Consider the following 57,671-nt stretch of genomic DNA (forward strand, 5'->3'; position numbering starts at 1 on the left):
GTAACAGGCTGGCGCCCATTTGATCCAGCTTGCCATGCAACGCTGCTATCGTGGTTTTGATCTTATGCGACATGGTGTTCATTGATGCCGCCACGTTGCGCACTTCGCGGGTCCAGGGCAAGGCTTCTATGCTTTCGAAATGGCCGTCGCTGATCTGCTGAGCCAGTAAATCGATTTTACTTAGCGATGCCAGCGTGACGCGCAATAACAAGGCTAACAAGGCAATGGATATTAAAAATGCCGCCAGGGAATAATAAAATCCGGATTTGGCTTGCTCATACAGTTTTAAATAGGCATAGCCGGAGTTGACTGTCACGTAGATCACGCCGCTCATGTTCCAGCCCGAGCTGATTTCGCTTTCGGCGGTGGCCGATGTCATGGGCAGCAGTTCGGTAAACCAGTCCGGCACGCCTTCTATGCGTTTGTCGCTGCTCAGGGCTACCAACTCTTTGTTGTCGGCGTCGACTAGCCTGATTTCCTTGTAATAACCCATATCAAAAATGGCGCTCATCATGGTTTTAATCACAGGATCGCGGTTATCGACCATGTAAGGGCTAAGCGATAGACCCAGCGAGGTGGCCGTATCTTGGGCATGGTTTTTTGATTCGCCTTCCAGATAGTCCTTGATGTTGTTGACGCTCAATGCGAAATTGACGCTGAAGATCATCAAAAACAGCGCGGATATCAGGATTAACAATTGTTTGGATAATGACATTTGGCTCAGCTTCCCGTGGCTTCTTGATTGATCATATGCGTCGCGAGTTGTTGTAAGGCGGTACGGATGTTTTCGCGCAGGCGTGGGTCTGTCTCAATTTCATCCAAGGCTTTGTTCATGCATAGCATCCATTGATCGCGCTCCGATTCGCCAATTTGAAACGGAAAGTGTCTGGCGCGCAGCATGGGATGGCCAAATTCTTCGATAAACAAATTGGGGCCGCCCAGCCAGCCGGAGAAGAACTTAAATAATTTGTCTTTGGCGCTTGCCAAGCTGGGGGCATGCATGGCCCGGATGCCCTGGGCTTCCGGCAGAATATCCATGTAAAAGTAGAATCTGTCGACCAGGCTGCGCAACGCATTCTCGCCGCCGATTAACTCGTAGGGGGTGGGGCTCATGTCCTATTTAACCTCGTATGTGCAATTTCTTTAGGTATACTAGCAGACGGTACCGACAATGCCTTGAAACTCCAGGGCCGTTGCGCGGTCATAGCATTACTTGTAACTTTGAGAGGATAACTGATCATGCGTTTAAATACTGCAACTGCTCGTTCGGAAGCCGGCATACTGGCGACCAATAAGGTTTTAAAGAATACTTATTTATTGCTATCGATGACTTTGCTGTTCAGCGCCGCTATGGCTGCGGTAGCCATGACGCTGGATTTGCCGCATCCGGGCTTGATTATCACCATGGTAGGCTATTTCGGCCTGCTGTTTTTAACCACCCGTTTTAGTAACAGTGCTTTGGGCTTGGTGTTTGTGTTTGCATTGACCGGTTTCATGGGGATGACCTTGGGGCCGATTTTAAACATGTATATACATGCGTTCAGCAACGGTCATGAACTGATTTTAACCGCACTGGGCGGTACCGGCGTGATTTTCCTTGGCTTGTCAGGTTATGCCTTGACCACCCGAAAGGATTTTAGTTTTATGGCCGGCTTCCTGATGGTGGGCGTTCTGGTAGCGTTCTTCGCGGGTTTGGCTGCGTTACTGTTCTCGGTGCCCGCGCTGTCCTTGGCGGTTTCCGCAATGTTCGTATTGTTGATGTCCGGTATGATTTTGTATCAAACCAGTGAAATCATCCACGGCGGCGAAACCAACTACATTTTAGCTACCGTGTCATTGTACGTGTCCATCTACAACCTGTTCACCAGCTTACTGCAACTGTTGGGCGTATTCGGTGGTAACGACTGATAATTCGGTCAAATGTCTTATCACAGTGCGTGCTAGACAAATCGGACTGTTAGAGCAACGTTGATAAAGAAAATGCCCCGTCGGGAAACCGGCGGGGCATTTTTTTTGAGTATGGGCATTAAAGCTGGGGGCGAGCGAAGGGCTGGTTTTCGCCTGTTACTTAACCCGTCCGCAAGGATGTATACGGGCCGCTTTAATGTTGTTCGGGGCTATACCAAGCTTCAGCTGCCATTTTGTACATTTCTTGAAAAATGACTTTCAATAATTGAAAAGCTGAAATAGCTATCAGCGCCCCGATAGTGACTCCGGCCATAGCGACAAGTGCAATTTTCATAATGCCTCCTCATTTGATCGAATAAAGTGTGAACAGCGTCTAAAAAAACCTCGCTTCGGGCGCGATTTTCCTATGTTAAACAAGGATTTCAAGTGGTTTTTAAACGACATCTGTGGCGCGATTTTTCAATGTTACGTATCTTCAGAGACTTAACATTGGACTTTAATGTTGTTTGCTAAAAATTTTTTTTTCAGAGGCTATGTCTTTAGCTGGCGGACGCTGATTTTTGAAAAACGTTTAAGCGGATATTATCGGATCGGACTTATACTCTGGTGCTGCGGTTAATAGACGCAAAAGGGACCTACTCATGCGGTATTTGACTTAAGCAAATAAGCTGGTTAACTACAAAAACGGGGGATAAAACGATGAACGATAAACTATTGCCAAAAATTGACGAGAATCTGGTGTCCAAAATCGTGGACATTTTCTATGCCGGCATGCTCGATGACTATCGTATCAACCGGTATTTTTACTCCAGGCCCATAGAAGAACAAACCAAACCGCTGAAGCAACTTGTTAATGCTTTGCTCAGCGCAGAGCCGGTCGAGCCTAAAAAACTTGCCGAATTGGCTGATGATTATTTTGCGGCGGCTTTTGCCAGAGGGAACGCCAAGCCCAGTTTGGTCAATAATCGAGACTTTGCGTTTTTGGAGATGTTCGTTACGGGCGATCTAGTCGGTAGCGACGAGAAACCCCATCTGACCCTGCTCTGTCCCGGACATTCCCATTTTTTACGATTACAGCCCATTGACGATAACTACGATGTGGTGTTGGAACTGTTGCAAAACAGCATCAATCAATTGCAAATTCCGCAGGAAACAGCTGACCAGATCATGGCATTCGCGGCTTCCGGCCGGGACGGTATTCTGGGCAGGGGCCAAGCTCTTTATGATGATGGTGAAAAAACGACCGACTTCCGGACGCATGGCTAGTTTTATTGTTTACCCGGTCCTGTTTATTACGCTTATGTCGTTCAGGCTGTGCTCGTCGACGCCGGGGCTTGTGTGGCCTTCAATAGACTAAAGGCATAAAGGTGAACGGTAATTTTAAGGATAGCGTGAATAGCGTTTAAAGCGGGTGCCTAAAAGCTCGTCATCCCCTCATGCAGGAGGTTCTCAAAGCCGATCCGTGCAGAAAATTTTATTCGCAGCGTACCATTTATGTGATTGACTACCCCTTTCCATGCGGGGGCGACGCTCCGCTGGAGATTCTTGCGAAAGAGGTCATATAAAACAGCTTGAGATTGCGTTTAAGCTGTTGTCAGCATTCAATCAGATTCACCGCCAAACCGCCGCGTGAGGTTTCCTTGTATTTGGTTTTCATATCGGCGCCGGTTTCGCGCATGGTTTTAATCACCTTGTCCAGCGATACAAAATGTTTGCCGTCGCCGCGCAGGGCAATGCGCGCCGCGTTGATAGCCTTAACCGACCCCATCGCGTTACGCTCGATGCAGGGCACCTGCACCAAACCGCCAACAGGATCGCAGGTTAAGCCCAAGTTATGCTCCATGCCAATTTCGGCGGCATTTTCTACCTGCTCGGGCGTGCCTCCCAATACTTCAGCCAGTGCGCCGGCAGCCATAGAGCAAGCAACGCCGACTTCGCCCTGACAGCCGACTTCGGCGCCGGATAGCGAGGCGTTTTCTTTATACAGGATCGCTATTGCGGCGGCTGTCAACAAGAAGCGAATCACCCCTTCTTCATTCGCACCATCGCAAAAGCGCCAGTAATAATGTAATACCGCCGGGATGATGCCGGCGGCGCCGTTGGTGGGTGCGGTCACGACGCGCCCGCCGGAGGCATTTTCCTCGCTGACGGCAAGTGCAAATAAGTTTACCCATTCCATGGTTCCCACCGGCATGCTGGGAGTTTGCCGAGGAATTTCGCCGCTCAACTGCCGGTAGAGATTGGCCGCTCTGCGCCTGACTTTCATGCCGCCCGGCATAACCCCTTCTTCGTGCAAGCCTCGTTCGACGCAGGCTTGCATCACCTGCCAAATGTTCAATAATTTCTGGCGGATTTCCTCTTCACCTAGCCAGGCTTTTTCATTGCTCAGCATCAAGTCGCTGATTGATTTGTTATGTGTCGCGCACAGTTTTAGTATCGCTGCACCAGTTTTGAAAGGATAGGGTAGGCAGGTGTCGTCATTGCTCAGCCTGTCCGCTGCGGCTGCCGCGTCGGTCACGACAAACCCGCCGCCTACCGAATAGTAATCGCTTTGCAGCAGTTCGGCGCCGTTTACGCCAAACACACTAAAGCGCATGCCATTGGAGTGGTAGGGGAGTACTTTACGTTGAAACAGCAAATCGGCTTTCTCGTTGAACGCTACCGGGTAACGCTGCAAAAGCCTGACTGCTCCGGATTCGCGGATTGTCGCTAGCCGTAGTGGAATGATGGCGGGGTCAATCAAATCGGGTGCTTCGCCTTCCAGGCCAAGTAATACCGCTTTATCGGTGCCATGGCCTTTACCTGTCGCACCAAGCGAACCGAATAATTCGATGCGCAGGCGCTGTACCTCGCCAATAAAGCCTCGCTGTTCCAGATTATTGACAAACGTCATTGCTGCCCGCATGGGCCCCACAGTATGAGAACTGGAAGGTCCGATGCCGATTTTAAAAATATCGAAGACGCTGATAGCCATAATTGTCGCCTAAATAGTGCTGAGGAAAGGGTGTCTGGAATAAAGGAGTTGTGCTCCCTTCAGTTGCATAGCAATTAATGTGCCTCCGCTGCGAGATTATAAACAGCATCTCCAATCGAATGGGCAGGGGCATTCCAAGCTAGACTTATCGGTAAAGGTTGTGAGCGAAAACAAATTGGCTGTCGGTTTTTTCCGGCGCACTTTGCGTTCGAGCTGCGAATGTCTTTCTTTTAAACCAATGGAATTAGGTCGTGAAAATACTATTTTTAATGGGCTTTAGCATATTCGCATTTTTACCGGTTTGTCAGGCGTTGGCCGAGCCAATGAAATGTGTGGTCGATGGAAAAACCTTGTATACCGATGATCAGGCGCGGTGTGCTAAAGGAGCCATCAAACCAATTAATGGCAGTGTAATAATTTCATCTTCCAAGGGCGTGCCGCGTGCCGATAATATTGCCAAGCCAGCGTTTGACGTGCCGTCCGGCCTTAATGGCATTCTTCAGCAATTTGGTATCACGGAAAAGGAGCTGGAGAATGGGTGGCAAACCGTGATGGAAGCCCATAAGCGCGGATCATGGAAGGCGCCTGAATTGCCGGAGGATGACAAATAGCTTGTTCTTCGACGCAGCTAAAAAGCGGCGCAGGTAGGCTGTAGTGCATGTGCCCAGTAAAATCAATGTCTACATGGTGTGAAAAATAAAATAGGGGACAAAATAGGGGGCAGTTGTATTTATTTTCCAGCAATCCTTTCAATATTTGGTGGTCTTTCTGGGGCGTTTCCCCCGGGCTTCCACCAATACCGCTGCTTAAACTCGCGCTGTGCTCGCTGCTCCATGCGGCGTAAGTAGCCAGGCGAAACCATCTCTTGAGCTTGCTGGAATATCAAATGATCCAGCGCCCCTTTGGCATACCAAAGCGATGATCCCGGCGTTAAGCCCTTGATCATGCGCAAGGCTTCGGCGCCGGCGTGGGTGTCCTCGCCCTGGATTGCTTGAATCATGTTGCCTTGGGTAAGATTCAGCAGTTCTTCGGTAAAGCCTAGCGACGGCCCCAGCATGCCGGCGAAGGCGCTTGTGCCGTGCTGGCTCGATTGCGATTGTAGGAAGTCGCCATAAAATCCCAATGAGCCGCCCTTGAGTACGGCGCGCCCCCAGAATGACGGCTGTTGCATGTCCAGTGGATCGCGACCGTTAAGCATCTCGTTAATCTGAACCCCAACGGCGCCCATCAGAGTGGTACCGGCAATCAGGGCGGCTGTGTATTCGGCCTTGCTGAGTCGGCCCGGATTGTTAAGCATGCGCCGCCAATGCCGTGTCATCATCGTGATCGGGAATGATTTGAATTGCAGCACCGACCGTCCCAACTCGCCTAGTACAGTGCCGGGTTGCAAACGACCGCTAGTCATTGCTCTCTCTCGAGCCCCTGGCTCGATAATGGCAATACCACTTTCTTCAAGGATTATTCCCTGGTATTTATCTGCGGCGGCTTGCACCGCCTTCGGGTCGCCGTCAACATTCAAAATCGCTCGGGCGGTAAGCACTGGTGTACCTTGCCAATTTTCCGCATTAGCTTGGCGCCAGATTTGCCAATCAGCGTCGGTAATGCCTTTTGTTAGCAATATCGAATGATCGCCCGCTTCCAGATCGCCCAATCTGGTGCGGCGCTGCACCATGTCACCTATTTTGTGCATCATCATCGCCGCAAAACCTTGGCGGCGGGCTTCTGTCATAAACGACAAACCGGAAGCCCTAATCACTGCACCTGATACTTTCGCCGCCATGCCGTTAATCATGTTTTCTTGGCCGAAGCGATCAATTGCAAACAATAGGGTATCCAGACCGAACCCCAAGGCACGTGCTTGGCGCCTGGCTTCCTCGCTGCTGAGTGCTTTCAGCTCATTTAACAGATAATCGGCGCCGCTCATGTTCAGGGCGCGGGCAGTCACGGTGGCGGTGATGTCGTCTGTAAAGGACGTGATTACCGCCGAACCTAGCCGGACGTTTAAATAGCTGCGCACGGCGGCAGCCCAGCGCGCCAATGTTTCGTTACCTGGCTGCATGCCTTTGCCGGCCACCTCATCGTATAACCGCGCCGCGAAATCGCGCTTCCGGTGGATTTGTTCGGGCGGTGTGCCGGCAAGGGCGGCTTCCTGCTCTGCTTTGTCCAGGAAGGTGCGAAGCATCAAGTCTGGATTAGGGCCGAAGGTTTCGACCAAGGCGATATCGCGGCTCATCTGGTTGATGTGGCCGACGATGGTCGCCATCAGTGACTTTTCAGCAAATTTCGCGTGATAGCGCAAATAGGCATCTGGGTCGGCAAAATGCAATTGTCTGTGCTCTCGGCCTCGGTTGGCGCGGGCCGCGGTGCCTTCTGCTTGTCCGGGTGTTCTTTTAAGTGCGCCGTCGTAAACGATAGAATCGTAAGCGTGGCCTAAAAACTCATTCAATTCGGCGTCGTTCATTCGCATACCGTCTTCTTTGGTATAGCGGCTGCGGTCGAGTAGTGGCCGGATAAAATCAATCCACGTGGTCTTACCGGCTTTGAAGATCAGGTATCTGGAATGGGTTTGCGGGTGGGCCCAGTCGTCTAATTTGCCGATCATGCCGCCGTTATTGTTAAACCTAGTACGCATGGCTTCAAAGGTATCGGATAATTTTTGGGCAAAGGCTTTGGCTTCCGGTATCCCGCTTTCGACGCCACGTAATTCACGGAACACCGGAATCATGACTTGATCGTTCTGAATGATGCCTAATAGCTTGGGGCCGAAGCCCTCAATTGCATCGGATAGGCTGCGGGTATATTCGTTGTACACCGCGCGGTATTTGGTTTCTGCCGACTGGATGTTGTCCTTACCGTCGAAGCGCGGCGCCAAGGTGCGATCAATGTTGTCGACAATCAAGCCCGGTTGCTGTTCGAAGTAATCGCTTAGCCGTTGGTTAGCTAGAATAGTCAGTCCGATACGTTGCTGTTTTTTCAATGTGTCGGCCTTGAGTTGCTCGGCGGCCCCTTTGGCGGCTGCCTGCAAGCGTTGGGCTTCCGACATACCAAGATATGCTTGGCGGTCTTTGTTGGCGAGTAAAATTTTATGTTCGCGGATGCGCTGCTCTATTTTTTGTGCTTCGGCAGCTTTTAGCGACCGGCCTAAAACTTGCGAAACAGCGGCTATGCAATCGTTTCTCATGCGGTATCTCCGAATTTTAAAAAGCAGGTGATGGCTGCTTGGGTGGCGGCTTCGAGCTTGTCCAGATCGATCAGATCGTTGTCCACTTCGCTCAATAGATCCCGTAAGCTGGTTTGCTGCTCGTTGCCGTCGTCATCCATCCACGCCAAAGCGTGGTCGCCGTGACTATTAATCCATTGGCGGGCCGCGTCGATTTCCGGTGATACGCTACGAGCTGTCTGTGCGTTTTCTGCCGCTGCTTCGTTACTATTAGTTGTATCCCGCTCGGGTTCTCGGGTGGCGAGTGGTTGAGAAGGTGCCCGCGTATCCGTTGAGCCACCCAACTCATTGGGTCGCGCATCTGGCAACGACCTTTCAGAAAAATCGGTAAAATCCATGAACGTTTTGTTGCTCCTGATAAAGCCATTTTCCTGCAGGTGTGTCTGCTCGGCTCTCGATAGCTCGGCATGCGCGGCGCGCGCTTCGTCGTCTCGGCTTAGCTTTTGGCTGATGGTGTCCAGGATCGTTTGCAGGTCTGTTCGGTCGTTTTGTTTGGATTGCAGAGCCATTTGCTCGGCGATATCGGCAATCTTCCGAGCTGGTGCGCGGGGCTGTTCGGCCCTGGCGTGTTCGATGAAGTCTTGCTTGGTATAGCCGCTTAGCGCGGATTCTTCGTCAAAGCGGGACAGTTTGTATTCAATATCGGCTTTTTGCTGTTCGAGCGCTTGCCGGTCCCCCCTATTCATCCGGTTGCCGGCTGTGGCGATTAGCTCGGGTGAGAACGCCGGTGATTCAGACATTGGCAGCGTCGCCGATACTGTTTCATCGTTTAATACGCTGTCCATGGCCTTATAAAAGGCTTCAGTATGAGCGTTGGCCGCTTCTGGTGTGACTGGTAAACCGGGTGCTTTGCTGTCGATACTGCGGGCTTCGTTGGAAGTCAGAGCTGCGTCGATCTCGGATGGCTTCGCTTGCAAATGGGCGAGAGCGCCAAAGCCACCTCCCAAAGCCGCATCAATCGCCATGGCGGTAGTATCGTTCCAGCGCCATTGTTCCGCCTGTTCCTGGTAACCGGCTTCAGCCAATATTTGATGCTTGGCGTAACGCTCAGGTATGCCAAGTGCGACGCTTGTAGCGGCGCCAGTGGCTATACGTTGTGCCAATGCCGGAATTTTAAAGGCTTGTGAAACTGGCAATGTTGCCGGAGCGGCCACGCCAAGCGCATTGGACAAGCCGGTTGCTGCGCCGAATTCCGCGGCCGCGCTCAGCGGCTTACCTTCCTGAATTTGCTCGGCTGTGTCGCTGATTCCTGACAAAACGCCGACGCCTAAAGGCCCAGTGGTAATCGCTTCCGGCACCATGGTAGCTAGGCCGTTGACGACCTGCGCGGCGATACCGTGTGTTCGCGGATCCAATCGCAAGGCTTTACGTTTGGTAATAGCGGGATCGACAACGGCGCCCATCCATAGATTCTGAAAAGTGTCTCCCGTATCTAGCACCCCATCTATTGCCTTAGGCCATTGGGATAGCGCCAAGCCACCGACCGCTTTGGCTTCCTGTTCTATGGTCCCGGCTGCGTTGGTGTAAGTGTCGGCGCTGGTCAGTCCGGTGAAAATACCGGGTGTGGGTTCTTGCAGGTCAGCGCTATCTCGATCAAGCATTGAGCGCTGATTGCGTGCAAAATTGGGGCTCAAGGTTTCGAATAAGTAACTCATGGGTTGAACTCCAAAATAACAGGGCGGCCACCCATACTGAGCATAGACGTCCCGTTTTGCAGTGCGTATCTATTGGCGCCGACAGGTATAAGCGGCATTTTGCCGAAGGCTATGAAAGCGGCCTTTTCGCCCAATTGCTGCTTTAGTTTGGCTTCGGCCTGGTCGAGAAAGTCAGTTTCATCCATGCCGAACGGCATAATTACTTTTTTGTCGGCATGCTCGGCAATGCCTCCGGTGATTGACTGCACGGCTTCAGTGAGCAAGCTCTCCTGTACCTGATTGCCTTCAGATTTAGCCTTATCCATCTTGGCCGCGTAATAAGCCCGGACGGCGGAAACGGTACCGCGTTCGGTTTCCGAGTCACCAGCCAAGGCGTCGCCAAGTAATGAATAAATCGATTCGTTAAGTTTGGTAGGCAGCGAGACGCCGGCGGACTTACCATCTTCCTGGCGTTGAGCTTTGCCGGGATTTAGCAGGGCCTCGCCTTTAATGATAGTCCTGGCTACGTCTTCGCCGCGAATGCCGGTTATGGAGTCGCTAAAAAAACCGCGTGTCTTTTGCATCCTATCCATGCCGATCAGCGATCCCGCCACGATGGTTGCGGGTGAATCCGGGCGGATTTGCTGCAATGTCGTCGCGTAGGCTTGCGGTTCATTGATGCTGTCGGCCAGGGTTTTTAAGGTAGTGATTTTGTCGGCTTCGGTGCCATCGCTGAGACGTTGGCTTAGTTCGCCGGCTTCCGCCTTGGTCAGCACGGTATAGGCGGCGCCGTAGTGCTCGGACATTTGCCGGGCGACGCTATCGCGCTGGATGATTTCTCGCTGTGCGTCTCTAGGGTTGGCCCAGTTGATAGGCTTGACGTTATAACCGTTCTGCAGGGCCCAGGATACTGGATCCGTCTTACGCTCCTTGTCTGCCGCTTCAATAGCTTTTGACATCAAGTCAAATTGCTTCTGCTCACGTTCGAAGTTCAGCGCCCCCGGCTGGGGTCTGCTGTCTTCCAGGGTTTGCATAGCTTGCGTGACCGGCATGGTTTTGATGCTGAAAAACGTTTTTGCAAAGTCCATGTTGTCGCTGTAGTCCTGGTACACAGAACTCCATTTATCCCCGAAGGCCCTTTGAAAATCGGATGCCGGAACCATCTCGCCGGGTTGCCCTGTGTGGGTTGTTTGGCTGTACTGATCGTCAATAGCCCTTTTTAGTTCTGCTGAGTAAACGTTGCGGCCGTGCTCGATTTGAGATTGCGCGGCATTAAACCATTTGCGGCGGTCTTGTTGGCCCATGATGTCGGCCGGGGTGCCAGTCTTTAGATTGTTAAGTACGTTAGGGACATAAACATCGCGCGTAGAAGCAGGGATGTGTTGAATCCAATCAGCGCCACCTTTGGCAATGGCGGCGTCGACGGTACCGGCCCCCGCATTGTAAGCCGCCGCCACTTTGGCGGGATCGTCCTGGTAACGTTCGCGCAATTTATCTAGTAACTCAGAGCCCACGCGGTTGTATTCAGCTGCCGACCGCTCGCGAGCTGGGGTTATGCCAAATCCGGGATTGGTGGCCGTGTCATGCGTCACCTGCATGGCAAAGATTGATTTGCCGTCGGACGATTCCAACGGTTCTCCATTGCTTTTGAAGTCACGCCCGCCGCTCTCTTGTTTCAGAATCGCATTTTTTAGGTTATTTCCCCCTAACAGATTTACTACTTCTTCTGGATTGGATTGCAGCAACCCGGCCGCCCAATTGTCGGCGATTTTGGTTTGAATACCGGTGCGGTCGTCAGGGTCCAGGTTCTCGCCGAAGTGTTCCTGTATCCGCATTGCGGTGGTGTGATCATTCTGTTGTAACGCTGCAAGCGCCGCTTGTTTTAAAGTCTCAGATACTTGCTTGCGTCCCTCGATTAAGCCAAGTTCTTCGCTGCCATGTTGCAGGCGTCCTAAGTCTTTGGCATCTTGCATGATGCTGGCTATCCCACTGGACAACGTCTCGTCGTCATTGTTATAGAGTGTCAGCTTGCGCTTGGTAACATCGATACTATTCGACAAGGTCCCGATTTTGAAGTTTGTGTTTTGCTGGGATTCGTGTCGTTTCAACATGCCTTCTAATTTAACGCCGGTGTTGTTGGCATGCTCGGTAAATAGTTGGCGGGCCTCTTCATTTCCCAGGCTTTGTTTCAAGGCTTCAATTTTTTCCCGACGTCTATCCAAAACCGAGTTAAATAGAAGTTTGCCATCTTGCTGCTTAAAAGCGGAAGCGCCGGTTTGGTTTAGCCAACCAATTTGGCCGTTTTCCTGATTTCCAAAAGCTTCATCTTGGTCAAATGTTTCCAGATTATTAGTGGCGCCTTTGGTTTGTGATTGAATATTTTCGGATCTTTCCTTATTCATCAGCTCCATAGCTGTTTTTTGTGCGGTATTCAGGGCGGTACCGGCCTGCTCCAGCATTGCGGCATTTGTCGTGTTAGTGAAATCGGCGGCGTTGCGACCGCCAGTTTGTCGAATTCCGGGCATGCCTTGCAACTGCGTGCCGGCGCCGCCCACAACGGGTACTTTTAATGCCATGGATTAGCCTCCTGGTATTGTGTTGATGTGCTGCTTTCCTATTGAAATAAAACGATTAATTTAAATAGGATGAATGTATAGGCGATTATAAACCGGGTTTTAAAACTCGATTTTTGCCTTCGAGAATAGCGCTGGCGTGGTTTTGTATATCTCGACGCAACTCTCTAAGTTCTAATTGCTTGCGGGTCATGCTGGCAAGCTATCCGCTTAAAATCGGCGGTTTATAGGTCGGTCGAGAAATGCGGTAAAAATTGATTTTTTCGCGAAAATACTTGTCAAGCTTTATTTTAAAAATATCAAAAAAATATAAGCTCTTTGTGTAAATATGAGTGTACATTTTTTTACACTTCCAACCATGCCCGCAAACCCGCATTCCACCGTGTAAATAAAAGTTGATTTGACATTTTATTTACACATGTTAATCTGACTCTAAGAGATTAATTTACACAAGGGTGGCAGTCATGAAAGGTCAAAACGTCGGATACGTCAGAGTAAGTTCAACATCGCAAAACACCGAACGCCAGCTGGTAGACGTGGCGCTTGATCGGGTCTTTACCGACAAGGCCAGCGGCAAAGATGCCAACCGCCCGGAGCTATCCAACTGCTTAGAACATTTGCGGGAAGGCGACGTGTTACACGTTCATTCTATCGACCGCCTGGCGCGGAACCTGAAAGACCTGCAAACCATCATCGAGAACCTAACCCGGAAAGGCGTCACGGTTAAATTCTACAAAGAGCATTTGACCTTCGAAGCGGCCGCCGCCTCGCCCATGCAAACGCTCATGCTGCAAATGCTCGGCGCGTTTGCCGAGTTCGAGCGGACATTGATCAAGGAACGCCAAAGGGAAGGCATTGAAGCGGCCAAAGCCCAAGGCAAAAAGCTAGGTGCACCGGCCAAGCTGACTGCAGAACAAACTGCCGAGGTCAAAGCAAGGGTTGAACAGGGCGACGATAAAAGCAAACTGGCTAAGGAGTACGGCATTAGCCGGCCAACCCTTTACAAGTTGATTGCCGCGTAAGGCTGCGCATTAAGCCAAATGTCGGGGCAAACTGGGGATGATTTGGTATGCTTTCTTCCGACTGGACGAAGGGCGAGCTGTGTCATCCCTTCGGAAATATCAATAGTGTCTGTCCTCGTATTGTATCCAGTCGCCCAATAGGCATAAAAAAGCCCTTGCCGAAGCAAAGGCTTTTAGGCTGTTAGTTGATGGCAAATCGCGGCCACTGCGATTACTGGCCAAACGATAAAGCTATTTAGCGGTTTCCTCCGGTTTTTGCTTCAAATGCGCGTTGTAAATATCAGGATGCATAAGCCGGCTCGAAGCATAATCCCCTAGAGTGATCATTCCCGCAATGGTGTCTATTTGGTTGGATATAGTGGTTAGCAGCCTCATAACTTCGCGTTTGTCTTTAAAGTTGCCGGCATCGCTGTCATTGTCAATCAAGAAACCAATACCCGAAACAATGCGAGCAAGGTCTTCTGCGTCGTTTCTTGCCGCATCTGTAAACCCGGCAAACCATTCAAGTTCTTGTTGGCTCAACTGGTCGGCGCTGGTTCCCCAAAGCGTATCAATCGCTTTGCTGATGGATCGAACACCAAGTCTTTGTTTATCATGTTCGTTTGCGCTCATTAAAAACCTCCCTTCTTTGCAAGTCTGGCGCTGTTGTCCAAAGCGTCTGCCAGATTTTCTATGTCGACAAGCCAAGGTGACCGCTTACTGTCGCGTGCGCGGAAGGGATGTAGTCCAGGAAACTTCTTGCGCTCCGCCATCCGGTTGGCGGTGTAGAGGTCGGTGACGCCGTAGAAGTCGGCGGCTACCACGTCGAGTTTGACGATTTTTTCGCCGTACTTTTGGAAAAGGAATTCAACGGTTTTCATTGCCAACCCCTTTCATGTCCGAAATATCATTGCCGATTTTATTTCTAGCGGTATGCGCCATATGGTGTTGAATTGCTTCAATATCATTGACTTCGTTAATCGCAACTTCAAGCAAGGAAATAATTTGCCCGTCGTCGTGATCTCCCCCATCTAATAAAACCCCTAATAACAGGGTAAGAATGGCCTTTGTGCGATAGGTGATTGCTCCAATTTTCTCAATGGATGTGTCTTGGTTCTCGTCGGTGTCAATGAGTAGACGATGTTCGAAAAATCGATAATTTGGGTTTGGCTCGACGCGAGCGGGATTTAATGCGCTTGTCATGGCGGTTTTCTCCAATACGGGGTAACAAACGTCGCCCATTGGTTCGAATCGCCGGGCGGCGTGATTAAGTGGGTTCGAACTACCGCGTATTGGGGCGGCCAGCCGTGAGGCTGCCCAAATAACCACGCCATAGCAGTACCATAGCTAAACGCTGGGTAAAAATGACGGGCACAAAAAAGCCACTGGCTAAAGTGGCGAATTTTTCGCCAATACAAACGGGGTTCGAATCCCGGCCTTACTGTTGCAAGACGGTGTTGATTGTCTGCGTAGTTTGAATTGCTGTCAATTATTTTGATGCCCGGCTAGAATAAAGATGTCGACGGTAGCAAGGCTAGTCATCCTTGCCGGCAACTCCGGTAGTGTCTGTCCTGGTAATCGGAGCCGTCGTCAAAATCAAACAATATGGGCCGATGCTTCCGAGACGTTTCGCACGTAGGAGGACCGTAAAGTCAGTTGCTCGCGCGTTGATTTGGCCCACTCTTCTAAATGCCTAGCTCTCTACCCAAGGTATCCCGGTCCAAGTTCGCCAGTGTTCGTCATAACCGATGGCTTTCTGGAATATTGAAGCCCGATGTTAACATCAAAAAATTGACCTGCCGTGGGTGGCAAAAAAACTAGACAAGGACTGTTGTAATTGAATGCTTTCCCCGTTCCCCTGCCTGCTCACGCCATAGCGGCCTCCTTCGCAATCTGGCTTTAATATGTCAATAAAAATATCGGCATTTTTGCCTGTTTTTGTTAACATTTTTCTGAAAAGTAAACAGAAATGTAAACAAATGTAAACATGTGTTTTAGTGCTTAACGGTGCGCACATAAACCAATCGATGCTTTATCGTTGATGTCCCCAACTAAGTCTCGCGTCGGCAATGCAGGGGCGGCGAGCCATTTCGATCACAGACCCAGCGCAATTCGAGTGCGAACGCACCATTTGGGAGGTAAAAGCGCGACCGCGCCGAAACTAGTTAGATAGTAGCGTACTTTAATCGGGTCGGAATTGGCTGGGCGCCAATCGAACTTAAAGGTGCGGGTGTTCGCGCCGTACTTGTGACCGTTTATGCGGAAATCCTGGCTGGACAGCGCTAGCAACTTTAGCAATATGTTAGCGCTGGCTGGGAATCCGCGTTTGTTCTGCGAATAGTGGGCCTCGGCTTCCTTCCACTCATTTCGAATAAGCTTTCTAAAATTGTTTGCTTTGCGTTTGCGGTGCGTTTTGGCGATGGTTAACAGTTGTTTATCTTGGTTTTCTGTTTGCATTTGTTGTTCACTAAAAAATATATTGTCTATAGGGGTGCGCAAAAATCTGGGGAGTTCGGGGAGATAGCCTTCTAGCCCAGTTGCGGCAAGGGTTACAGGCTCCCCATACGGCCGTTTTTTTTGGGGAACTCCCCGGATTTGAATTGGGGAGGCCATTGTTTTTATGGTGATTGAGGTGGTGATCGGGTCGCGCTGCTTTTTTATCGCTCCCCGTTTTTTTGGGGAATCTCCCCGTGATTTTTGATTGCTTGGGGAGCTTGAAAGCCTTGGTATATAAGGGGTTGAACCTTGTCTCCCCGAACTCCCCAGAAAATTTATATATACCCCCATTCATTATTACGGCTAGGCTAGTTTTAGGTTTACCCGGACTCGATCAATTCGGCGCTCAGTACCAAAACGCGAAACTGGCGACCGGCGATAAGCCGCTTAACCGTTGGGCGTGGTTTGCCGGATTCGCGATCCTTTTCAGTTTTCAGTAGTAAGCCTTTGTCGGTCATGCGGCGCCATAGTGTTGATGCGGAAATCAGCAGCGGGTCACCTTGATGTTTTGAGAAATCATGTACTGTTTTGAAGGCGGTGTTTGGGTCTAGCCAGATCTCGGTGGCTTCGTTGTTGGCGCCTTCGGCATGCCAGCCAATGCAGTCACCAAGCGCTTTGTATTGTTTGTCGCCAACTATATCGGTGCCAATGTCACGCCAACCCCATACAAACGGGCGCATTTTGGGCGGGCCTTGGTCTAGGCGGTTGGAAATGTGCGCGTTTCCAGATGACAACGCCGCGCGAATCAGTTGTAAAAATCGCTCAGTTTCATCTTGGTCGGTCTGGTAGCTGTGTTGCTCCGCAAAGGCTTGTTTTAGTGATGCCTCGCATTCACCCAGTAAAATTCTGCCCTGATCGGCGGAAATGGCGCCAAAATCTTCTAAAAATTCAAAAAACACCTCAAGCCCGGCTACCAAACTGGCGAAAATTTCGGGGGCGCGGGGATGCGAAGAGCAAAATCCCTCTCTAATCGCGCCATTCCGTATTTGCTCAACAACTATCGGGAAATCGGCTTTCTGCTGGTCCATTTTTGGTGCAAGCCATCGCAGATAGGCGCTCATCAGGCCGCTAAACTTTCCATCCCTGGCGGCGGTTTGCAGCTTGGTCAATGCGGCGTTATCGACACAATCGCGCGTTACTTCCAGGACCAATAGTCGCCCTAGCAACGATTGGCCACGCGGCAAATCTTCAGCAGTTACGATAGTCATGGATCGGTTAAACGGCGCGGCTTGGGCGCGCATATCAGCGGTTCTTCGCCCTCTGCCGGCCTGATTGCCGGTATTTCTAATCAGCCGTTCCGCCATGGCGTGTTGCTTATCAGCTTCGGTGCGATTGACCGACGGCTTAAAATCATCAATCACAAAAACCGCGTCTTTTGCCTGGTGTGATTTGGCCTCGGCGTCATTCGCGGAGTCGGTCCAATTGGCGGGGAAATTGCGGGCGGTAAAGCCGCCAAAAAAGCCTTGAGCGATTGCGGCAACCGCTGATTTTCGAGAGCCGGTGAGACCGTGTAACCAGATGGCAAAATCGATGCCCTGGGCTTCACCAAGCGGCGCTCTCGCAACAGACGCTAAGAGGGCCGCGCCAATTTGTGGGCTTGCCGGGCATACGTGAAGCAAGCCCAAGGCCACGGCGGTTTCTGAGCTGATTTGTTCGCTGTTGAATGGCGTGGGCAGGCTGTATCGGCTCATGTTGCCGGGTCCTATATCGACTTGTACGTTATCCGCTAAACCATCGGCGGCAATCGATCCGGCGCCATGTAGATACTGCCATCCGCTTTCTAGTTTCTTCCAGCCGATGTACTGATAAATGCTTTTTCGCGGAATGTTTCCGTCGAGTCCGGAATAAAGTTGAATGCATGCCCGCAAGTTGTCTTTCTTGGCGGCTCCAGGGTAGATGAATGGTAGGGTGCCCCAGTAGTCGTTCGCCCAGCTGCCTTGGTTGGCATAAAAAGCTTTTGCTGGTACGTCGATTGACGGCAAAGGCGTACCGTCAAAGCGCTTGCCTTCAATGCGCAGAAAATTAGCTTCTGTCAGGCCATTATCTGCAACGATTTCTTCGGTAATGCGGCATGTGAAATCGCACAAAGGGAAAGAGCCTTCGGAGCGGTCGCCGCTCCCTTCGGAACGCATCATCTTGAATTGAACAAAACGACCACTTTCCACACCATAGTCACCAAACCTCAAGACATTGGCCGAACCCTTGCCAGCGCCACCACTCCCGCTTCCGCCTTTTCTGGGGGCTTTGGCGGGGTCTGCTGGCTTGGCGCTGTTAACAATGGCGAGTACTGGCGGTTTTACCTCAGTCATGGTTGCCTGCCTTGCGCCAAATGGCATAATCGTTAAAGTCCCCCCATATCGGGGGTGCCGTTACACTACCGCCAACGTCTGCAGCGGCTTCCGTCGCCTTTGTCAGTCCCGGGTTGCCCTCGGTTTGATCGTTGTCCGCACAAAATACGATGTTAGCCTCCGGTAATTTTTGTCTAACAATCCGACCGACGGCCAGCAGATTCCCGGCTGTGAAAGCCAGGTACACGCGGTAGCCGGTTTCTTCGTAGATGGTGGCAGCGGTGCCGTATCCTTCTGCGATTAACACGGATGCGTCTGGCCGCAGCGGACGTGGACCTAGCCACCAAAACAGGCCGGCTAAACCGCCTGCCGGTAAAAAGTCTTTATCCCTGTTCAAAATCGGATGTTTTGCAGGGAAGATAGCTTGCAAGCTGCGTATGGTTCCGGCAGCATCGAATAGTGGCAATAACAAAGCATTTTCAATAGTCAAGGTGGCACGGTTGCCGCCCTTATCCTGTATCACCCGCCGCCAGCGGCCAAGCCTTGCACCATGTGGCTTGATTTGCTTTTTTATCAAGTACGGATGATTTGCCGGTGCCGGTAGGGCGGCTTGCCATATGGTCAGCGCCCGCTTCGCGGCCTGGTCCTTCTTTGCCGCATCTTCAGCTTGCCGGCGCTTGCGTTCCTTCTCGATGCGGGCCCGTTCTTTTTTAGATAGTGGCTTGGGCTTGCCGGTATTCTCGCCGACTAGAAAGAACGGGCGCTTTTCACCACTTTTCCAGTTTTGGCAGTAGCCTCCGGTCCCGTCGGCAAAAAGCTTAATGCGTCCCGCGCCATTACCTGGCTTTCCGTCCGCTGCGTCAACAACCTGAAATTTATCAATTTCGAAAGCCTTTGGCGGCAATAAGCCCAGCTCAGCCAGCGCCGCGCGAGCGGCGTCTTCGATGTGGGCGAACGTCATATAGAAGCGCCATAGGTAGAAGAAATGAACTCCCGCAAATGCTTGATGAGCTTTGTTGTGGGATTCAATCTATGATTTATCCGCGAAGGGAATCCGCCAGGATAGGGTACTGTGTCACCTGAGCGGATTATCAAGTCTCGCAGCTCAGATACATGTCTGATTATTTGTTCGATATCGGAAAGCGTGTCTTTCGCTTTGTTCAGAGAATCGACATGGGTCAGATATTGAATCTTGCTGTTTAGTGCAGCAATCAAATTGATTATTGTGCTTGCTAAATGCTGGCAGCTGGCAGCGTCATATCTTTTTATCCATATGTCCATCATGCAGCTGCTTTGGGTGTGGTGATAGGCGTCTGTGATGATTTTTAAAGCATCTTTCGACCACTGAAAATTTAAAGCCGGTTGCTGATCCTGGTTCTGTTGAATACCAAACGCGGCATACGTGGCCGAAACCTTAACCAAGTCTTCTGGCGTTGCTTTGGGGGGTGGGGTTTGCCGTGTGCTCATTGCTCACCTCCAGATACATTAGCTTGTGTCTGGTCGGGTGATGTTGATTTTTCTAAGTTTGTGAGGATCTCTTGACCAAACGAATGCCGGATGGCTGCGGTGCTGATTATTGATTCGTTTAATATTCCTAATTTTTGGGTTTGGTTGGCGATCAATTCATCTAGTTTTTGAGCCGCTAATTGCCTTGCAGACTCTAACGCTATAACCAACTTTTTGATTTCATCGTCTGATTTCCCGGCAATGCGTGCGTTGTTGATCGCTTCTACTTCGTTTGCTGGCCAACCAACTTGGCAAGCGTTGCCGCTCTTGTCGTTGCCTAGATTTACTGGGTGCGTGAAAAGACCTTGTGCTATTTTGCGGTAAAAGGTTGACCGGCCGTAGCCGGTTATTTGCAATACTAAATGGCGTCGGTATATCGGATTAATCGAGGGTAAAGCGCTTGTTGTAGCCATGAGCCTTCCTGAGTAGGTTAGCGCCGCTGCGGGATTGCTGCGGCATGGCTAAATCATTAACGATGGCGAATCACAAAAAATTAAAAACCTGATGTGTACTTATTTTTTATGAGCGATATGAATTTTTGACATTGCATTAAGAATGCTTCTATCTCCCGCCTTGTCTGTCCACTTCCTCCGAGTTGTTTGTTTTTTAAGTGCCGCCAATGCTTCTGTATTGGTAATAGATTTGCCGAGCTCAGCTTCAATTTGAGCCTTAAGATTAATTGCTAAAATGGCCTGTGCTTCGGCTTTTGCGCCGGCTCCCTTTGGTCGCCCTCGTCTTTTCTGAGTACATTCCAAATCTATGAAACCAGTAATCAGCGAGCCAAACTTAGACTTGATAGGTTTTTTGCTCCGTTTTAACTTTTTGTTGGCAATTAGGGGCTGTTGCCATTTTGAAACGATAGCCTTGAAATCGAACGGCTCTGCCTCATTGATTGATTTTTCAATCAGAAGACAAGTGAGCTATGCCGCGACAAATGTTTACGGATGCATACTGGAATAAATTCAAAGCCATCCTGTTAAGCCTGGGGATTTATGACAAGCCTTCGCTCAGGCAAACGGTAGAAGGGATTTTTTATCGCATGCGAGTCGGCTGCCCCTGGCGAGACCTGCCTGCCACGTTTGGTAAGTGGAATGCAGTCTACAAACGGTTTAATGCGTGGTCACTGCAAGAAAAACTGATGGGCATCTTTCGAGGCCTGGTTGTGGCACCGGATTTGGAATGGACCTTTATTGACGGCAGTATCGTGAAAGCGCATCAGCATAGTAGTGGTGCGGCTCATGAACAGGATGCCGCGATTGGGAAATCCGTTGCGGGTCACACCACGAAAATCCATATGGCCGTTGATGCCTGTGGGCTGCCTATTCATTTCTCGATCACCGGTGGTGAAGTCCATGACTGCAAAGAAGCGCCGGAATTAGTGGCTAAACTGCCTTTGGCTGACTACACGGTCGCTGACAAAGGCTATGACAGTGAACCTCTACGGATTCAAATTCGAGAGAAAGGGAGTGTCCCTATCATTCCTAGAAAACAAAATTCAATCGTCGGGAATGACGGAATGGATTGGTGCCTCTACCAATATCGCCACCTCGTTGAAAATGTCTTTGCGCGATTGAAACATTTCAGAGCCATCGCGACGCGATATGACAAATTGAAACGCAATTTTGAAGGCGTTGTCGCTTTGGCCTGCGCTTTTATTTGGTTACCCATGTAAAACGGCAACAGCCCCTAATAATTTGCGATTGGTTTCTGTTAATTTTGTTGCCAGTGTTTGGCCGGACTGCTCAAGGTATGTGGCATAAGCACGCCACTCTTCAACTCCCCACTCTGACTTCTTACTAAAATCTATGTGGTAGTAGTTGCTTATTAGTGTTGGTCTGGGTGGCCATTTAGGGTTCTGGAGGGCTATCTCAATCAGGGTTGAATCAGAAAGTTTGTCTGGAAAATAGGCAAAACACATAATCGCTCCGTCAAAGCGTTAAGTCGTCTTAATGGATAACCGGAAGCGGGGGACGAATCCCGCTTGTTGCCCCGTCGGGCTATCCGGTTAAATTCGATTATATCGCTTTCCTGAAAGTGGCTTGTATCACTACCCGCTCATTCATCACGCTGTCGAGAAAGTTGGCCCATGATTGCAGCATTTCCAGTCGTTGGGTTTTGTACTGGGCATGGGAATAGGTGCCGGCCATACCCGGTATGGCGTGGCTTAGCGCGGTTTCCACGACTTCCGGCGAGTGACCTTGTTCTCTTAGGTGAGTCGAGGCCGTATGCCGGTGGTCGTGAATGTTGTAGTCGGTAATGTCACCAGCCCCTAAGGCCGCTGCATGTGCTCCGCTTAGGTTGTTACTGTGCATGGCTCTTGTTGGGTCGGTCGGCATCGGCATAACCCAAGGGCTACCACTGGACAGCCTTTGCAATTCTCGAAGCATTTCAATGGCTTGATTTGGCAGCATAACCAGATGATCCTTTTTGGTTTTCATCCGGCCAGCCGGTATCAGCATTTCGCCTTTATCGAAGTCGATTTCACTCCAAGCAGCGCCAGTGAGTTCTTGCTTTCTGAGTGCCAGCATTAATAGCAGGTGCAGGCCAAGCTTATAGCCACGATAGCAATTGGCTTGATATAGGCTGATCAGATAGCGCCTGATTTCGGGTGTACTTAGCCACCGGGTGCGCTTGTTGCGGTTACCAACTCTGGCGGGCTTAATCGCTGTGGCTGGGTTATTGATGCATAAATTATGCTCTAGGGCATAGCCAAACACTCGATCAGCCCAAGCATGGCAGGATAGGGCGGTTGGGGTGCCTACTCGTTCGCGAATGTCATAGATCAGCTCTCGAAGTGTCGGAACGTCGATGGCTTCCAGTGGTATTTCCCCCAGCACGGGAAGCAAGTGTCGTGTCACAGGTAAGAATCCTTTATTTGGGTCTTTCCACTTTTTGTCTACCCATTCGGATTTATAAAGGGCCGCGGCACTTCCAAAAGTTGGTAGGGCGCTTGCCGTTGCGGCTTGGTTGGCGGCGAGCACTCGCGCTTCAATTTCTTTAATGCCGTGGCCATCGATAATCATCCGTTTTGCTTCGAGGTTATCAAGCAGCGTTGCCGGGTGTGTGCCCAGCTCTACCAGTTGTCGGGCTACTGCGTGAATTCTACGGACATGATCGAGGGTTATCTCGGGGTAATTTCCGTAGCCGTATTTCTCTTTCTTGCCTCCAATCCTGAATTCATAGCGCCAGAACTTGTCGCCCTTTGCTCTTACGACTAAAGCTAATCCGCCACTGTCTGCTTTTTGGTATTCCTTGCCGGTGGGTTTTAACTTTTTGATTTCAGTATCAGTGAGCATGGTTTGTCCCCTATTTTTTACGCATTGTAAATCTAGGTTGTGGTTCGGGACAATATAGGGGGTAAAAATACGGGATTCGACGGGTTTGTTTGGGAACCATTGGGACATAAAAAACCCCGCTAAGCCAGGTGGCTTGCGGGGTTTTGGGTTGGCTTGGGACTGCCTGAGACAGTCTTAAAACCTATAGGCTGTAGTACATATCCAGCTCAACAGGGTGAGTGCTCATACGCAGACGAGTCACATCTTCTTGTTTCAATGCGATGTAGCCATCAATTACGTCGTCAGTGAATACGCCGCCACGAGTCAAGAATTCGCGGTCTGCATCCAGAGCCGCCAAGGCTTCGTCCAGAGAGAACGCCACTTGTGGAATCGCTTTTTCTTCTTCTGGCGGCAAGTCGTACAAGTCTTTATCCATCGCCTCACCTGGGTGAATTTTGTTTTGGATACCGTCAAGACCGGCCATCAACATGGCAGAAAACGCCAAGTATGGGTTAGCAGTGGAGTCTGGGAAACGTACTTCGATACGGCGGCCTTTAGGGTTGGTGACGTAAGGAATACGGATAGATGCAGAGCGGTTACGTGCTGAGTAAGCCAGCATCACAGGCGCTTCGAAACCTGGAACCAAACGTTTGTAGCTGTTGGTTGAAGGGTTGGTAATTGCGTTCAATGCCTTGGCGTGTTTGATGATGCCGCCAATGTAGTACAGCGCGGTTTCTGACAAACCGCCATACAGGTTGCCAGTGAACAGGTTGACGCCGCCTTTAGCCAAAGATTGGTGAACGTGCATGCCGCTGCCGTTGTCGCCAACCAGTGGTTTAGGCATGAAGGTTGCGGTTTTGCCGTAAGCGTGCGCGATGTTGGCAATCACGTATTTCAAGCCCAGTACTTCGTCGGCTTTTTTAACCAAAGTATTGAATTTAACACCGATTTCGCACTGACCGGCAGTTGCCACTTCGTGGTGGTGTACTTCAACGGTTTGGCCGATTTCTTCCAGAACCAGGCACATTGCAGAGCGCATGTCTTGGAATGAATCGACTGGCGGTACGGGGAAGTAACCACCTTTAACGCCTGGACGGTGACCGATGTTGCCGTTTTCGTAAACTTTTTCTGAGTTCCAGCCGGCTTCTTCTGAGTCGATTTGGTAGGAGCAGCCGCCCATGCTGGTGTTCCAGCGGACGTCGTCAAAAATGAAGAATTCGTTTTCAGGACCGAAGAACGCGGTGTCGGCGATACCGGTAGATTGCAAATAGGCTTCAGCGCGTTTGGCGATAGAGCGTGGGTCACGAGCGTAACCTTGCATGTCTTTCGGTTCGATAATATCGCAACGCAAGATCAGGGTTTTGTCGTCGAAGAAAGGATCGATAACCGCGGTGCTGGGGTCCGGCATCAGAATCATGTCCGATTCGTTGATGTGTTTCCAGCCGGCGATGGACGAACCGTCAAACATGTTACCTTCTTCAAAGGTGTCTTCGTCGATGGTGTGCGCTGGGAAAGTAACGTGTTGTTCTTTACCGCGAGTGTCGCAGAAGCGGAAGTCGACAAATTTGACGTCGTTTTCTTGGATTAATTTCAGAACGTGATCAACAGACATTAGTGAGGGTCTCCGTAGGTTGTAGTTGTTTTGGTTGAGAAGCTTAAACGATTTAACAATATCATCAAATGTAGTAAAGAGCTATAACAAACAGAGCCTCCAAAGGGCTTTCAACGCAATGGAGGCGTACAGCTTTATAACGATGATTTACTTAGGCTACCAACCTTAGAAAGTGATGACTACGTCCGCAGTAACCAAGAATTGGTTGTGGCGTGTACCGTTGTCGAACGCTTTAGCATTATCGGTAAAGTCGTAACGCAGGTTTGGACGCAAGTTCAACCATTTTGCCGGTTTGTAGCTCAAGCCGGCTGTAACGGCGTAATATCCGCTGGCTTCTTGAAACGGAACATAGTTAGCGCCGTAGTTGCTGCCACAAGCGAAGTTGTCGCCGACTGTGCCTGCTGCAGCATAGCAACGGCCAGGGCCGAGAACTCGGATGCCGTTATGATCACGGAACCATTCTGCGCGCAGACCGGCTGAGACTTTGTCGTTGACGTCATAAATCAAATATTGGTTGATGCCATACCATTCGGCGTCTTCCCTGCCGTCTGGAAGTCCTGCAAGGCTTGCGTTCCCGGTCCAGATATTATTGGCAAAACCGTGATCGTGTTGAATGATGTAATGCAACTTGTCGGTGAAATTGTGCTTGCCGACGATGCTGTACATGGCCCATGTGTCTTTGCTGTTTTCGGAGCGTTCGCCAGCCGTTGATGTAATAGCCAGAGATGTGCCGGCGTCGTCGCTTGTCCAGGTTACCCCGCCCAACCAAGCCCAGTTGCCCAGGTCTCTGTCCCAGTTGCCGTCCCAGCCGCCCGAGTTGCTTCCGGTAACTGCACCGCCCATTACTGTCCAATTCGGATTGAATGCGTAGGTTGCGAGTATGCCAGTATGGGTAAATGGTTCGCCATATTGCATAGTGTAGGGTTTGGTGATGAAGAAGTTATCGGGAGCGGTAACTACTTCGTAACCGATTGGAGTATAAAAGTGTCCGGCTTTGACTGCGATACCATTACCGAATGGGAGGTTAAACTCGGCGTATGCTTGTGGTAATGCCAAGCCGTAGAAGCGCTCCCCGTGTCCGCTCAAATTCAGATCCCAGTTGCCACGGTCACTGTCCGCTAGGGTGCCGGGGTCGAATCCGAATGAACCGTAAGCTTGTGTAAACGCGGCATCGGTACCGTACATCACATCGACGCGACCGCCGATGTCGAAAGAGTCGCCGTTCACATTGATGGCTTTTTGCAAATACAGATACAACTGGTTGAGTTGCAATTCACCGCTACGGTCGTTGAATGTCACTGGGCCGTTAAAACCGTCACCGTTGCTATTCATGTTGGCGCCGACACTACTGTTCAGCCAGCCGCCAACCTTCAGATTGTGATCGGTCATAAATTTAGATGTGTTCGGATCAATGCCAGCTGCACCCAGTAGTCCGGATGCTTCTGTCCAGCTGTCCGCGCTAGCGGAGGCACTGCAAATCACCATTAATCCGGCTAAGCAAGCGCGGCTGTGTGATTTTGTTAACGTTGTGTTGTTTCTCATGGTGGTTATCCCCTTGGTTCAGTGACTACTGAAGATTCTATAGCAGTTTTTAGGCCATATTCGATTTATTAAAAATCAATAAGATAGGTGGTATATGTAGACTAGTTCATGATTCGCAATGGTGCAAATTCTTTTTGTTGCACCAAAGTAATGCAGTGTTGCTATGTTGCGACAAAGCCCTATTTATTCTTAAAGCAAACCACTGAAACTGGCAGAGCAAGGCCTGTAGGGTGGTATTGAGTTGCAATGGTGCAATCCAAAAAGCGTTGCACTGATTTGGTGCGATTCTGTTGTTCTTTTAATGGATGTGTTTAATAAAGCTTTAAAAATCATGGGAATAAATAGTGGCATGCATCATGCTTTGCTTGTTTCGGGAATTTATTAACTCAAGCAAAGAGGTGTTGAACTATGAAACTGATAACAGCGGTGGTTAAGCCGTTTAAGCTAGACGACGTGCGTGAGGCGTTGTCGGATATCGGTGTATCTGGCGTGACGGTTACTGAAGTAAAAGGCTTTGGTCGGCAAAAGGGCCATACGGAACTGTATCGTGGTGCCGAATATGTGGTGGATTTTTTACCCAAAGCAAAAATCGAGGTAGCGGTTGCGGATGCTTTGCTTGAGCAAGCCGTCGAAGCGATTGTGAAAGTAGCCAATACCGGAAAGATCGGCGATGGCAAAATTTTTGTAACCGATCTGGAGCAGGTGGTTCGGATTAGAACCGGCGAATCCGGCGAAGAAGCTCTTTAATATGAAGATGGGGAAACCAACAATGAAATATTTAACAGGCATGGCGCTGTTCGCGCTGTTTGGACTCTCGGGCATGGCGTTTGCGGAAGAAGTGGCGGCACCGGCCGTACAAGCCACCGTTAACAAAGGCGATACCGCCTGGATGATAGTTGCAACCGTACTGGTTGCGTTAATGGTAATACCTGGCTTGGCCTTGTTCTACGGTGGTATGGTGCGTGCTAAAAACATGCTGTCTATCTTGATGCAGGTCTTTGTGATCTTTTCGTTGACGGCGATTATGTGGGCGACGTTCGGCTACAGCGTCGCGTTTACCGAGGGTAACGCCTTCTTCGGCGGTTTCAGCAAGGCATTTTTGAAGGGTATTACCCCGGATTCGATGGCGGCCACTTTCAGCAAAGGGGCTTATGTACCGGAATTCATCTATGTAGCGTTCCAGCTGACTTTCTCGGCCATCACGCCCGCGTTGATCATCGGCGCATTTGCCGAGCGGGTTAAATTTTCAGCGGTGCTGTTGTTTACCGTGATCTGGTTTAGTTTCTGCTACTTACCGATGGCGCATATGGTTTGGTACTGGGCAGGCCCTGATGCCTATACCGATGCGGCCGCTGCGGAAACTGCCGGTGCGACTGCGGGCTTTTTGTTCCAAAAAGGCGCCTTGGATTTTGCCGGCGGCACGGTGGTACATATCAACGCAGGTATCGCCGGCTTGGTCGGTTGCTTAATGATAGGCAAGCGTATTGGTTATGGTAAAGAATTTATCGCGCCGCACAGCGTGACGATGAACATGATAGGCGCATCCTTGTTATGGATAGGCTGGTTTGGCTTCAACGCTGGCTCCAACCTGGAAGCCAACGGTCTGGCGGCATTGGTTTTTGTCAACACATTGTTGGCGGCCGCGGCGGCAACTCTGGCCTGGATGGGCGCGGAATGGGCTGTGCGTGGTAAACCCAGCATGTTGGGCGCTACGTCAGGTGCGGTGGCCGGTTTAGTTGCAATTACGCCTGCTTGCGGCTGGTCAGGGCCGATGGGAGCTATCGGTTTGGGCTTAGTAGTCGGTGCAGTATGCTTCTGGTCGGTAACCTTTTTGAAACACGCGATGAGTTACGACGATTCGCTGGATGCGTTTGGTGTGCACGGGGTGGGCGGTATTATCGGCGCCTTGGGTACTGCTGTGGTTGCCAGCCCTGATTTGGGTGGTACCGGCGTCTGGGACTACGTCACCAACGCAACCTTGCCTGACTACAGTGTGCTTACCCAGCTTGCCAGTCAAGCTTGGGGTGTAGGCATCGCCATCGTTTGGTCCGGCGTGGTGTCCTTCATTGCCTTCAAAATTGCCGATGTGGCTCTTGGTCTGCGGGTTAGCGAAGCGACTGAGCGCGAAGGTCTGGATGTCACCGAGCATGGCGAAACCGCTTATCACGTTTAGGGTTGAAAGCTGCGGTTAACGCGAAAAGAAACGGGTGGTCGGCGATGGCTGCCCGTTTTTGTTATCATGAAGCACTACTTTGGTGCTTTTGCTCGGGTAAATTGTAGGTTCTACCGGAATTATTTATTATGGTGGCAACAGTGACGAAACAGCTTTTTAATCATTCGAATTTGGGGATAGCATGAAATTAATTACAGCGATTATCAAACCATTCAAGCTGGACGACGTCAGGGAAGCCTTGTCCGAGATCGGGGTGGCGGGTGTAACGGCAACCGAAGTAAAAGGCTTTGGCAGGCAAAAAGGCCATACCGAGTTATATCGCGGCGCTGAGTACGTGGTGGATTTTCTGCCTAAGGTCAAGCTGGAAATTGCAGTGGCGGAACACGTTGTCGACCAAGCCGTGGAAACCATCGTCAAAGCCGCAAACACCGGCAAAATTGGCGACGGTAAGATTTTTGTGACCAACCTGGAACAGATTATCCGTATCAGAACCGGCGAGACCGGAGAAGACGCTATCTAAGTCTTCAACAAAAAACAAAAAGCAGTAGAACATCAAAAATCGCCCTGGTCTGCGCGAAATTCGCAGACCAGGGCGATTTTGTTGTTTATAGACAGCTTAAAAATAACAACACACCATCATCTAGTGAAAGACAATGACAACAATAAAAAGAACGCTGATGCTAATGGCATACAGCTTGATGTTGCCGCAGCAGGCTTGGGCCGAAGGCATTAACCAAGCCAACACCGCTTGGGTTTTAACCTCCACCGCGCTGGTTTTATTCATGACCATTCCTGGCTTGTCGCTGTTTTATGGCGGTTTGGTCAGAAGCAAGAACGTGCTGTCGGTATTGATGCAATGTTTTGCGATTACCTGTCTGGTATCGCTACTGTGGCTGGCCGGTGTATACAGCTTCGTATTTGCCGATGGCGGCAGCTGGCAGCCGTTTTTGGGGAGCGGCAGCAAGATCTTTCTGCCGGACATGAACACGCAAACTTTGATCGGCGATATTCCGGAAACCGTGTTTTTCATGTTTCAAATGACTTTTGCGATTATTACCCCGGCCTTGATCGTTGGCGCGTTTGCCGAACGGATGAAGTTTTCAGCCATGCTGTGGTTTAGCGGACTTTGGCTGATTGTGGTGTATATGCCGATTTGCCATTGGATATGGGGCAACGGCTGGCTGGCGGCGATGGGTGCGAAGGACTTCGCCGGCGGGATTGTGATTCACGTCAACGCCGGAGTGGCATCTCTGGTGGCGGCATTAGTGTTGGGGCGCCGTAAAGGCTTTCCCACGGTGGCGATGCCGCCGCATAATATGACCATGGTGGTTACGGGTGCCGGGATGCTCTGGTTCGGCTGGTTCGGCTTCAACGGTGGTAGCGCGTTAAAAGCCGACGGCAGTGCAGGGATGGCGATTGCCGTGACGCATATCGCCGCGGCCGCCGGTGCTTTAACCTGGATGACCATTGAATGGCTGCGTTTTAGTAAGCCCAGTGTTTTAGGTATCGTCACCGGGATGGTCGCCGGCTTGGGCACCATTACGCCGGCCTCTGGATTTGTCGGGCCCATGGGTGGTTTGGTTATTGGTATTGTGGCTGGCGCCGTGTGTTTTTACGCCACGCAATTTGTCAAACGCCGTTTGAAAATCGACGATTCCTTGGACGTGTTTCCGGTACATGGCGTCGGCGGCTGCGTCGGTTCGATTTTAACCGGCGTGTTTGCTGCTGAAAGTTTCGGCGGCTTGGGATTGAACGGCGTGACTATTGCCCAGCAAGTCGGCGTGCAAACGCTTGCGGTTTTAGTGACGGCGGCCTGGAGCGCTTTATTCAGCTATGTTTTATTGAAACTCATCGGCGTGTTCATCGGTTTGCGCGTCAGCGAAGACGAAGAGCAGCAAGGTCTGGATATTGTGTTGCACGAAGAAACCGGCTATCACAATCTGTAACCATTAGCGGTTAGAATCTACGCTTTTCATAGCGGGCAGGGCGGATCGCCGCCTGCCCGCATCCCCACAAAATCAGGAAAATCATGCCCATCACTCTTGAAGCTTTAGAAACCATCGTCCGCGCGGCGGGCGATGTGGCGATGCGATATTTCAACGATCTGGACTCTCTGGCGATTAACAAAAAAAGCGCTCGCGACTTGGTCACCGATGCCGATGTCGCAGTGGAAAATTATCTGAAACAAGCTCTCGGCGAGCAGTGTCCCGAGTACGGTTTTTGGGGCGAGGAAAGCGGTCAAACCGCCAATCAAACCAGCCGCTGGATCGTTGATCCGATTGACGGTACCCATTCATTCTCGAAAGGCCAGTATTTTTGGGGCATTAGTGTAGCCTTGGAAATTGACGGCGAATTGAGAATGGGCGCGGTTTACGGCCCGGCCTTGGACGATTATTACTGCGCGGAAAAAGGTAAGGGCGCTTGGAAAAACGGCAAACCTATCAGGGTTTCGGATGAAACCAGTTTGGCCAGCAGCATGGTATCCACCGGTTTCGCGTGCCTGCGTCAGTATTTGGAGGACAACAACCTGCCGCGATTTAATCGTATCGCACAAGCCACTACCGGTCAGCGGCGCCTGGGTTCCGCCGCGCTGGATTTATGCACGGTTGCGGATGGCCAGGTCGATGCCTTTTGGGAGCAGGAGTTGAATCTTTACGACATCGCGGCGGGTGTGTTGATAGCCAAAGAAGCCGGCGCAACCATCACCGATTTTAAAGGCAATCCTGGTGTGTTTCCAAAGCAGGTGTTTGCGACTAACGGCAAAATTCTCGATCAGCTATTGCCTTTGATGTAAGCGTCTTTCATCAACATCTCGCAGCGTTTGGCAATATCGCTAGCTTGTTGTGCGGGCGAGAAGCCGGCGTATTTATCCGCAAACTGTTGGGCGGTCTGTGTGTGTTTCGAATGGCGCAATAGCTCAGTTACGGCTGTTTTGTAGTTGGGATTTTTGCTTTCCGCGGCGATGTAAGTGCCCGCGCCGAGAGTAGCGAGGTTTTGAGCGCTGATCAGTTGTTCCAGCTGAAAAGGCAATGCCAGCAAGGGTTTGCCAGACAGCAAAAATGCCGACAATGTCGCCATACCGCCATGGCAAATAGCCAAATCGCATTGTTTGGCAGCAGCCGAGATGATTACCGGCTGCGGAGTAATGTGTAGATTGGCGCTGCTGTTTTTTTCTATAAATGCGGGCGTTGTGCCGGGTATGTGTGCCAATATCGACCATGGTGACGCGCGCAACTGTTTTAGCAACACTTCCAGGCCGGGATATTCCGGGTGCAAATAGACGAATATTTTTTCGGCTCCGACGCTCGGCCAGGTCGGCTTCATGCCGTCCGTCTGCAAAATGGTGGGTCCCCAATAATTTGCGTTACGGTATTGCCGATAATGGTCCAGCTCCGGAAACGTGCAGATAAAATCTTCCGTAAACTCTAACAAGTCCGCCAAAATCCTTAATGGTGGTGTATTCAAACACTCTAAAACCGAGTTAGTCGTGTTTAACACCTGGCTTTCGATAATGCTTAACGCCTTATCGCTAACGCGCAACCAGGGGCGAATATTGGGCATCGGACTGATGCGCGGCGGCGAAAAAAAGCCGGTGCCGAACCCCGCTCGAGGCGTGTCAAATTTGCGGGCAGCCAGTAACGCGGTCGGTGCGTGGTCGCATACGATCAAGTCAGGACTTACATGGCGATAAAGGCATTCCCAGGCTTTTGCTCGGGTTAACAGACCGGTTTTATCGGTAAAGCCGGCGTTTTGTAGAATTCCCGGATAACTGGAGGCTGGCGCTTGCGGACGACTGTCAGGCCAGCGTATCGGGGCTTGTAGGTAACAAAAGTGATCGGCAGCTAACCAAGTGTCGGCGTATTCCAAATCTTTAAGCGCGAATACGACCTCGTGCCCGAGACTTTTAAGTTGTCGGGCTATGGGCAGAAATGCGGCGGTGTGGCCGTAGCCGCCCCCTAATTCCCAGCAATACAGGACTCTAGCCATGGCAGTGGATTTGCTTCACAAAAGGTTGAAGTTGGAGTTTGTCTACAGCGTTTAGCAATAACTTTTGTTGAAACAACTGGTTTGAGAATTTATGCGCTAGCATTTATCTATGCTCATGATGGCAGTCAATAATAGAATTCAGACCGTTTGCTAATGATTTGGAATCATCGATAGTATTCAGTGCCATAATTAGCATACAAGGTTTTTATTCTTTAATTACGCTGTATCTAACCTGCTAAATTCTCATGATCCTACCTATATTACATTCAGAAAAATTATCGGGTTTATGCGGACTAACGGCAATGCCGCCAATGTCTTCGCGCCAGTGCTTAAACCGGGCAATTCGACCCCTTGCATTCAGTTCCAAGGAAGTATTGCTGGCAGCGGCGGCCGCTTTATCTTTCGCGCCATTTTCAGTACAAGCCTGGACTCTGGATTTTTCTTCCAGATCCTATAACTTTAACGAAGCGGATGGTGTTGTCCAGGCTAACGTTAGTCTGGCTAGCAGCTCCGGCGATTATGGCGGCTGCACCATAAGCGGCGATGTCGTCGCTGCTGGCGGCAGTGCAACCGCAGGCAGTGACTACAATATTTCGAGCGGCACCTTTTCTTTCAGCGTTCCCTTTTTGTTTGGCGGGTCTCATACCGATAGTGCGCCGGTATCCATCAATATTATCGACGATGCATTGGTAGAAAGCACTGAAACTGTGACCTTATCTCTTCAGAATGTAACGCCAAGCTGTACCGGTGATTCAGTGTCGGCGGGCGCGTCAGCAGTCGCCAGCATTGCGGACAACGACGTCGCTCCGCCACCCACCACGCCAACGACGCCCACTACGCCCACTACGCCAATAACCTCGACGCCCAACGTAACCGCCGATCCGACCTTTACCCCTAATCAGCAAGCAATTTACGAAGGTTTAACCAGTGCTTGCTCGGGAACTGGCGGCGATTTATTGGCCCGCTGCAATGAAATAAACAACGCCGACCTGAATGCGGTGATTCCGGATGCGGTGGCGGCGCAAGGTGCGGCGGCCGTGGATTTTGGTTACAAGCAATTTTCCGTGGTGCATGGCCGCATCGTTAATTTGCGCAACTCCCAACAGCAAAGCGCCTCCTTACTGGGTTATTCCACCATTAATGTCAACGGCGAAACCATTCCGGTCGGCAAGGCGTTGATGACAGCACTAGGCCCGGCGCGGGGCGGGGCGGCTGGGGATGATCCAAACGAACAGCCGTTTCGCGATAGCCCGTTAGGTTTCTTTCTGAAAGGTCAATTCAACGTCGGTGAAAAAGCCAATACCGGCAGCGAACGGGGCTTCAAAGCCGACAGAAAGGCGGTTACCTTCGGTCTGGATTACAGCTTTATGGATGAATTGGTGTTGGGTGCGGCCTTCGGTTACGGCTCTACCGATACCAATTACAATTTAAACAGCGGGAGTATGTCGACCGATGCGTACGAGTTTTCGTCGTATGGCAGTTATTTCCTGCCGCAGTCATTTTATATCGACTGGATTATGAGTTATGCGCTGCATTCCTTCGATATCAATCGGCGCATCCAATATACCGGATTCGATAATACGGCTACCAGTAGCGCTAATGGCGACCAGTACGGCTTTAGTTTGGGGTTTGGTAAAGATTTTGCGCTGCAAAGTTTTGTGATTAATCCCTATGTAAGGCTGGATTACAGCAAAACCGAAGTGGATAGCTATCAGGAAAGCGGCGGTGGCGGTTTAGCCATGGAGTTTGCCGGCCAATCTATCGATTCGGCGACATCGACTATCGGCGGTCAAGCCAGTAACGCGATCAGTACCTCTTGGGGTGTGTTGTCACCCGGCGTGCGTTTCGAATGGGTGCATCAGTATCTGGACGAAAGCCGTTTGATTCAGGCGCGCTTTAGTCAGGCGGCTGCCGGTGCCGGCAGATTCAGCGTAAAAACCGATACGCCGGATCGCGACTATTTTAATATCGGTACGTCGTTGGCATTGAGTTTGCCGGAAGGTCGGGCGGGCTTTTTACGATACGAATACCGCTTAGGGCAGGCCTATATTACCGATCACACTATCGAGTTGGGAGCGAGAATTCCGTTTTAAGGAATATAGTGAATGCTTTGGGGAAGTGACCGCTGCGGGACATCCCGCAGCGGTTGTCTTTAATTCAGACTTATTTGGCTGCGGCTAATTCCGCGCGCATGTCGTCGATGACTTTTTTATAATCCGGTTTGCCGAAAATAGCGGAGCCCGCTACGAAGGTGTCCGCACCGGCTTCCTTGATTTCACGAATATTAGCCACGTTTACGCCGCCGTCGATTTCCAGGCGGATATCCAAACCGCTGTCGTCGATAATTTTTCTGGCTTGGCGCAATTTATCCAACGCGGATGGAATGAAAGATTGCCCGCCGAAGCCAGGGTTGACCGACATCAGCAAAATCATGTCGACTTTGTCGAGTACGTGTTCCAGGAAATGCAACGGCGTGCCTGGGTTAAATACCAGACCGGATTTGCAACCCAAGTCTCTGATCATTTGCAGTGAACGGTCAATGTGTCTGGAGGCTTCCGGGTGGAAAGTAATGTAGCTGGCGCCGGCTTTAGCGAAATCCGGGATGATGCGGTCTACCGGTTCCACCATCAAATGGACGTCAATTGGGGCGGTAACGCCATGCTTGCGTAGCGCTTCGCAAACCAAGGGACCGATAGTCAGATTGGGCACAAAATGGTTGTCCATCACATCGAAATGCACAATGTCTGCGCCCGCATTTAAGACATTAACAACTTCTTCGCCCAAGCGTGCGAAGTCTGCGGAGAGTATGGAAGGTGCAATCAGATTGTCAGCCATCTTTTGATCCTTTTGGTGAGGTTAAAAAACCGGCATTATAACTTTTTTCCGGCGTTTGGCTAAAACAGTGGATTGATTGCACACTTTAGGGCTGCCGGCGCTTGTTTCAAGCCGACACCACCGGCTCAAAATTTTTGTTAAGAGCGTAGTCGGTCAGAAACTTTTCGAATTCCGCTATCGGTAGCGGTTTGCTGACCAGATAACCTTGGTAAAGATCGCATTGCCGGCTTTTCAGAAAAGCCAGTTGCTCGGCGGTTTCCACGCCTTCCGCTACCACGCGCATGCGTAGCGTCTTAGCCATGGCGATAATCGTCGCGGTGATTTCCATATCGTCAGTGTGTTTGGGGATGTCTTCAATAAAACTTTTATCGATCTTTAAGACATCCAGCGGAAATAGTTTCAAATAAGCCAGCGACGAATAACCGGTGCCGAAATCATCAATGGCCAGATGCACACCCAAGCCGTGCAGCTTGTGTAAAATTTCGATGGCTTCTTTTTCCCGTTTCATCAACGCGCTTTCAGTGAGTTCGAGTTCCAGGCACTCGGCCGGAAAACCGGTTTCTGCCAAAATCCTGGCGACCACGTCGCTAATATCACTATGCAAAAACTGTTGCGGCGATAGGTTAACCGCCAGACGCAAGGCTGGAAAACCGGCTTTCCGCCAGCGCTGGCCGTGGTGACAGGTTTCTCTCAACACCCAATTGCCGATACTGGTAATCAGACCGGTTTCCTCGGCAATCGGGATGAAGCGCAGCGGCGGTATCAGTTCGCCGCTGGCAGTCTGCCAGCGGACCAAGGCTTCGGCGCCGATAATCGCGCCATTCTCGATACAAATTTGCGGTTGGAAAAACACCCGCAATTCGCCTTGCTCGATAGCTTGCCGCAGGCGGATTTCTATATCGATACGTTCGCGCGCGGCGCGGGTCAAATCTTCCGAGAAATATTTGAAGCGGTTCCTGCCCTCATTTTTGGCTTGATACAAGGCCGTATCGGCTTGTTGGATCAACTCGTCCGGCGAAGCGCCGTGTTCGGGAAACATGGCGATGCCGACGCTGACACCGATGCGTACTTCATGGCCGCTGGGTAGTTGCCAAGTTTGGTTCAAGGCATTGATGATTTGCGTGGCCACATGAGCGACGGTTTCAGGTTGGTTGACTTCCTCCAGCAACACCACGAATTCGTCACCGCCGAGCCGGCAAATGGTGTCACTGGTACGCAGCCGGGTAGTCAGGCGTTCGGCGACCATTTGCAGCAAATCGTCGCCGGCCAAATGGCCGAAGCTATCGTTAACGTCCTTGAAGCGGTCCAAGTCCAGCATCAACACTGCCATCTTGTTGGCCTGACGGCGGGCTTTTTCGATGTTGTGTTGCAGGCGCGACAGGAACAGCATGCGGTTGGGCAATTTCGTCAGCGGGTCGTGGTGGGCCAGGAATTCCAGTTCCATTTCCGAAGCCTTCAGCTTGGAAATGTCGGCAAACACACCCACGTAGTGGCTGATCTCGCCTTTGCCGTCGCGCACGGTGCTGATGCTCAACAATTCCGGATACACCTCGCCGGTCTTGCGGCGATTCCAGATTTCGCCTTGCCAATGATCCGTAGTGGCAATATTGGCCCACATTTCCCGGTAAAAATCGGCGTTGTGGCGGCCGGAACTTAAGATGCTGGGGCTATGACCGATCACATCCCGATTATCGTAACCGGTGATGTTGCTAAAGGCCTTGTTGACCATTGTAATTCGGCGTTGGGCGTCGGTAATCATCACGCCCTCTCGGGTGCTTTCGAATACGGCGGCGGCTTGTCCCAATCGCTCTTCGTTGGCTTTGATGTCGGAAATATCGGTAATGGTGCCGACGTAACCGCACAATCCGCCCGTTTCATCTAGTTCCGGTTCGGCGCGCCCCACCACCCAGCGCACACTGCCGTCCGCCAGTTGAAAACGGTATTGCATATTGAAGGGCTGCAAGGCGGATACGCAACGCTGCCATTCGGCAATCACCGAATCGCGGTCTTCGGCAAGCAAACCGGCTATCCAGCCGTCACCGTGCGAATCGATAAAATGCAAGCCGGTGATTTCGCACCAGCGATGGTTGACGTAATCGCACTCACCTTTTTCGTTGGTGCGAAAAATGCCGACCGGGGCAATCTTCGATAGCGTATGAAAAAGTAGCTCGCTTTCCTGCAACGCGATTTCCGCTTGCTTACGGGCCGTGATGTCGCGCAGCCCGATGACATAGGCTGGCGCGCCTTCCCATTCCAGCGGCGTGGAGCGCAGTTCCGCCCAGGCTATGCCGCTGGGGCGAATCAAGTTGATGTCTTGAAATTGAATTTTGTCGGCGGAAATCGGAATTGCCAGGGAATGGCCGATCAGGCTGCCGCGTTCCAGCAATTGTTCTGCGGCTTGATTGGCATAAATAACGACGCCTTGCGGGTCGACAACCATTACGCCGTCGGTAATGGTGTCCAGGATCAGATTGAGTTGTTTGAGTGTTTGTGGCATTTAGGGGTTACGACCGGGCATCAAACGATCACTGTCTGCACACCTGTACCAACATTTTGGGTAGTGATGGCCGCCATCACCGACGACATTCGGGAAAGATCGCCTAGCAGTTTCAACACCGGTTCCGGCAGATCGCGCACCAGCATCGGCGTGGCAAAGATTTCTTTTTCCAGTGCCTTTTCCGGCATGCCCAATACTTCGACCACGTCGAATACCCAATGGCCCGGCTCGTATATGCCGGCCAGCACCGCGCTGATTTGCTCGACCAACCTGCGGGTTTCCGGATTCAGCGACACCACGTATAAGGTCAAAACCAGCTTATGGTGGTTGGCCCGGCGTTCTTCATGAACTTTGGCGATGTGTACCACTTGGGCGATATTGCGGATTTGCGATGCCGACAAGGGTTTGCTGGCCAGTTCGAATTGCAAGCCTTCTTCATGGGCGTCTTTCAGTTGGTCCATAAATTCGGCGGCAAAGGCCGTGACGATATAGACATTCAAGCTGGTGTCCAATGCCTTCAGGCGGCGTAAGGTCTCCACGCCGTCTATGCCGGGCATGCGTAAGTCCAGAAATATCAAGTCGGGACGATCGGCTTCCACCATGGCGATACCTTGTAGACCGTTCTCGGCTTCGCGCACACGATAGCCTTCTTCTTCCAGAATCAGCTTGAAGGCGCCGCGTACCGCCGGGTCGTCGTCAATCACCAGAATGTTGTTTACCATCGCCTGTGTCTCTATTCGTTAACAAATACTAAAAGTGGGGGAATTTTAACCGGATGCAGCAACCTTCGCCAATGCGGCTTTCCACGGCTATCGAGCCATCGGCATCTTGAATCAAGCGGCGGGTGACGGATAAACCCAGTCCGGTGCCTTGGCCGGGCGGTTTGGTGGTAAAGAAAGGGTCGAACATGCGGCCTTGTACTTCGTCGGGGATGCCGGGACCATTGTCTTTTATATTCAACTCTAGCATTTTTTCGGCACAACGAACGCTGATTTCAATTTCGGGTTGCGCAATACCGCTTAGCGCATCGCGGGCATTGATCAATAGATTGATCAGAATCTGTTGCATGCTTTCCGCCGTGCAGGCGAGTTTGGGCAAGTTTTCCGGTATCTCGGTACGGACTTGGATAGCGGTTTTGCGCAATTCGCCTTCCAGCAACAACAAGGTTTGGCCTAAAACTTCCTCTAGCGAGCAACTGCCGGTTGGCGTGGTCTTTTGATGCATGAACACCAGCATATTCGACACAATGTTTTTGATGCGTTGAATTTGCTGCAAGGCTTGCGCCAGTATTTGCTTGGATTTGGCATCTTCCGTGCGGTCCGAGACAAATTCGACGAAGTTCATCACGCCCATCAGCGGATTGTTGATCTCATGGGCCACGCCGCCGACCAGCGTGCCCAGTGCCGACAGCTTTTCCATTTGCAGCATATGATCCTGGTTTTCTTGTAATTGTTTGTAAGCTTGGCGGGTTTGTTCCAGCAAGTGGGCGTTTTCCAACGAAATGGCCGCTTGGGCGGTCAACAGCTCGGTCATGCTGATTTTTTCCGGGGTGAATACGCCTTCGGATAGCCGGTTTTCCAGGTAAAGCAAGCCGATTAATTCGCTTTGCTTGATCACCGGCAAACACAATACCGAGCGTAAGCCAAACGCCACAACCTCGGGCGCATTTTGAAACTCGCCTTCGCTGCAGGCGTCGCTCAGCACGACGTTTTCGTGGGTACGTTGCACGTAATTGACGATGGCGTGGCAGATGCCGCGCACCTTGTTCAAGCTGTAATAGTGTTTGTGTATCGTGCGTTTTTTGCCGACGTGCTGCTCGGCGGCCACCAATAATTCGTCTTGTTGTTTGATCAACAGATAACCGTGCTGGGCTGCGGAGCTTTCCAAGACCACGGCCATGATTTTTTGCATCAATTGGGTCAGATCAATTTCCGCCGATAACGCCAGCGCCGATTTCATCAGATAGCTGATGTCCAGACTAGGTAAGGTGGTGGGAGCGGGCTGAGGTTTGGCTATTCTGGCGCCGGTCTCCGGACTGACGTATTGATGACGTTCCTGCAGCTGGTTGCTTTTCGCATCGGCACGGCATAAGCGGTAGTGGCGGCGCGCTTCGCCGTAATACAGTTCCGCGTCGCCCAAGCGGTGCTTCAGCAACAGATCTGCCAGCGTTTCGTATATATGGCCGGTCAGCAGGCCATAGTTCTGCGCCAGTGACAAGGCAATGGCATCCATGTACAGATTGCGCGCTTCGCGGTATTGGCCCTGCTGTCTGGCAAGCTCGGCATGGACAAACATTAGGTAGGGTTTCAGCAAGGGACCAAGTTGCCCCCACACTTCCAGTTGCGCAAGCAAGGGCGCAATTTCGGCATCGATTCGCGCCGCATCCATTTCCGAGCGCAGCAAGTTCAAGATCCGAAAGGCGTACCAAAGACGTTTCAAAACATTGTCGGTTAAGCCGTGCAAATAGTTTTCCACGGCCTTCAGCGAGAGTGCCGCCGCGCTATAGTCGCCCAGGTAATATTGGGCAAAACCCAGTAATGCGAAGTAACTGCCGGTAGCTGCAACATAGTTATTGGCCTGCCAGTCCGCCAGTGTCGCTTGCATATCGAGCGGGCGGTAATCGGGCTTCATCGGTAATACCCAGCCGGCCAGCACCGCCTGGGCCAGGCCTATTGAAAACGACAATTGGTTTTTGCGGGAAAATTGCAGACATTCATCGGCGGCTTCCTCGACCCAGCGCAGGTTTTTACCCTGGGCCATTAGATTCCACATCAGCGGGCCGTAGGACAGGCCGGCGTTGTAGAGATCGCCGCAGTTCTTGCCGGACTGAATGGCCTTGTGCGCGTAATCGACAATATCGGCCGGGTGGCTGCGCGAGTGCATATTGCACCAGACGATGCCGTTCATGCCTCGGGTGGCGCCAAAGGTGTTGGGGTATTTGGCGCAAAGGTCGTGAGCCAAATCTTGATAGCGAAAGGCCTGGGCGAATTTGCCTTGTTCGCCGAGATTGAGGCCCATGATGGAAAACGAATAAATCACCGATTCGTCCATGCCGCCTTCCAGGCAATGCAGGGTGGATTGGGCGGCGGATAAATATAGCTGCGGTACCAAACCACACATATACAAATCCGGAATCAACTCGCTATAAAAAGCCAGTTCGATTTTGCTCTGCCGCTGATCGGTAAACGGCATGTCCAGGATTTTTTGCCGGACATCGTCTTGCTGTTCTATCTTCAGCATCAAGCCTTCCATGCGTTGCCGGGCTTGCTCGGGATCGTCGGGAATAGACTTGTTGAAATACGCCAAGCCGCGATTGGCGGTGGCGATGGCCTGTTTGAAGTTGCCGAAGGAGGATAGCGACGTGGTTTGATCTGCCAGCGCTTCGGCTTTGTCCAGATCGCTGACTGCATGCTCGATCAGTCGGTTCAACAAAGCTTCCGAGCTGTCGTAGCGGCCGCACATCAGATCGGTTTTCGCCAGACGCTGATAAATCCGAAACGTCAGGGTGTAGGCCGTTTCCCAACAATCGGGCGGCAGATAATTGTGGGCCTTCAGGAAAAATTCGTTGGCGGCGTCGCCGGCCAGGGCGTCCAGGGCTTTATTGCCGGCGTTGAAGTTGATATTCACCAGCCAATAGGCGGTTTCCTCGTCGAGTAGGGCCGGGCAACCCTGATTGAGGTGGGCGGCGATGGTGAATAAATTGTCCAGGCCGACAAGCTCGGCTCCGGGCGGAACCACGGACAGCAAGCGCTTACCTATGCGCCAATGGATGCCGGGGCGGGTCGTGGCGTCAACTTGCTGTAATACCGCTTCCTGCACCCGGTCGTGGACAAACTGCAAGTCGGCTTTATTTTCCAGCAATAGCCCCATGCTTAATACCGGCTTTAAATCCTCGAACAGTTGCTCGATACGCGTATCCAGCACCAGCGCGACATCCTCGGCGGTAAAACGATTACCCATGCAGGCGCAGTGGTAAAGGATGTGTAAAGTCCGACTTGGCAGTTTACGCACTTTGGCACTGAACAGCTCGACCACGCTGGCCGGCATTTGCGTGTCGCGGATGCGGTTCATATCCCATTGCCAGTGCTGTTTGGCATCGATACCGAGTAAACCTTCGTTGTACAACCAGGCCAAACTTTCGCTGACGAACAAGGGGTTGCCTTCGGTCAGATGCGCGATAAAGTCGGCCAAATTGGCGGTGGCGGTTAACGACGAATCCAGAATGTAGGCGACCATTTCGTGGCAATCAGCCTCGCTGAGTTCGGTCAAATGAATCTCGGCCAGTGGGCCGGTGTTTTCTTGCACGCTACGAATTAGTTTGGTGAGCGGGTGATCGTGATCCACTTCGTTATGGCGATAAGCGCCCATAAAAAACAAATAGGGGTGTTCGCGATGATTGGTAAACAGATTTTGCAAGAAATCGAAAGTGGCGCTGTCGCACCATTGCAGATCGTCGATGAATAACACCAAGGGATTTTCTTCGCTGGCTAGGCAAGCCAGGAAGCGGCCGAACAGATTGTTGAAACGGTTACGCGCCTCTACCGGCGGCAAGGGCTGGGCCTCAGGTTGTAGGCCGATGATGAATTCCAGTTCCGGCACCACGTCGACAATCACGCCGCCGGCATTGTCCAACGCTTCGAGAATTTTTGCGGACCAATCATGTACTTGTGCATCGCTTTCGGTCAGAAAGGTGCGTATCAGATTGCGCAAAGCCTGGATTAGCGAGCTGTAGGGAATGTTTTTTTGATACTGATCGAATTTGCCGGAGCTGAAATAGCCGCGATTTTTCACCAGCGGTTTTTGCAGTTCCTGAATCAGCCGGGTTTTGCCGATGCCGGATAGGCCGGATATAAACACGGAACGAAACCGGCCTTGGGTTACTTGGCTGTATTCCTGGCGGATCAACTCGGTTTCGCTTTGTCGTCCGACCATTTTCGAAACGAAAATCACCCGGCGGCTGCGGTCATACTGGCCTATGCCGAAATCCGATACGCTGCCGGTTACTTCGTGCTCTTTCTGGCAGCGCAGCAAATCCGCCAGCAAGCCGGAGGCACTTTGGTAGCGTTTTTCCGGTTGTTTCAAAATCAGTTTGGCGATGATTTCGCTCAGGGTGTTGGGGATGCCCGGACTGATGTCGTGGATTTTGATGGCTTCCTCGGCTAGATGCGAGTGAATCAGTTCCAGCGGATCGTCGGAAAAAAACGGCAGTCGGCCGGTCAGCAGTTCGTAAAACACGATACCCAGCGAATATAAATCGGTGGAGAAATCGACCCGGTAGTTGATGCGTCCGGTTTGCTCCGGCGAGGTATAGGCTAGGGTGTTGCGGACGAATTCCGGATCGTAAATGAAATGACTGACATCGCGGATGTCCAGCGGCGTGATGAAGTCGGTCAGGCGCAGACTCAAGCTGCCGGATTGCACCAGAATATTGTGCGGTTTGATGCCGCCATGGGTAATGCCGGCATCGTGCACCGATTGCAGGGTATCGGCCAAGGAGCAGGCCAGCGTAAAAAAATCGGTTAGATTCACCGCCTGTTGTTGAGAGATCCAATCATTTAACGGTTGACCGTTGAACCAGGGCTGGACGATAAATTGATCGCCGTCGTTGGATTCCAATGCCAAAGGTGTGCAGGCGCGCGGGTCGTGCAATACTTTCAGGCGTTCGATTTTTTGCCGCAGATGCCGGGATTGGTCGTCCCAGCTGGACAATAGTTTCAGGTATTTAACCACCAGCGGGTATTCAGGCACATGTTTATGATAGCCCTTGTACACCGTGGCTTGCAGACTCTCGCCGAGTTTGTCGGTCAGCACGTAGCTGTCCAGTTGCGGAGCGTTTTGGAGCGGAACTGTTCGGGTACTTATGTCGATCATGCGCTGGCGAATGGGAGTGTTAAGGTGATTTTCGCGGCAGTTCCGGGAGCGGGCTGTTTTATAATTCTAGCCTTGTTTTGACTCAACAGGATTAGCCATGGCCGCGACAGCCTCCACTATGCTGCCTCTGGGCAGTATCGCACCAGACTTTTGTTTGCCGGATACCGTAACCGGCCACGAGTACACTTTGCAGGACTTGAAAGGCGAGCACGGCACCTTGATTTTGTTTATCTGCAACCACTGCCCGTATGTGTTGCACATCAAAGAGCAGTTGATTGCCATTGCCCGGCAATACGCGGCCTCAGGCATTGCGACGGTGGCGATCAGTGCCAATGACATCGAAAACTATCCGCAGGATGCGCCGGATAAAATGCAGCAGATGATGGCGGACTGGGGACATCCGTTTGCCGCGTATTTGTACGACGAATCGCAGGCGGTGGCCAAAGCCTATCAGGCAGCCTGCACCCCGGATATTTATCTGTTCGATGCCGATTTGGTATGCGTTTATCGCGGCCGCCTGGATGGTGCCACGCCGAAGAATGATGTGCCAGTTACCGGCGAAGATTTGCGCAATGCCCTGGATAACTTACTGGCGGGAAAGCCTATCGATACGGTACAAATTCCCAGCATCGGCTGTAACATCAAATGGAAACTTGCGGAGTAAATGCCGGTAATCCGCAACCCGTTGTCACTTCGGTAAAAACCGCCGCTCAGGTTTTAGAGCTTTTCTGGCGGCGGCTTGCGCAGGAGTGCATTCAGGCTGACAAATCATTGCCCCCAGTCTTTGGCACGGTGCGTTTTTAGCGTGGTACGTCGTCGAATTGCTCAACCAACATATCCAGCTCTTTGCTGAGTGCCGAGACACCGCCGCTGGCCGTACTGGCATGAACCGCATGCTCTGTGGTTTGTCGCGATAAGCTGCCGACGGCTTCTACCGTTCTGGAAATTTCTTCGGAAACAATATGTTGCTGTTCGGCAGCGCTGGCGATCTGCACAATCATGTCGTTAATGATATTGACGGACAGTGTGGTTTGTTGCAGCGATTCGGTGGAGTTTTTTCCGTGTTCCGCGCCGGTTGCCGCCATTTCCCTGACTTTAGCCATTTCCTGTACGGCGTTATTGACGCCGGAGCGCAGGCCGTCGATCATTTTATGGATTTCCTCCGTGGATTTTTGCGTGCGTCCGGCCAAGGTTCTGACTTCGTCGGCCACGACGGCAAATCCCCGGCCTTGTTCGCCGGCGCGCGCTGCTTCGATGGCGGCATTCAGTGCCAACAGGTTAGTTTGCTCGGCAATCCCTTGAATCACATCAAGGACGCCGCCGATTTTCCTGCTGTGATCGGCCACAATTTTAATGACTGTTTCGGCTTGGCCGACCGCGACCACTAAGCGGTCTATCATTTGGATGGTATTGTTGACCCGCGAAAGCGTTTCTTGCGATTGCCGATTGACATCATTGGCGGCTTGAGCGGCGTTGGCGGCACTGCGGGCGACCTCGCTGACGGTGGCGCTCATTTGGTGTATCGCCGAGGCAATCTGTTCAATTTCCGCCAGCTGTCTATCCATTGCTGCGCTAACTTGGCTGACTGCCTGGTAGCTCGTATCGGCTTTGCCTGCCAGGGGTTCTGTGGCTTGAGTTAGACGGCGTATGATGGTTCGGGATTTGGCTTTTAACAGCTTCACCGCCAACAGTAATTGTCCAACTTCGCCGCCATCGGCGGTGTAAATCTGCTGCATCACCGGATTGTCGATCACCCGGCGCGCTTCCGCCGCTGCGTCTTTTAAAGGTTGTAATACCAGCCAAACCCAGGCATAACCGACCGCTAAGGGGCCGGCGAAGATTGCTGTCGCTACGCCAAAACTGCACGTTTCGCTCAGATAAAGGCTGATGGCGGTGATTAATTGAATCACTGCAAAACCGCCGGTCAGTTTGCCGGACAAACCGATGCGGCTCAAAGGCGAATCGATATTTTTGCCGTGGTTCAGCTTTTCGTAGACAGTATTGGCACGGGCCACGCAGGTCACGTCCGGTTTAACCCGCACCGATTCGTAACCGACAATCTTGCTATTTTCGAAGCGCGGGGTGACAAAAGCATCCACCCAGTAATGGTCGCCGTTTTTACAGCGATTTTTGACAATTCCCATCCATGGCCGGCCGCTCTTCACGGTTTGCCACAAATCGGCGAATGCGGCGGACGGCATGTCGGGATGGCGAACGATGTTATGGCTCTGGTTTAACAGCTCTGCCTCGCTAAAGCCGCTAGTGTTCAAAAAATCTTGGTTGACATAATTGATCTTGCCGGCGGAATCGGTCCCGGAGGTGATGGTAGCCGAAGCTGAGTAAATCAATTCACGTTGGGTAACGGGTAGGTTTTTTCTCATTTTTGTACCGGGTCGGCAGAGATAGAAAGGTAAGTTCCCACGCAAGCGCTGGCTGACTGGTCTGCACCGCTTTTGTCGAGGAAGTATAAAAGGCTTTACGGCGATTGCAAAAGCCGGCCCCTGACTAGCGTGTGTTATCTGCAGGCCGTTTTTATTGTTAGATAGCGGCGATGCACTATGCTTGCAACGGAAAAACCTAAAATGAGGATGGAAATGACAGAATATCAATCACGGCAGTTGCAATTCAGCGGCAGCGGTGGCGAGTATTTCCGGATTTGGATCGTCAATGTCTGCTTGAGTATCGTCACCTTGGGCGTTTACTCAGCCTGGGCCAAAGTCAAACGTAACCAATATTTTTACCGCCACACTACCTTAGCCGGTGCGGGTTTTGACTACCACGGCGATCCCAAGGCGATCTTGAAAGGACGCATCGTCGCTTTTCTGTTGTTTGCTGGTTATACCTTGCTCGGTGAATTCGATCAGCTTGCAGGTTTGGCAATTTTGCTGGTGATCGTATCGGTGATGCCCTGGTTATTGATGCGTTCGCTCCGTTTTAGAATGCATAACACCAGTTACCGAGGCTTACGTTTTGCGTTTCATGGCAGCACCGGAGAGGCGTACTTCAATTTTCTGCTATTGCCGGTATTATCGGCGTTGACTCTGGGGTTGCTGTGGCCGCTGGCGCAACAGCGCATGGCCCGTTACACCCGGGAAAACAGCACGTACGGTAATGAGTTTTTTAAATTTTTTGCCGGCATTGGCGCTTATTACCGCATCTATCTGATGACGATATTCATAGGTGTGCTGGTGTTTGCCGGCCTGATGGTCAGCGTTATGTTGCTGGGTAGCAAGGAGCTGATTCCGGTCGAGGCTGAGCAATTAGTGGCGATGAGTGTATTGGTAGCCGCGATAGGCACCTATTTGGCCTTGTTTTTACTGGCTTATCCCTATGTCGCGGCGCGTCTGCAGAACTTAGTCTGGAATAGCACGCAATTGGGTCCGCACGGGTTTCAGGCCCAGCTTCAAGCGCGGGAGATGCTGGGTATTATGTTTAGCAACGTCCTGTTGACTTTGCTGACCTTGGGGCTGTACAAGCCGTTTGCTGATATTCGTTTGGCGCGCTATCGCATCGAGCGCGTCGCATTATTACCGCGCGGCAGCATCGACGAGTTTGTGGCCGGTTTGCAGACTAATACGTCTGCCGCCGGCGAGGAAATGGCCGAGATGTTTGATTTCGATATTGCCTTGTAAATGTTGCTTACGGCCGTTTACTACGACGGGCGGCAAGCCCGGCCGCACCCTGTTACCCTCTGTGTTGAGGGTGACAAATTATTGTTGCAGGGCAGGGACATTGTCCGCCGCGAAGATTTAGCCAGTCTGAAAATTCCGCCACCGCTCGGCAGCACGCCGCGCCTGATTTTGTTCGCCGACGGCGGCCGTTGCGAAGTGGCAGATCGACAAGGTTTTGCCGAGATGTTGCAGGATGCAGGTAGTAGCGCGGTAGCGGGTATGGAAAATAGTTGGTGGTATGCGTTGGCGGCGCTGCTGTTAACTTTGAGCCTGCTCGTTGTTGCGTATTTGTTTGGATTGCCTTACGCGGCGCGGGCGGCGGCGGACCAAGTGCCGGTTTGTTTGCTGGAACGGATGGATACGCAGTTTTTCGTCAGCCTTGATCAAACCTTATTGAAGCCCAGCACACTATCCGAGGAACGTCGGCAAACCATTCAGGATGGCTGGCAGCGCTTGGCTTTGCCGCCGGGAGAGGATAGACCGGCGCATATTGAATTTCGCGCTAGCCCGGCATTGGGTGCCAACGCCTTTGCGTTGCCTGGCGGCAGCGTGCTGCTGCTCGACGACTTAGTGAGTTTGGCGAGTAACGACCAAGAAATTTTGGCAGTGCTGGCCCACGAAATGGGCCATGTCCACGAAAAACATGCTTTGCGGCAGATGCTTCAGGCTTCTGTGGTGGGTTTGGCGATGGCTTGGTACATTGGCGATGTCAGCAGTCTGCTGGCCGTCGCGCCGACCGTATTATTACAAACCCGCTATTCGCGCGATTTCGAACGCCGTGCCGATACTTTTGCCGCAGAACTGTTGCGCGCCAACGCTATTCCGGTCAGTCGGCTGGCCGATATATTGGAAAAACTGGAGGCCGCCCATCAAACCACAGTACCCAAACAACCTGTAGAATCGGTTGAAGCGCTGGATTATTTATCCAGCCATCCCAATACCGAAGAACGGATCAAACGCTTGCGCGGGCTGTAAAATGCTCGGCAGCCGGAGTATTTTGGCTATCAATTTATAGGTATCAGGAGAACAAAACACCATGAAACGTCTTTATGTCCTCGCGCTGGCCGGGCTGTTGGCAGCCGGCGGAACCGGTTGTGCCTATACTGCCAAACCAGACCAGCAGGCGCAAAATCGCAAAGTACACCACGTGGTGATAGTCTGGCTGAAACAGGCGGGTGATGAAAAACTGCGGCAACAATATATTCAAGACAGTGCAGGCTTGGCTAAATTGCCGGGCGTGCTGGCTTACGATGTCGGTACACCGGCGGCGATTAATCGTGGACGAGCGAATGCTGCGTTAGATGAAAGCTATGATGTGGCCGTATCCGGCATTTACGAAAGCCAGCAGGCTTACGAGGCGTTTTTACAGAATCCGGAATATCTGCGCGTGGCGCAACAGGTGCTGCGGCCCTTGGTGGACAAATATAAGATTTACGATTTTATCGAGTAATGACGTTGTGACCAGCCGTTTCCCGGATCTGTAGACAGGAATGGCTGGACAGCATCAGTCTGGCTTTTTCAGCGCCGGCAGCATGTGGCTTAAGGTGTTGTCGCGCTGCACGTAATGATGAAAGAGTACCGCAGAGACGTGTAAGCCAATCAGGTAATAGCCAATCACACCGCCGGTTTCGTGTATTTCTTTGATCGTTTTGGTCAGTTCCTTGTTTTCGGCGATCAGCGCCGGCAACTCCAGGCCAAAGAATGGAATTGTTTTACCTGCCGCGCTTAATGCCAACCAGCCGGCTATCGGCATTCCCAACATCAATCCATAAAGCAATAGATGCACCAGACGTGCCGCCTGCCGTTGCCAGGCCGGCGGTTCCGGCGATATGGCCGGTGTGGGGCTGGCCAGACGGAAACCCAGTCTCGGTAACAGCAGCATTAACACCAATAAACCCAGCATAAAATGCAAGGCTTTCATGGTTTCACGCGGGTCGCTGCCTTTGGGGAACAACTCGCGTAGCTCGATACAGGCATACCCGGCTGCCATCACGATGAATGTCAGCCAGTGCAAGGCAATCGTCATCGTGCAATAGCGTTCGTTTGCATGGTTTTGCATCGTTAATTACTCCTTTTTTCCGAGAAAATGATAATACGCCGAATTTGCAATGAGCCGATTTGCCAAACGATGCCCGCGACTGGATGATTTAAAAACCTAGCGATGGGTTTATTTTTTCAAAGCGGAGGCTTCAGCGGCGCGGCGGGTGATTTCCGCCCAATCGCCGGCATCGACCAGTTCGGACGGTGCCATCCAGGAGCCGCCGACACAGGCCACATTACTTAGCGCCAGATATTCCACCGCGTTTTTCGGATTGACGCCGCCGGTCGGGCAAAAGGTCACTTGCGGCAGCGGGCCGCCGATGGATTTCAGCATCGGGATGCCGCCCGCCGCTTCGGCCGGGAAAAACTTCATCGCGGTAATGCCCTTGTCCATCAAGCGCATTACTTCGCTGGGAGTGATGACGCCAGGCAAAATCGGCACGCCGGAAGCTAGAGCCGCATCCAGCAAGCTGTCGGTGACGCCTGGACTGACGATAAATTCCGCGCCGGCGTCAATCGCGTTTTTCAGGGTTTGGGTATTAATGATGGTGCCGGCACCGACAATCGCGCCCGGTACTTCGGCTTTGATGCGGCGGATAGCGTCCAGTGCTACGGGCGTCCGTAAGGTGATTTCCAATACTTTCAATCCACCTTCCACCAACGCGCGGGCCAAAGGCACGGCTTGTTCCAGTTGATTGATTACCATCACCGGCATTACCGGGGAGGTGGTCATGACTTCTTTTATTGATACGGTCATTTGTTATTTTCCTAATGTGAGGGTGCTTGGAAAACCCACGCCGTGAAGCGTGCGTGTTTGACAAAACGACAACGGTCTCGGGGTAAACCCTAAACCGTATAGGTTGTCGATGCGGTTTTGCCGCCGTGTCCGGTCCAGTCGGTATGAAAAAACTCGCCTCTGGGTCGGTCGGTACGTTCATACGAGTGCGCGCCGAAATAGTCTCTTTGTGCTTGCAGCAGATTGGCCGGCAGTCTTTCGGTGCGGTAGCCGTCGAAATAGGCCAAGGCAGACGAGAAGGCCGGCGTCGGAATGCCCAATTGTATGCCCAGTATCACGGCTTGGCGCCAGCCCGCTTCGGCTTGTTTCATGGCATCGACGAAGAAATCGGCCAGCAGCAAGTTTTCCAGATCGGGGTTTTGCTGGTAAGCCTGTTTGATGTCGTTCAGAAATTGGCTACGAATGATACAGCCGCCGCGCCACATCAAGGCAATCTCGCCGTAATTCAGCGCCAGTTTGTATTCCTTGGCGGCTTCGCGCATCAGTCGAAAGCCTTGTGCATAAGAAATGATTTTCGAGGCATACAGGGCTTGGCGGATAGCCTGAATCATCGCCGCTTTGTCGCCGCTAAAGCTGGCGCTGGTTTTCGGCAGGGCTTTGGCTGCGCGGATGCGCTCGTCTTTTTGTGCAGACAGACAACGGGCAAAAACCGACTCGCCGATCAAGGTGAGCGGGATACCTAGGTCCAGCGCATTGATGCCGGTCCATTTGCCGGTGCCTTTTTGGCCGGCGGTATCCAGGATGCTGTTCAGTAAAGGTTGGCCGTTGTCTTCTTTGTACGCCAGGATGTTGGCGGTGATTTCGATCAGATACGAGCTTAATTCGCCTTGATTCCACTCAGCAAAAATCGCCTGCATCTCGTCGGTGCTCAAGTTCAAGCCTTCAGCCAGCAATTGATAAGCCTCGCAAATGAGCTGCATGTCGCCGTACTCGATGCCGTTATGCACCATTTTTACATAGTGACCGGCGCCGTTATCGCCGACCCATTCGCAGCAAGGGTCGCCGTCGACATGAGCACTGATGGCTTGAAAAATCGGCTTAACCGCTGGCCAGGCCGCCTTATTGCCGCCGGGCATGATCGATGGGCCGTGCCGGGCGCCTTCTTCGCCGCCGGATACGCCGGTGCCGACGTAGAGCAGGCCTTTTTCCTGCAAATATTGAGTGCGGCGGTTGGTGTCGGTAAACAGCGAATTGCCGCCGTCGATGATGATGTCGCCGGCTGACAGCAAGGGCAGCAAGTCGTCGATATATTGATCCACGACAGTACCCGCTTTGACCATCAACATGACCTTGCGCGGCGACTCCAGGCTATTGACCAGTTGTTCCAGAGAATGCGTACCGATGACTTGGGTGTTTTTAGCCGGGCCGTCGAGAAACTCATCGACTTTGCTGGCGGTGCGGTTATACACCGCCACTTTGAAACCGTGGTCGTTCATGTTCAGAACCAAATTCTGTCCCATGACCGCCAAGCCGATTAAACCGATATTTGCTTTCATGTGCTTGCCTACTGTAAACGTTGTCGTTGTGGGGTGATGACACAATGTTGCTTAATTCTGGTTTCAAGAAAGTCGTCCTTCCGTGGAAGGACGGATTTGGCAAAGTGAAACTAAGACGGCATTGCTTAAAGCGTGTGAATCTCAGTCCACGAAAAACAGATTGGTCGCTCCGGTTTCCGAAGTCGATGCGTTTGCCCGCATTGCGCCAAACAGTTCGCGACCCATACCAAAATGATGGCCGGTAGCGCTGTTGGCAGTCGGCACGCGGGCATCGAATTCGGCTTGATCCACCTGCACGTTGACTTCCCCTGTTTGGGTGTTCAGCGCAATGATGTCGCCGTCGCGGACCTTGGCCAGTGGGCCGCCGTCTATGCATTCCGGCCACATGTGAATGGCCGACGGTACCTTGCCGGACGCGCCGGACATGCGGCCGTCCGTGACCAAGGCGACATGAAAGTCGCGGTCTTGCAATACGCCCAATACCGGCGTCAATTTATGCAATTCCGGCATGCCGTTGGCTTTTGGGCCCTGGAAGCGCAACACCACGATCACGTCTTTTTCCAGTTCGCCGCGTTTGAAGGCAGCCACCACGTCCAGTTGGTCGTCGAACACCATTGCCGGTGCGGTAACTACCTGGTGTTTTTCCGCAACGGCGGAAATTTTTGAGACGCCGCGGCCCAGGTTGCCGTGCATCACGTGCAGACCGCCGCCCGCAGCGAAAGGTTGTGCCACACTGCTAATCACGTCCGGATCCAGCGACACAGCCGGCCCTGCTTCCCAGCTTAGCTTGCCGTCGTTCAGCGTCGGCACTTGGCTGTATTGCGCCATGCCGCGCTGGTCGCCGATGGTCAGAATGTCGCCGTGCAGTAAACCATGCTCGAGCAATTCCTGGATCAACAAGCCCATGCCGCCTGCCGCTTGGAACTGGTTGACGTCGGCCGGGCCGTTCGGATAAATCTTGGTCAATAGCGGGATGGCTTTGGATAGATTATCGAAATCGTCCCAGTTGATGATAATGCCGGCCGCGCGGGCGATGGCGATCAAATGGATGGTGTGATTGGTCGAGCCGCCCGTCGCCAGTAAGCCGATAATCGCGTTGATGATGGCTTTTTCGTTGACGACGTGAGCAATCGGCCGGAAGTCGTCACCCAGCGCGGTGAATTTCAATACCTGTTTGGCAGCAGCTTTGGTTAATTCGTCGCGCAGCGGGGTGTACGGGTTGACGAAAGAACTGCCGGGCAAGTGCAGGCCCATGATTTCCACCATCATCTGATTGCTGTTGGCGGTGCCGTAGAAGGTGCAGGTGCCGGGGCTGTGGTAGGCCTTGGATTCCGATTCCAGCAATTCTTTTTCGCCGACTTTACCTTCCGCGAATTTTTGCCGGGTGCGGGATTTCTCCTTGTTGGAGATGCCGGTAGTCATCGGCCCGGCGGGCACAAAAACCGCAGGCAAATGGCCGAAACTCAAAGCGCCGATCAGCAAGCCGGGCACGATTTTGTCGCAGACGCCCAAATACAAGGCGGCGTCGAACATGTTATGGCTCAAGCCAATCGCCGTGGATAACGCAATCACGTCGCGGCTGAACAGCGACAATTCCATGCCCGGCATGCCTTGGGTGACGCCGTCGCACATGGCCGGCACGCCGCCGGCGAACTGGGCGACGCCGCCGGCTTCGCGCACTGCTTGTTTGATCAGTTCCGGGTAGTGTTGATACGGTTCGTGTGCCGACAGCATGTCGTTGTAAGCAGAGATAATGCCGACGTTGGCTTTCACGGCATGCGACAGCGCGTCTTTTTCAGCCGCCGAACAGACGGCAAAACCGTGGGCCAGATTCGCGCAAGGCAGATTGGTACGTTGTGGGCCGTTGGCAATGGCGGCGTCGATGCGGGCCAGATAAGCAGCGCGGCTTTCCCGGCTACGTTCCACCACGTCGGCGGTCACTTTTTCTAAAACAGGATGCATAAGCTCTCCAGGGCAGCAGATAGGTGGTGTCGACGCGCCGAACGGCGTTTTGGAATCGAGAGTGATCGGGTTATGCGCGTCTAACCCACCCTAAATTTAAGCGGCTAAGGTGCCCAGTACAATTCCACCGGCACGTCTTCCTGATTCAATAAGGCCCGAATCGGCATGTCCTCTACCGGGCCCGGTTTCTGGGCGCTGTTGAACACTGCCAACTTATCTTCGCCGGTGAACAAAATCACGATGCGTTCCGACTTTAATAAAGCGTTGCGGGTCAGGGTCAGGCGTTCTGTATTGGCGCCGGTCACTTCGCTTTGAATGGCGGTGATGGCCGCGGTCAGATTTTGATTGTCCTCACTCAATGCGTTGGCCAGACCTTCTGCGTGCGGAAACAGCGAAGCGGTATGACCGTCCGGGCCCATGCCGACGATGCTCAGCGTGAAAGGCTGCGGCAGTTTGGCGTAACGGCCTTCAGCCTCTGCCTGACCTTGTTTGGCCTTGGCAGCCGGGGTTTTCATGCCGATAAACTCAACGTTTTTGGCGTTGTTGATCAGCAGGCTGCGGCGAATCAAAGCTTCGTTGCTGGCGCTGTGTTGATTGTCCACCCACCGTTCATCCACCAGCGCCACCTTGATTTTTTTCCAATTCAAGTCAGATTTGGACAAAGCTTCATAAAGCGGGGCAGGGGTGCTGCCGCCGGATACCAATAAAGTGGCTTGACCGTGTTTGCTGACGGCTTCGGATAACACATCCTGGCATTCGGCCACCAAGGCGGTAAACAGGTGGTTACGTTGTTCGAAAAAAAATTCTCTAACCATGTTCGTTGTTCTCGTGATGGATACAGATTGATTACTCTTCCCAGGCGCGGCCGTCGCGGGCCAATAATGCCACGGAGGCAATCGGCCCCCAGCTGCCAGCCGGGTAAGATTTTGGAGCGCTGTGGTTTTGCGCCCAGGCGTCTTGGATCGAATCGACCCAGGCCCAGGCTTGTTCGATTTCCTCGCGGCTTAAAAACAGCGTCGTGTTGCCGCGCAGGGCTTCCAGAATCAGTTTTTCGTAGCCGCCGAAAATACTGTTTTTCTTGAAGGTTTCCGAAAAACTCAAGTCCAGCTTGGTTTGTTGCAATTTGATATTGCCGTCTATGCCCGGCACTTTGTTCAACATCACCACGTCCACGCCTTCATTGGGCTGCAAATGAATCACCAATTTGTTGGCCGGCAAATCGCGGAAGCTGTCTTTGAAAATGTTGTGCGGCAATTGTTTAAAGTTGACGACGATTTCCGTACGTTTATTGGGCATGCGTTTGCCGGTGCGCATATAAAACGGTACGCCGGCCCAACGCCAGTTGTCGATGTCCACCCGAATCGCCACGAAGCTTTCGGTGGTGCTTTCCTTGTTGGCGCCTTCTTCTTCCAGATAACCCGGCACTGCCGCGCCTTTAATGAAACCGGCGGTGTATTGGCCGCGCACGGTTTTTTCCTCGACATTGCGCGCGGTAATCGGCCGTAAGGCTTTCAACACCTTGATTTTTTCCATATGGATGCTTTCCGCTTCCAGATCAGACTGGCGGTTCCATCGCCACAAAGGTCAGAATCTGCAGCAAATGGTTTTGCAACATGTCGCGCAACTGGCCGGTTTTATCAAAGTATTCCCAGCGGCCTTCGATGCCGATGTCTTCACCCACCGTAATCTGGATATGATCAATGGTGTTGTGGTTCCAGTTGGTAGTGAAAATCGAGTTGGCAAAACGCAGGGCCAGCAGATTCAATACCGTCTCTTTGCCCAGGTAGTGGTCGATACGATAGACCTGATCTTCCTGGAAGACTTCTTCGACGACGTCGTTGATCTCCTTGGAAGACTTCAAGTCGTGGCCGATGGGTTTTTCCATCACCATCCGCGATTCGGCGGTTAATACGCCGCAGCTTTGCAAGCCCTGGCAGATACTTTTGAATAGAAACGGCGCTACCGCAAAATAGTTGACCATCACCCGCTTTTCCGGATCGACTGCGGCATTCAACTGCAGATATTGCTCCGGTTGAGTCAGGTCGATTTTCAAGTACGATAATCTTTGCGACAGCCGCTCCCAGATTTCGGGGTTTATCTCTTTGTTTAAGAACGATTTCAGGCTGTTATGGGCAATTTGGACGAAGCCTTCGCTGGTTTCCTCCAAACGGTCGACGCCGATAATCCGGGTATCGGCTTCCAGCAAATTGGATTTTTCCAGACGATACAACGAAATCAGTAACTTTCGTTTCGATAGGTCACCCAATGCGCCGTAAATCACCAGGTCGCAAGGTTTGTAATTTTGATTTTTCATCAGTGATACTAGGAATGAAGAAGAGGGTTGATCGGCTTTGGCATGTCGATTTCCGCGCATAAACTAAACGCACGTTGCAGGAAACTCTGAGCCCGGATCAGTCGAAAATGCCGCCATTATAATGTTCGTTGTCGGTTTGGAACAAGATCAAAGGCCGCCAAGGCCGGATTTATAGGGGTTGGCGGCGCACAAAACGCTTGACTGCTAGCCGAACATCTCGGTGGTATAACGATAGGCTTGTATCTTGTCAGACCAATAGGCGGCAGGTAAGCCGGCCTTTTGTTTTAAGTGTTGTAAAAACTCGGTGGGGTTGGGTAAATCTTCCCACACCGAGGGCAGGAAGGTGCCGCGCCGGGCGCCTTCCTGCAATATGATGCCGTCTATGCCGGGGCGCAGTTGCGCGATCAGATCCGCTTCGGACAAAAATGTCAGCGCTACGGCGGGGCTAAGCACAGAGATATGTAAGTCAAGATCGGCCAGTTCACCAGCGGCTAATGGCGGAAAGCGCCGGTCCCGAAATGCTGCCGCAAAGGCATTTTCGGCTACGTCTTCCGCCAAAGGCCTTACCGCTTCCAGCATGCCGATACAGCCGCGCAATTGGCCGCGGTGTTCCAGAGTGACGAAAGTCGCGCGGATTTCGCGTAATTCCGCTGGATAAGCATCCAAATCAACCGGTAACGGCCGACCGCTTTGCAGGCCGTGGGCTATGGATTGCCGGGCCAGTTCCAGCAAGCGATTTTGCGAGGTTTCAGTCAACGACATAGGCACCGTATCCCACCACTTGCTGTTTGTTACCGGCCGTGTCGCCGGAATTGCGCAGATCTATGGTTTTAATAGACAGGCCTTTTTGTTTCAGTAGCTTCAACAAGCCGTTGACCGGCACCTTGCCGCAGGCGGCCTCGCCGCAAATTTCATTGTATTGCAACTGTTCTATCATTCGGCTGGTCGCTTGATCCAAGCGTTTGGCGGTGTCGTAGTCGTGATAATGGCTGAGATCGGAGCTAATGACCAGCAAGGTTTCATCGCCGCCCCACAACAGCTCCAGAGTTTGGCTGACTTGTTCGGGACTGGCGTCGCCGGCCACGATGGGGATCAGCGTGAATTGCTGTAAAACCGATTGCAGAAACGGCAGATGCACTTCCAGGCTGTGTTCCAGCGTGTGGGCTTGTTCGATGTATTCGACAAACGGCAAACTCAATAAGGCTTCGATAGCGGCCTTGTCTACCTCGACATCGCCGAGCGGGGTGGTGTAAGCCAGGGTTCTGCTGACTGCCAAGCCGCGAAACGCCACGTGATGCGAAGGGCCGATCAATACCACGCGGGTAATGCTGGCTGCGGCTGGCTTTAAACGGGCGTAAGCGGTAGCGGCTATCGGCCCGGAATAAACGTAGCCGGCATGCGGCACGATCATGGCTTTGGGCGCTTTGCCGGTGGGGCGTACGTCCTGCAAATAGCCGGATACCGCGTCATGGAGCTGTTGGGGGTGGGCAGGATAAAACCGTCCTGCTACGGCGGGTTTTCTATTCATGCGCTGATCCTTTTTTAAAGTTTTAATACGATCAGAGGCCGGGCGGATAGCGGCGCATCAAAAAATTGAATACCCCGCCCATCTTGGGTTTATTCTACTGCTAACTCTCGCCGATAACGACCCGATTTTATGCTTGGGGTTCAAGGAGCATCGCCATGACTACTTTACTCAGCGCGGATACAGCAGCCACCCGTTATTGGCATGTGTTGGCGGACGGCAAGGTGCAGTGCGACTTGTGTCCGCGCTTTTGCAAATTGCACGAAGGCCAACGCGGCTTGTGTTTTGTGCGGCAGAATCTGGATACGCAGATCGTGATGACCAGTTACGGGCGTTCCAGCGGTTTTGCGATAGACCCTATCGAGAAAAAACCCTTGAATCACTTTTTACCCGGTACGCCGATTTTTTCGTTCGGCACCGCGGGCTGCAATTTAGCCTGCAAGTTTTGCCAGAATTGGGACATCAGCAAGTCGCG

Annotated in this window: 49 protein-coding genes and 1 pseudogene (2 of these 50 cut by a window edge); 16 read left to right on the top strand and 34 right to left on the bottom strand. The window is 52.0% G+C overall.

Annotated features, from left to right (window positions below):
* Both ACH5Y9_RS03360 and ACH5Y9_RS03365 read right to left on the bottom strand, forming a co-directional pair.
* Positions 1-715, bottom strand: the 5' portion of a protein-coding gene (locus ACH5Y9_RS03360) for a bifunctional diguanylate cyclase/phosphodiesterase (RefSeq protein WP_445368517.1). The gene continues 1,190 nt to the left of window position 1, outside the view; only the first 715 of its 1,905 coding nucleotides appear in the window; its start codon is at positions 713-715; its stop codon lies beyond the left edge, outside the window.
* Between the two features lie 5 nt (positions 716-720).
* A complete protein-coding gene (locus tag ACH5Y9_RS03365; protein WP_033155379.1) occupies positions 721-1,113 on the bottom strand; it encodes a group II truncated hemoglobin in 393 nt (130 codons plus the stop codon).
* Positions 1,114-1,239: 126 nt separating this feature from the next.
* On the opposite strand from ACH5Y9_RS03365, the gene ACH5Y9_RS03370 reads away from it, so the two are divergent.
* Positions 1,240-1,908: a Bax inhibitor-1/YccA family protein gene (locus ACH5Y9_RS03370; RefSeq protein ID WP_171695947.1), complete on the top strand. Its 669-nt coding sequence runs from the start codon at positions 1,240-1,242 to the stop codon at positions 1,906-1,908.
* A gap of 193 nt (positions 1,909-2,101) precedes the next feature.
* Here ACH5Y9_RS03370 and ACH5Y9_RS03375 read toward each other — a convergent pair whose 3' ends face one another.
* Positions 2,102-2,242, bottom strand: coding sequence for a hypothetical protein (locus tag ACH5Y9_RS03375; protein WP_155931185.1), 141 nt, complete (start codon positions 2,240-2,242; stop codon positions 2,102-2,104).
* Positions 2,243-2,607: 365 nt separating this feature from the next.
* Here ACH5Y9_RS03375 and ACH5Y9_RS03380 point away from each other — a divergent pair, with 365 nt between their 5' ends.
* Entirely contained in the window at positions 2,608-3,174 is a 567-nt protein-coding gene (locus tag ACH5Y9_RS03380; RefSeq protein ID WP_445368518.1) for a hypothetical protein, read from the top strand.
* Between the two features lie 328 nt (positions 3,175-3,502).
* Here the strand turns inward: ACH5Y9_RS03380 and ACH5Y9_RS03385 are convergent, their stop codons facing one another.
* Positions 3,503-4,882 carry an L-serine ammonia-lyase gene (locus ACH5Y9_RS03385; RefSeq protein WP_445368519.1) on the bottom strand — a complete coding sequence of 460 codons (1,380 nt, stop codon included), beginning with the start codon at positions 4,880-4,882 and terminating at the stop codon, positions 3,503-3,505.
* Between the two features lie 251 nt (positions 4,883-5,133).
* On the opposite strand from ACH5Y9_RS03385, the gene ACH5Y9_RS03390 reads away from it, so the two are divergent.
* On the top strand, positions 5,134-5,493 hold the full coding sequence (locus ACH5Y9_RS03390; protein ID WP_445368520.1) for a hypothetical protein: 360 nt from the start codon (positions 5,134-5,136) through the stop codon (positions 5,491-5,493).
* Between the two features lie 119 nt (positions 5,494-5,612).
* Here ACH5Y9_RS03390 and ACH5Y9_RS03395 read toward each other — a convergent pair whose 3' ends face one another.
* The 3 genes from ACH5Y9_RS03395 to ACH5Y9_RS03405 are packed head-to-tail and all read right to left on the bottom strand — an operon-like array spanning position 5,613 to position 12,312.
* Entirely contained in the window at positions 5,613-8,063 is a 2,451-nt protein-coding gene (locus ACH5Y9_RS03395) for a hypothetical protein (RefSeq protein WP_445368521.1), read from the bottom strand.
* Positions 8,060-9,757 (bottom strand): hypothetical protein, encoded by a 1,698-nt coding sequence (locus ACH5Y9_RS03400; RefSeq protein ID WP_445368522.1) that lies wholly within the window; start codon positions 9,755-9,757, stop codon positions 8,060-8,062. The genes ACH5Y9_RS03395 and ACH5Y9_RS03400 overlap by 4 nt, the downstream gene beginning before the upstream one ends.
* A complete protein-coding gene (locus tag ACH5Y9_RS03405) occupies positions 9,754-12,312 on the bottom strand; it encodes a transglycosylase SLT domain-containing protein (protein WP_445368523.1) in 2,559 nt (852 codons plus the stop codon). The genes ACH5Y9_RS03400 and ACH5Y9_RS03405 overlap by 4 nt, the downstream gene beginning before the upstream one ends.
* Positions 12,313-12,773: 461 nt before the next feature.
* Here ACH5Y9_RS03405 and ACH5Y9_RS03410 point away from each other — a divergent pair, with 461 nt between their 5' ends.
* Positions 12,774-13,331, top strand: a complete 558-nt coding sequence (locus tag ACH5Y9_RS03410; protein WP_445368524.1) for a recombinase family protein — start codon at positions 12,774-12,776, stop codon at positions 13,329-13,331.
* Between the two features lie 231 nt (positions 13,332-13,562).
* Here the strand turns inward: ACH5Y9_RS03410 and ACH5Y9_RS03415 are convergent, their stop codons facing one another.
* The 9 genes from ACH5Y9_RS03415 to ACH5Y9_RS03455 form a co-directional block, all read right to left on the bottom strand.
* Complete coding sequence (locus tag ACH5Y9_RS03415; RefSeq protein ID WP_445368525.1) at positions 13,563-13,943, bottom strand: hypothetical protein; 381 nt, start codon at positions 13,941-13,943, stop codon at positions 13,563-13,565.
* Positions 13,943-14,191, bottom strand: coding sequence for a pyocin activator PrtN family protein (locus tag ACH5Y9_RS03420; RefSeq protein ID WP_445368526.1), 249 nt, complete (start codon positions 14,189-14,191; stop codon positions 13,943-13,945). The genes ACH5Y9_RS03415 and ACH5Y9_RS03420 overlap by 1 nt, the downstream gene beginning before the upstream one ends.
* Positions 14,178-14,513: a hypothetical protein gene (locus tag ACH5Y9_RS03425; protein ID WP_445368527.1), complete on the bottom strand. Its 336-nt coding sequence runs from the start codon at positions 14,511-14,513 to the stop codon at positions 14,178-14,180. Before ACH5Y9_RS03425 ends, ACH5Y9_RS03420 begins: the two co-directional genes overlap by 14 nt.
* Before the next feature lie 891 nt (positions 14,514-15,404).
* Entirely contained in the window at positions 15,405-16,097 is a 693-nt protein-coding gene (locus ACH5Y9_RS03430) for a hypothetical protein (RefSeq protein WP_445368528.1), read from the bottom strand.
* Between the two features lie 29 nt (positions 16,098-16,126).
* Positions 16,127-18,115, bottom strand: a complete 1,989-nt coding sequence (locus ACH5Y9_RS03435) for a cell wall-binding protein (protein WP_445368529.1) — start codon at positions 18,113-18,115, stop codon at positions 16,127-16,129.
* The gene (locus ACH5Y9_RS03440; protein ID WP_445368530.1) at positions 18,108-19,055 is read right to left on the bottom strand and encodes a toprim domain-containing protein; all 948 of its coding nucleotides are present in this window, start codon (positions 19,053-19,055) and stop codon (positions 18,108-18,110) included. Before ACH5Y9_RS03440 ends, ACH5Y9_RS03435 begins: the two co-directional genes overlap by 8 nt.
* Positions 19,052-19,561, bottom strand: coding sequence for a hypothetical protein (locus ACH5Y9_RS03445; RefSeq protein WP_445368531.1), 510 nt, complete (start codon positions 19,559-19,561; stop codon positions 19,052-19,054). The genes ACH5Y9_RS03440 and ACH5Y9_RS03445 overlap by 4 nt, the downstream gene beginning before the upstream one ends.
* Positions 19,558-20,013, bottom strand: a complete 456-nt coding sequence (locus ACH5Y9_RS03450; protein WP_445368532.1) for a helix-turn-helix transcriptional regulator — start codon at positions 20,011-20,013, stop codon at positions 19,558-19,560. The genes ACH5Y9_RS03445 and ACH5Y9_RS03450 overlap by 4 nt, the downstream gene beginning before the upstream one ends.
* A gap of 99 nt (positions 20,014-20,112) precedes the next feature.
* Positions 20,113-20,355 carry a hypothetical protein gene (locus ACH5Y9_RS03455; RefSeq protein WP_445368533.1) on the bottom strand — a complete coding sequence of 81 codons (243 nt, stop codon included), beginning with the start codon at positions 20,353-20,355 and terminating at the stop codon, positions 20,113-20,115.
* 167 nt (positions 20,356-20,522) lie between these two features.
* On the opposite strand from ACH5Y9_RS03455, the gene ACH5Y9_RS03460 reads away from it, so the two are divergent.
* A complete protein-coding gene (locus ACH5Y9_RS03460; RefSeq protein WP_445366335.1) occupies positions 20,523-21,272 on the top strand; it encodes an IS5 family transposase in 750 nt (249 codons plus the stop codon).
* Here the strand turns inward: ACH5Y9_RS03460 and ACH5Y9_RS03465 are convergent.
* From ACH5Y9_RS03465 to ACH5Y9_RS03480, 4 genes are all read right to left on the bottom strand, one after another.
* The gene (locus tag ACH5Y9_RS03465; RefSeq protein ID WP_445368534.1) at positions 21,261-21,518 is read right to left on the bottom strand and encodes a hypothetical protein; all 258 of its coding nucleotides are present in this window, start codon (positions 21,516-21,518) and stop codon (positions 21,261-21,263) included. The genes ACH5Y9_RS03460 and ACH5Y9_RS03465 overlap by 12 nt on opposite strands.
* A gap of 97 nt (positions 21,519-21,615) precedes the next feature.
* Positions 21,616-22,896 carry a tyrosine-type recombinase/integrase gene (locus tag ACH5Y9_RS03470; RefSeq protein ID WP_445368535.1) on the bottom strand — a complete coding sequence of 427 codons (1,281 nt, stop codon included), beginning with the start codon at positions 22,894-22,896 and terminating at the stop codon, positions 21,616-21,618.
* 181 nt (positions 22,897-23,077) lie between these two features.
* Complete coding sequence (gene glnA / locus ACH5Y9_RS03475; protein WP_020485489.1) at positions 23,078-24,487, bottom strand: glutamate--ammonia ligase; 1,410 nt, start codon at positions 24,485-24,487, stop codon at positions 23,078-23,080.
* Positions 24,488-24,652: 165 nt separating this feature from the next.
* Entirely contained in the window at positions 24,653-25,876 is a 1,224-nt protein-coding gene (locus ACH5Y9_RS03480) for a porin (protein ID WP_253734467.1), read from the bottom strand.
* A 561-nt stretch (positions 25,877-26,437) separates the two neighbouring features.
* Here ACH5Y9_RS03480 and ACH5Y9_RS03485 point away from each other — a divergent pair.
* The 5 genes from ACH5Y9_RS03485 to ACH5Y9_RS03505 all read left to right on the top strand — a co-directional run bounded on the left by ACH5Y9_RS03485 (position 26,438) and on the right by ACH5Y9_RS03505 (position 30,996).
* Entirely contained in the window at positions 26,438-26,776 is a 339-nt protein-coding gene (locus ACH5Y9_RS03485; RefSeq protein ID WP_020485491.1) for a P-II family nitrogen regulator, read from the top strand.
* A gap of 22 nt (positions 26,777-26,798) precedes the next feature.
* Entirely contained in the window at positions 26,799-28,202 is a 1,404-nt protein-coding gene (locus ACH5Y9_RS03490) for an ammonium transporter (RefSeq protein ID WP_101055169.1), read from the top strand.
* Between the two features lie 181 nt (positions 28,203-28,383).
* The gene (locus tag ACH5Y9_RS03495; protein ID WP_020485493.1) at positions 28,384-28,722 is read left to right on the top strand and encodes a P-II family nitrogen regulator; all 339 of its coding nucleotides are present in this window, start codon (positions 28,384-28,386) and stop codon (positions 28,720-28,722) included.
* A gap of 157 nt (positions 28,723-28,879) precedes the next feature.
* Complete coding sequence (locus tag ACH5Y9_RS03500; RefSeq protein WP_205454462.1) at positions 28,880-30,148, top strand: ammonium transporter; 1,269 nt, start codon at positions 28,880-28,882, stop codon at positions 30,146-30,148.
* Positions 30,149-30,231: 83 nt separating this feature from the next.
* Positions 30,232-30,996 (top strand): inositol monophosphatase family protein, encoded by a 765-nt coding sequence (locus ACH5Y9_RS03505; protein ID WP_445368536.1) that lies wholly within the window; start codon positions 30,232-30,234, stop codon positions 30,994-30,996.
* On the opposite strand, the gene ACH5Y9_RS03510 is transcribed toward ACH5Y9_RS03505, so the two are convergent.
* Complete coding sequence (locus ACH5Y9_RS03510; RefSeq protein WP_445368537.1) at positions 30,975-32,189, bottom strand: glycosyltransferase; 1,215 nt, start codon at positions 32,187-32,189, stop codon at positions 30,975-30,977. The two genes, ACH5Y9_RS03505 and ACH5Y9_RS03510, sit on opposite strands and share 22 nt — an antisense overlap.
* Before the next feature lie 311 nt (positions 32,190-32,500).
* On the opposite strand from ACH5Y9_RS03510, the gene ACH5Y9_RS03515 reads away from it, so the two are divergent.
* A complete protein-coding gene (locus ACH5Y9_RS03515) occupies positions 32,501-34,282 on the top strand; it encodes an autotransporter domain-containing protein (RefSeq protein ID WP_445368538.1) in 1,782 nt (593 codons plus the stop codon).
* Between the two features lie 70 nt (positions 34,283-34,352).
* Here ACH5Y9_RS03515 and rpe read toward each other — a convergent pair whose 3' ends face one another.
* From rpe to ACH5Y9_RS03535, 4 genes are all read right to left on the bottom strand, one after another.
* Positions 34,353-35,024 (bottom strand): ribulose-phosphate 3-epimerase, encoded by a 672-nt coding sequence (gene rpe, locus ACH5Y9_RS03520; protein WP_319962556.1) that lies wholly within the window; start codon positions 35,022-35,024, stop codon positions 34,353-34,355.
* A gap of 106 nt (positions 35,025-35,130) precedes the next feature.
* A complete protein-coding gene (locus tag ACH5Y9_RS03525; RefSeq protein ID WP_445368539.1) occupies positions 35,131-37,521 on the bottom strand; it encodes a sensor domain-containing protein in 2,391 nt (796 codons plus the stop codon).
* A 20-nt stretch (positions 37,522-37,541) separates the two neighbouring features.
* Positions 37,542-38,243 (bottom strand): response regulator, encoded by a 702-nt coding sequence (locus ACH5Y9_RS03530; RefSeq protein WP_033155367.1) that lies wholly within the window; start codon positions 38,241-38,243, stop codon positions 37,542-37,544.
* 28 nt (positions 38,244-38,271) lie between these two features.
* Positions 38,272-43,392 carry an AAA family ATPase gene (locus ACH5Y9_RS03535; protein ID WP_445368540.1) on the bottom strand — a complete coding sequence of 1,707 codons (5,121 nt, stop codon included), beginning with the start codon at positions 43,390-43,392 and terminating at the stop codon, positions 38,272-38,274.
* A gap of 97 nt (positions 43,393-43,489) precedes the next feature.
* Between ACH5Y9_RS03535 and ACH5Y9_RS03540 the strand changes: the two genes are divergently transcribed.
* Positions 43,490-44,056 (top strand): thioredoxin family protein, encoded by a 567-nt coding sequence (locus tag ACH5Y9_RS03540; protein ID WP_445368541.1) that lies wholly within the window; start codon positions 43,490-43,492, stop codon positions 44,054-44,056.
* A 136-nt stretch (positions 44,057-44,192) separates the two neighbouring features.
* Here ACH5Y9_RS03540 and ACH5Y9_RS03545 read toward each other — a convergent pair whose 3' ends face one another.
* Positions 44,193-45,773: a methyl-accepting chemotaxis protein gene (locus tag ACH5Y9_RS03545; protein ID WP_445368542.1), complete on the bottom strand. Its 1,581-nt coding sequence runs from the start codon at positions 45,771-45,773 to the stop codon at positions 44,193-44,195.
* 213 nt (positions 45,774-45,986) lie between these two features.
* Between ACH5Y9_RS03545 and ACH5Y9_RS03550 the strand changes: the two genes are divergently transcribed.
* The 3 genes from ACH5Y9_RS03550 to ACH5Y9_RS03560 all read left to right on the top strand — a co-directional run bounded on the left by ACH5Y9_RS03550 (position 45,987) and on the right by ACH5Y9_RS03560 (position 48,513).
* Positions 45,987-47,024, top strand: a complete 1,038-nt coding sequence (locus ACH5Y9_RS03550) for a YjgN family protein (protein ID WP_445368543.1) — start codon at positions 45,987-45,989, stop codon at positions 47,022-47,024.
* A complete protein-coding gene (locus ACH5Y9_RS03555) occupies positions 47,025-48,038 on the top strand; it encodes a M48 family metallopeptidase (protein ID WP_445368544.1) in 1,014 nt (337 codons plus the stop codon).
* Between the two features lie 61 nt (positions 48,039-48,099).
* Complete coding sequence (locus tag ACH5Y9_RS03560) at positions 48,100-48,513, top strand: Dabb family protein (protein WP_445368545.1); 414 nt, start codon at positions 48,100-48,102, stop codon at positions 48,511-48,513.
* A 54-nt stretch (positions 48,514-48,567) separates the two neighbouring features.
* Here ACH5Y9_RS03560 and ACH5Y9_RS03565 read toward each other — a convergent pair whose 3' ends face one another.
* From ACH5Y9_RS03565 to amrB, 8 genes and pseudogenes are all read right to left on the bottom strand, one after another.
* Complete coding sequence (locus tag ACH5Y9_RS03565; RefSeq protein ID WP_445368546.1) at positions 48,568-49,122, bottom strand: cytochrome b; 555 nt, start codon at positions 49,120-49,122, stop codon at positions 48,568-48,570.
* Between the two features lie 108 nt (positions 49,123-49,230).
* Complete coding sequence (locus tag ACH5Y9_RS03570) at positions 49,231-49,860, bottom strand: bifunctional 4-hydroxy-2-oxoglutarate aldolase/2-dehydro-3-deoxy-phosphogluconate aldolase (protein ID WP_171695930.1); 630 nt, start codon at positions 49,858-49,860, stop codon at positions 49,231-49,233.
* Between the two features lie 89 nt (positions 49,861-49,949).
* Positions 49,950-51,395, bottom strand: a complete 1,446-nt coding sequence (gene gnd, locus ACH5Y9_RS03575) for a decarboxylating NADP(+)-dependent phosphogluconate dehydrogenase (RefSeq protein ID WP_445368547.1) — start codon at positions 51,393-51,395, stop codon at positions 49,950-49,952.
* A 141-nt stretch (positions 51,396-51,536) separates the two neighbouring features.
* On the bottom strand, positions 51,537-53,357 hold the full coding sequence (edd, locus tag ACH5Y9_RS03580; RefSeq protein WP_445368548.1) for a phosphogluconate dehydratase: 1,821 nt from the start codon (positions 53,355-53,357) through the stop codon (positions 51,537-51,539).
* 104 nt (positions 53,358-53,461) lie between these two features.
* Positions 53,462-54,172: a 6-phosphogluconolactonase gene (gene pgl / locus ACH5Y9_RS03585; protein WP_033155358.1), complete on the bottom strand. Its 711-nt coding sequence runs from the start codon at positions 54,170-54,172 to the stop codon at positions 53,462-53,464.
* Between the two features lie 31 nt (positions 54,173-54,203).
* Positions 54,204-55,671, bottom strand: a pseudogene (gene zwf / locus ACH5Y9_RS03590) (glucose-6-phosphate dehydrogenase).
* A 204-nt stretch (positions 55,672-55,875) separates the two neighbouring features.
* Positions 55,876-56,433, bottom strand: coding sequence for an AmmeMemoRadiSam system protein A (gene amrA, locus ACH5Y9_RS03595; RefSeq protein ID WP_445368549.1), 558 nt, complete (start codon positions 56,431-56,433; stop codon positions 55,876-55,878).
* Positions 56,420-57,199 carry an AmmeMemoRadiSam system protein B gene (gene amrB / locus ACH5Y9_RS03600; RefSeq protein ID WP_205450739.1) on the bottom strand — a complete coding sequence of 260 codons (780 nt, stop codon included), beginning with the start codon at positions 57,197-57,199 and terminating at the stop codon, positions 56,420-56,422. The genes amrA and amrB overlap by 14 nt, the downstream gene beginning before the upstream one ends.
* Before the next feature lie 155 nt (positions 57,200-57,354).
* On the opposite strand from amrB, the gene amrS reads away from it, so the two are divergent.
* Positions 57,355-57,671: the start of an AmmeMemoRadiSam system radical SAM enzyme gene (gene amrS / locus ACH5Y9_RS03605; RefSeq protein ID WP_445368550.1), read on the top strand. Its footprint extends 766 nt past the window's final position; the window shows 317 of its 1,083 coding nt (coding positions 1-317); it begins with the start codon at positions 57,355-57,357; its stop codon lies beyond the right edge, outside the window.

The sequence above is a fragment of the Methylomonas sp. BW4-1 genome (assembly GCF_052474385.1).

Coding starts and splice junctions, on each gene's coding strand:
- ACH5Y9_RS03365 (WP_033155379.1), bottom strand. CDS start 1,113: ATGAGCCCCACCCCCTACGAGTTAATCGGCGGCGAGAATGCGTTGCGC.
- ACH5Y9_RS03370 (WP_171695947.1), top strand. CDS start 1,240: ATGCGTTTAAATACTGCAACTGCTCGTTCGGAAGCCGGCATACTGGCG.
- ACH5Y9_RS03375 (WP_155931185.1), bottom strand. CDS start 2,242: ATGAAAATTGCACTTGTCGCTATGGCCGGAGTCACTATCGGGGCGCTG.
- ACH5Y9_RS03380 (WP_445368518.1), top strand. CDS start 2,608: ATGAACGATAAACTATTGCCAAAAATTGACGAGAATCTGGTGTCCAAA.
- ACH5Y9_RS03385 (WP_445368519.1), bottom strand. CDS start 4,882: ATGGCTATCAGCGTCTTCGATATTTTTAAAATCGGCATCGGACCTTCC.
- ACH5Y9_RS03395 (WP_445368521.1), bottom strand. CDS start 8,063: ATGAGAAACGATTGCATAGCCGCTGTTTCGCAAGTTTTAGGCCGGTCG.
- ACH5Y9_RS03400 (WP_445368522.1), bottom strand. CDS start 9,757: ATGAGTTACTTATTCGAAACCTTGAGCCCCAATTTTGCACGCAATCAG.
- ACH5Y9_RS03405 (WP_445368523.1), bottom strand. CDS start 12,312: ATGGCATTAAAAGTACCCGTTGTGGGCGGCGCCGGCACGCAGTTGCAA.
- ACH5Y9_RS03410 (WP_445368524.1), top strand. CDS start 12,774: ATGAAAGGTCAAAACGTCGGATACGTCAGAGTAAGTTCAACATCGCAA.
- ACH5Y9_RS03415 (WP_445368525.1), bottom strand. CDS start 13,943: ATGAGCGCAAACGAACATGATAAACAAAGACTTGGTGTTCGATCCATC.
- ACH5Y9_RS03420 (WP_445368526.1), bottom strand. CDS start 14,191: ATGAAAACCGTTGAATTCCTTTTCCAAAAGTACGGCGAAAAAATCGTC.
- ACH5Y9_RS03425 (WP_445368527.1), bottom strand. CDS start 14,513: ATGACAAGCGCATTAAATCCCGCTCGCGTCGAGCCAAACCCAAATTAT.
- ACH5Y9_RS03430 (WP_445368528.1), bottom strand. CDS start 16,097: ATGGGGGTATATATAAATTTTCTGGGGAGTTCGGGGAGACAAGGTTCA.
- ACH5Y9_RS03435 (WP_445368529.1), bottom strand. CDS start 18,115: ATGACTGAGGTAAAACCGCCAGTACTCGCCATTGTTAACAGCGCCAAG.
- ACH5Y9_RS03440 (WP_445368530.1), bottom strand. CDS start 19,055: ATGACGTTCGCCCACATCGAAGACGCCGCTCGCGCGGCGCTGGCTGAG.
- ACH5Y9_RS03445 (WP_445368531.1), bottom strand. CDS start 19,561: ATGAGCACACGGCAAACCCCACCCCCCAAAGCAACGCCAGAAGACTTG.
- ACH5Y9_RS03450 (WP_445368532.1), bottom strand. CDS start 20,013: ATGGCTACAACAAGCGCTTTACCCTCGATTAATCCGATATACCGACGC.
- ACH5Y9_RS03460 (WP_445366335.1), top strand. CDS start 20,523: ATGCCGCGACAAATGTTTACGGATGCATACTGGAATAAATTCAAAGCC.
- ACH5Y9_RS03465 (WP_445368534.1), bottom strand. CDS start 21,518: ATGTGTTTTGCCTATTTTCCAGACAAACTTTCTGATTCAACCCTGATT.
- ACH5Y9_RS03470 (WP_445368535.1), bottom strand. CDS start 22,896: ATGCTCACTGATACTGAAATCAAAAAGTTAAAACCCACCGGCAAGGAA.
- glnA (WP_020485489.1), bottom strand. CDS start 24,487: ATGTCTGTTGATCACGTTCTGAAATTAATCCAAGAAAACGACGTCAAA.
- ACH5Y9_RS03480 (WP_253734467.1), bottom strand. CDS start 25,876: ATGACCGATCACAATCTGAAGGTTGGCGGCTGGCTGAACAGTAGTGTC.
- ACH5Y9_RS03485 (WP_020485491.1), top strand. CDS start 26,438: ATGAAACTGATAACAGCGGTGGTTAAGCCGTTTAAGCTAGACGACGTG.
- ACH5Y9_RS03490 (WP_101055169.1), top strand. CDS start 26,799: ATGAAATATTTAACAGGCATGGCGCTGTTCGCGCTGTTTGGACTCTCG.
- ACH5Y9_RS03495 (WP_020485493.1), top strand. CDS start 28,384: ATGAAATTAATTACAGCGATTATCAAACCATTCAAGCTGGACGACGTC.
- ACH5Y9_RS03500 (WP_205454462.1), top strand. CDS start 28,880: ATGCTAATGGCATACAGCTTGATGTTGCCGCAGCAGGCTTGGGCCGAA.
- ACH5Y9_RS03505 (WP_445368536.1), top strand. CDS start 30,232: ATGCCCATCACTCTTGAAGCTTTAGAAACCATCGTCCGCGCGGCGGGC.
- ACH5Y9_RS03510 (WP_445368537.1), bottom strand. CDS start 32,189: ATGGCTAGAGTCCTGTATTGCTGGGAATTAGGGGGCGGCTACGGCCAC.
- ACH5Y9_RS03515 (WP_445368538.1), top strand. CDS start 32,501: ATGTCTTCGCGCCAGTGCTTAAACCGGGCAATTCGACCCCTTGCATTC.
- rpe (WP_319962556.1), bottom strand. CDS start 35,024: ATGGCTGACAATCTGATTGCACCTTCCATACTCTCCGCAGACTTCGCA.
- ACH5Y9_RS03525 (WP_445368539.1), bottom strand. CDS start 37,521: ATGCCACAAACACTCAAACAACTCAATCTGATCCTGGACACCATTACC.
- ACH5Y9_RS03530 (WP_033155367.1), bottom strand. CDS start 38,243: ATGGTAAACAACATTCTGGTGATTGACGACGACCCGGCGGTACGCGGC.
- ACH5Y9_RS03535 (WP_445368540.1), bottom strand. CDS start 43,392: ATGATCGACATAAGTACCCGAACAGTTCCGCTCCAAAACGCTCCGCAA.
- ACH5Y9_RS03540 (WP_445368541.1), top strand. CDS start 43,490: ATGGCCGCGACAGCCTCCACTATGCTGCCTCTGGGCAGTATCGCACCA.
- ACH5Y9_RS03545 (WP_445368542.1), bottom strand. CDS start 45,773: ATGAGAAAAAACCTACCCGTTACCCAACGTGAATTGATTTACTCAGCT.
- ACH5Y9_RS03550 (WP_445368543.1), top strand. CDS start 45,987: ATGACAGAATATCAATCACGGCAGTTGCAATTCAGCGGCAGCGGTGGC.
- ACH5Y9_RS03555 (WP_445368544.1), top strand. CDS start 47,025: ATGTTGCTTACGGCCGTTTACTACGACGGGCGGCAAGCCCGGCCGCAC.
- ACH5Y9_RS03560 (WP_445368545.1), top strand. CDS start 48,100: ATGAAACGTCTTTATGTCCTCGCGCTGGCCGGGCTGTTGGCAGCCGGC.
- ACH5Y9_RS03565 (WP_445368546.1), bottom strand. CDS start 49,122: ATGCAAAACCATGCAAACGAACGCTATTGCACGATGACGATTGCCTTG.
- ACH5Y9_RS03570 (WP_171695930.1), bottom strand. CDS start 49,860: ATGACCGTATCAATAAAAGAAGTCATGACCACCTCCCCGGTAATGCCG.
- gnd (WP_445368547.1), bottom strand. CDS start 51,395: ATGAAAGCAAATATCGGTTTAATCGGCTTGGCGGTCATGGGACAGAAT.
- edd (WP_445368548.1), bottom strand. CDS start 53,357: ATGCATCCTGTTTTAGAAAAAGTGACCGCCGACGTGGTGGAACGTAGC.
- pgl (WP_033155358.1), bottom strand. CDS start 54,172: ATGGTTAGAGAATTTTTTTTCGAACAACGTAACCACCTGTTTACCGCC.
- amrA (WP_445368549.1), bottom strand. CDS start 56,433: ATGTCGTTGACTGAAACCTCGCAAAATCGCTTGCTGGAACTGGCCCGG.
- amrB (WP_205450739.1), bottom strand. CDS start 57,199: ATGAATAGAAAACCCGCCGTAGCAGGACGGTTTTATCCTGCCCACCCC.